Raw genomic sequence first — 52,863 nt, 5'->3', positions numbered from 1 at the left:
GGTGTCGGGGACGTAGGTAACCAGCACGGCAATCCTCATAGCCCCCCCTTTCGTGGCGCTGCCGCGCCCTTGTGAATTCTAGTACGAATAGCGCTGCACCGCAACGCAGGCCGAGGGTACGGCCTTAAGCTTCCCACTTACCCAGCACAATGCAGGCGTTGGTGCCGCCAAACCCGAAGGAGTTAGACAAGGCCACCCGCACCGTTTGCTTTCGCGCTTGATGGGGCACGTAGTCCAGGTCGCAGCCCTCGTCCGGGTTGTCCAGGTTGAGCGTGGGCGGAATCACGTCCCGGGCCACCACCAGGGCGGTAATGCCGGTTTCCAGCCCACCGGCAGCTCCCAAAAGGTGACCGGTGGCCGATTTGGTGGAGGAAACCGCCAGCTTGTAGGCGTGGTCGCCGAAAACCCGCTTGATGGCCACGGTTTCAATGCGATCGCCGTGGGGCGTGGAGGTGCCGTGGGCGTTGATGTAGTCCACCTGCTCGGGGGCAATGCCGGCATCCTTCAAAGCTGCCGCCATCACCCTCGCTGCCCCATCGCCGTCCTCGCAGGGCGCGGTGATGTGGTAGGCGTCGCCGGTCATGCCGATCCCCAGCACCTCGCAGAGAATTGGGGCGCCACGCCGCAAGGCAAACTCCAGCTCCTCCAGCACCAGCACCCCCGCTCCTTCGCCCATCACAAACCCGTCCCGATCCCGATCCCAGGGCCGGGAGGCCTTTTCCGGCTCCTCATTGCGGGTGGAAAGGGCGCGCATGGAGGCAAACCCCGCCACCGCCAGGGGATCAATCACCGCCTCCGCACCCCCGGCAATAGCAGCATCGGCGTAACCGTGACGGATGTACAGGTAGGCGTCGGTGATGGCGTGGGCGGAGGTAGAGCACGCGGTGCAGGTGGCCATGTTGGGCCCTTTGGCCCCCAGGCGGATGGAAACCAGCCCCGCGCACATGTTGATGATGGCCCCGGGGATGAAAAACGGTGAAACCCTCCGCGGCCCCTTTTCCTGTAGCGTTCGATGGTTTTCCTCAATGAGCGGCAAACCGCCTATCCCTGAGCCCAAAACCACGGCCACCCGATCGGCCACGTCCGGGGTGATCTTGAGCCCCGAGTTCTCCACCGCCATAAGGCTGGCCGCCAGGGCGTACTGCACAAAGAGGTCGAACTTGCGGGCTTCCTTCGCGTCGAGCCAGACTTGCGGGTCAAAGCCCTTGACCTCGGCGGCAATCCTCACCGGGAAGGTCGAGGCATCGAACTTGGTGATGGCGCCCACACCCGAACGCCCGGCGATGAGGGCTTCCCACGTGGGTTCAGTCCCAACCCCCAGCGGGGAGATGAGCCCCACCCCGGTGACCACAACCCGGCGGGGCATCAAGACTCCTTGACGTGCTCCTTGAGGTACGCGATGGCGTCGCCCACCGTGCGGATCTTCTCGGCGGCTTCGTCGGGGATTTCCACCCCAAACTCTTCCTCAAAGGCCATGATGAGCTCGACGGTATCCAGAGAATCGGCACCCAAATCGTCGGTAAAGGTCGCTTCCGGCTTCACCTTCTCCGGATCCACACCCAACTGCTGCACGATGATGTCCTTGACCTTTTGTTCAATGTTCATGTCTGTCCTCTCCCTCATCCAGCGTCGTTCACAAGCCGGGTGCTTTTTTAGCATACCCCCCGCCCCTGCGCAAGTCCGCCCGCCGTCCCGTGGGGTGCCCTCCCAATTGTCCGGAAAAAACCGACGACTCCCCCAATCCTACCCCGGGAAGCCGTGAACTGCGGCTGCTGTTCTCCAAAACCCTGCGCAGGAAGACACTGCGGCTGCTACGCCCTACCGGAAACCATCGAAACGCTATTGGCGAGCATCCTCCGGGTAATAGGTAATGACACGGGTCTCCACCACCTCCCCATCGCACGGCGGGGGACCCACCGGGCAAAACACTGCCCACTCCCGGCTCCGCACCCGGCGGTGGGTCCAGTTGCCGTAATGGTCGAAAGCCAGCTCATCAATGGAGACCAACCGGTCAACTCCGGGCCTTTGCGGGTCCGTGTTGATTTCGAACGTGGTAAACCCGCCAGGCAGGTAAACCCAGCTGCGGGCAAGCCAGGCCCCCCACCACGTTTGCAGGGCCTCATTCCTCACATCCGGCCTAACGTCCCAGACGTACTCGCGGACCAAACACCCCCCCTCGTAAAACCGCCAAAAAACCCGTTTGAGCTCCCCGTGGTCATCCAGGTGCCGGATAAGGGAAAGCCGGCAGTCGGCATCAAAGAAAAACTCGTACGTGTGCAAAAGCGAAAACTCATAGCGAGCCATGGTCAAACGGCGAGCTTTCGCGTCCCACTCCAGGACCACTCGCCGCTCTTCCATAGGGGGCCCTTCCCCGGGTTCCACCACCTTGGACCCCGGGGGAAGAGCCTCGCCCGGCAAAAACCCGCCAAGATGCGGGCCGGAAGGTGGCCGGCGTGGACCGCCCGGTGGGGAAAATGGCACCTGGTACTCCGGCGGCATTTCCGCTCCTCGCAAAACCCACGTGGAAGCGCCACTCCGCTCCACCTTCAAAACCCGAAAGTCCGCCGGGAGTAAATCCGAGGAGAAACCGAACACGAACTTTTCAGGACCAAAAGGGCCCCAGTGGGGCGGCTTGGCCAAGCGTGCCACGGGAAACCCTTCCCGGTCGTAGCGGAGCAGGATGGTGCGCGTCTCGTTCCCCTCGGTTCGGGTGAGAACCACCTCCTGAACCGGACCGAATAAGTCATCCCCCTCCAAAAACCAGGTACAGGGCGTTGCACCCCGCGGCAACGCCACCGCTAAACCAACCATCCAACCTAGCGCAACGCCACCCACTCGTAGAAACCCTCCGGGCTATTCTTGCTAGGCCAAGTATCCCACACCCGGAAGCGAAAACTCCAGGAACCGATGCGGTACTTACTGGGCAGGCTCAACTTGAACTTCCGGTAACGTCCATAGTTTTTCCCGTTTATCTGGCAAGTGCCGCCATAGTCCTCCGATGCACCCACGCGGCCCAGGAAATTCCAACTCCTGCTGTTGGGGGGATCCTCCACCCAAATCTCAACGTCCACGGTATCCCACGGGGTGTCGGGGTCAGCCGCGCATCCCGTAACCTTGCTGTAGTCCCAGAACGGATCGTTCTTGCCCACCGGCTGGTGGTTAAGGCGATTCCAGAAGTAATTTTGCCCCCCGGGACACACCGTTCCTTTGGGCTGCTTGCAGTCAGCCGCGTTTTGCGCCGGATAGTAGCTGCTGCGGAACTCCATGGCTCCATTTGGGTTGGTGTCAAAGGAGTTGGACCCGTAGAGGCACCACGCGAGCCGCCGCTGGTTTGGGCCCGGCAAAGGCTGGGGGCAACCCACGAAGCACCCTGAAACCCCAGGCGGCACCCACCCGGGGTTACCCGGCCCCGGCTGGCTCATGTCCGGAGCCAGCCCGTTCATCACGTAAAACGCAGCATAATGAATGGCCGTTTGTTGCAGATCGTACCAGGGCACGTGGGTGTCGTTGAACTGCCATTGAAGAGCTCCCACCGAAAGCTTTCCGCCATGGATCGCGCAGCAGTACCAGCGTGAAAGGTCACAAAACTGCGGGTGGTAATCGCCGCAGGGGAGTGCCGAGCAGGTGGAGTGGGAATACCACCCACCGGGGTAGCTGTCGCGGCTGATCCCTGCCCAATCGCCTGAAGACGTCCACACCCCGAAAACCCTGCCCAACGCACGATTGCGGATGGTCCAGGCCGCAGCCGTTATAGCGGCCCAGTTTTTACCTCGGGCCTCGCTGTCAAGTACCTCGGCAAAATTGACTGAAAAGGCCTCACAGCGAGCCTGCCGCTGCGCAAACCCACCCGCGGGTCCCGACGACGGAGACGGCCCCTCCAGCTGCCCCCCGCCGCGCGGTCCTTCCAGCGTTTCCCGAGGAGCTGTCCTCGCCGGGGGACACGGTGTCCCAAAACAAAGGGTTACAGTGGGAGCAAAAGTTCAAGAGCCGAGCGTCTCTGATGCCTGGGGGATTTACCCTTCTAATCGACCGCTAGCTCCACGGTCGGTTGGCACGCATTTTGCTAGCCAAAAAAGTGCGGCCAGGGGCAACGGCCACGACCTCGCCGCACGCATCCAACCTCCTCCTTCTTTTCCTGGCGGGCACAACCCGCCAGTTTTTTTATGGCTTGGGTTTGCCAAAGGTAAAACGGGGTTCCTGCCCCGAAAGCAAACGACGGATGTTTTGCCGGTGGGTCCAAAACACAAAAAGGCACAGCAATAAAGCTAGCGGCTTCATGCCCCAGGGCGCCAAGGCCGGCCAAGCAAAAGCACCCACCACCAGCGTTAGCGCTGCCAGCAGCGAAGCCAACGACACGATGCGCGTGAGCACCACCACCGCCAGCCAAACAAGAGCCGCAAGACCCACCAAGGCCGGAGCCAATACCAAAAGGCCGCCACCGGCGGTGGCCACACCCTTGCCACCCCGAAAGCCGGCAAAAACCGGGAAGGTGTGCCCCACCACCGCCGCCACCGCGCAGGCCAACGGCAACCAGACCGGAAACCCCTGCCAAAAAAGCTTGGGCAGGGCCGCCGCCAAGGCGCCCTTGCCCACATCCACCAACACCACCGGCAGCGCTGCCTCCCACCCTAGGGTGCGGGCCACGTTGGTGGCTCCGGCGTTTCCCGACCCCAAGGCGCGAACGTCAACGCCAAAGAAAAGCTTGCTTACCCAAACGGCTGTGGGGATGGAGCCCAGGAGGTACGCAACGAGAAGGGAAAAAGCAATCACTCTTCCTCTTCCTCGAAGTCCTCATCCTCTTCGTCGAGGTAATCCTCGTCCTCCTCCTCGTCCTCCCAATCCTCCTCTTCTTCCTCTTCGTCAAGCTCCTCGAAGTCCTCGGGCAAAGCAAAGGCGTCGGGATCAGAGTTGCCGCACACCTCGCAGGTGGCCCGGCGGATTTCGCCGTCCCGCCAGGTGAAGTCCTCCACTTCCGATTCGCATTCCAGGCAAATGATGTAATCCGGTCTCGGCATGCATTCCTCCACCCCGGGGAAACCGGGTTTGCGCGAAATTTAATCTCCCTCCTTTTTCCCTGCAAGGGGCTTCAACCGACGCACCGCAATGCCCACGCTCCCCGGGCCGGTGTGGGCCGCCAGCACCGGCGAGAGGTTCACCACCGGGATGTCGTCCACCCCAAAGGCCGAACACAACCGCTCGGCCACGTACTGGGCCGCGCCAATGGCGTTGGCGTGGGCCACCATGAGCTTTACCGGCGAATCTCCGGCAAAGGCCCTTGCCTTGCTCACCAACCCCCGCAAGCAAGAGGCAAAGCCCAAGCGCACCCCTGCCTTGGTGGCCTTGCCGGCCTCATCCAAAGTCAAGATGGGGCGCAGGAACAACAGCTTGGAAAGGCGGGCCAGGCCCGGGGAAACCCTCCCGCTTTTGGCGGCGGTGTCCAGCGAGGGAATGGCGGCAAAAAGCTTCGTTTGAGCGGCCGCCTGTTCAGCAGCTTGCGCCACTTCTTCCAGGGAACCCCCAGCGGCCGCCTTGGCCACCACCTCCTCCATGACCAAACCCAAGGTCACCGAAAGCCCCTTGCTGTCCACCACCCGGATGCGCTGGGGGTCCACCTCCTTGGCGGCAGCCAGGGCCGCCTGGTAGGTGCCGGAAAGACCCGATGAAAGCGTCACGCACACCACGCCTTCGTGCCGCTCCAAAAGGCGCTGGAAAACCTTCCGGTACTCCCCTACCGCCGGTTGGGAGGTCTTCGGGGGGATGGGCGAAGCGGCCAGGCGCTGGTAGAACTGCGCCGGGGTGATCTCCACACCGTCGGCAAAGCTCTGGTCGCCAAAAAGGATGTGAAGCGGCACCCGCACCACGTGGGTACTGGCCAGCGTGGACTCCGGCAAATCGCAGGAAGAGTCGGTCACCAACCCCACCCGGTACGGCGAGCGGTGGACCAACTGCTGGAGGATCATGTCCTCGATCTTGGTTTTCTCCACGGTACCCACGGTGCCGAGAAGCGCAAAGAGGCGCTGGGGCTCGTTGGTGTGGAGGTGGACCCGCAAGCGGGAGCCACCCCCCGCCACCACCAGCGAATCCCCCAAGGGCTCAATCAGGCGTGCCACGGCCTTCCGGTCCAGGCGCTCCCCGGAAAGCAAAGCTTCCGAGCAGAAACGGAAGGCGGTTTCCATTTCCGCGTGGGCCGCCGCAAAGGGCGTGGCGGCGCTTTCGGACAACCCCACCTGCCGTAAGTCGGCAGCCCGGCGGTCGCGGAAAAAGCTCACCACCCCCTCCAAAAAGCACACAAAACCCTGAGCCCCGGCGTCCACCACCTTGTTCTTCCTCAAAACCTCCAGCTGCTCCTGGGTGCGGGCCAGCGCTTGCCGGGCGCGGGTTAGGGAGCGAGCCAAAAGCTCCCCAAAATCCCTTACCCCATCGCGGACACCGGCATCCACCTCTTCGGCCCAGGCCTTGAGCACCGAAAGGATGGTGCCTTCCACCGGGTGCGCCATGGCCTGTTGGGCCGCTTCCACCGCCCGACGCACCGCTTGTGCAAACTCCAGCGAGGTGCAGCGAACCTGGTTTTGCAGGGCTTCCGCCAGCCCGTGGAAGAACTGGGCCATGATCGCCCCGGAGTTGCCCCGAGCGCCCTCCAGGGCTGCATCCGCCACCTTCCGGGCCGCCAGGCCCACCGGAAAAGGCGGCAACCTCACCGCCACCGCAGCAACCCGCAGCGTGGAAGCCAAGTTCGTGCCGGTATCGGCGTCGGGAACCGGAAACACGTTGATGCGGTTAATGGCCTCCTGCTGCTTGACAACCGCCAGGGATCCGGCCCTTACGGCACGGACCAAACGAGGCCCGGTAAGAACTTGAACCATGCTTCAACCCCCGGGGGCCATTATATGCTCGCCCTATTCCTCTTCTTCCTCTTCCTCACCTGCCCCCGACAACTCCTCAAACTCCTCCTCGGTGGCAAAAGCAGCAGGGTCATCGTTGCCGCACTGGGGGCAAAGCGCTTCCACCACCCTGCCGCTGGCCCACTCGAAGTCGTAAACGGGGGTTTCACACTCCAAACAAATGAGGTACTCAGGAATGGCCATGCCTTAGTATAGGCTCAATTGCGCCGGTCAAAAGCGGTTGCAGGCCGTAACCCCGAACCTTATGATGCGGGGCATGAAGTCAATGGTGCAGCTCTTCGCCGCGCTTCCGGATCGGCTGTACGACCTCACCTGGCGGCGGGTCCGGTATCTGGGGGGTGCAACTTTGCTGGCGCGGGATACGGTGGTGCGGATGTTCACGCCGCCCTTCCCTCTGGCTGAAATCGTCCGGCAAATGGAGCTGCTGGCGGTTCATTCGACTACTCTGACCGCAGTTATTGCGCTTTTCACAGGCATGGTGCTGGCCCTGCAATCCACCTTTGCCCTGGAGGAGTTTGGCGCCAAGCTGTACATGGGTGAGGTGGTGGCGATTTCCCTGGTGCGGGAGCTGGGGCCGGTGCTCACCGCCCTCATGGTGGGTGGCCGGGTGGGAGCAGGCATTGCCGCCGAGCTGGGGAGCATGACGGTCACCGAGCAGGTGGAAGCCATGCGTTCGCTGGGGGCCGACCCCATCCGCAAGCTGGTGGTGCCCCGCATGTGGGCGCTTCTGGTGGGGCTGCCGCTGCTTACGGTGCTGGCCGACGTGGTGGGCATCATCGGTGGCATGTTCATTTCGGTTTGGGAGGTGGGGCTTGGTCCGGCTTTTTACTTTCGCCATGCCCTGCGGCTTTTGGACTACGGCGACTTCTTTTCGGGCTTTGGAAAGAGCTTTTTCTTTGCTTTCGACATTGGCCTCATTGCCTGTTTCAACGGCTTCCGGGCGGAAGGAGGGGCCAACGGCGTGGGACAGGTGACCACCGAAACCGTGGTGGCCATTGCCATTTCCGTGTTAGCCCTGGACTTTTTCCTCACCAAGCTGTTCTTGGCCCTATGAGCGTGCAAACGCCGGAAATTGCCATCCGCGTGGCCAACGTCCACAAAGCCTTTGGGAGCAAGAAGGTGCTCAACGGCATCAGCTTGGAGCTAGCCTGCGGAAAGCTCCTCGTGGTCCTTGGCAGCTCCGGCAGCGGCAAGAGCGTGTTTTTAAAGCACCTCAACGGCTTGCTCCAGCCGGACGCAGGGGAGGTAGAGGTGCTGGGGGAAAAAGTCTCCGGCCGCCCGGAAGCGGAGCTCATCCCCCTGCGGCGCAAGGTCTCGTACATCTTTCAGCAGGGGGCCCTTTTCGACTCGCTAACGGTGGGCGAAAACGTGGCTTTTCCTCTGTTGGAGCATACCAGCCTTTCCCGGGCCGAAATCCGCGACAAGGTCGCGCACCTTTTGACCCGGGTGGGGTTGGGCGGCACCGAAAACCTCATGCCTTCCGAGCTTTCCGGCGGGATGCGCAAGCGGGTGGCGCTGGCCCGGGGGCTGGCGCTGGACCCCCAGGTGATCCTCTACGACGAGCCCACCGCCGGCCTCGACCCCCTCACCGGCGAAGCCATCACCGAGCTCATCCGCGATGTGGCCGGGGAAACCTGCGCCACGTCGGTGGTGGTGACCCACGATTTGCTGGTGGCCAAAAGCCTGGGTGGCACCTTGGCCTACCTTTCCCAGGGGGTCTTCAGTTTTTTGGGCAGCATCGAGGAAGCCGCAAAGGAAAGCGGGGAGCTTGCCCGCTTCTTGCGGGCAGGAGGGCTTTATGTTGGAGCTTGATCCGCGCCGTCGCTTGAAAGTGGGGCTTTTCACCGCTGCGCTTTTGGTCCTGCTGGCGCTGGTGATTTTGGTCATTGGCAAAAAGCAAGGCATGTTCACCCGCCACGTGGCCTACAAAGCCCAGTTTCAAGACGTGGCCGGCCTGGTGCCGGGAGCCCAGGTTTGGCTGAACGGCGTGGTGGTGGGGGTGGTGGAGTCGGTGGACTTACCGGAGGACCCGGCCCAGCGGCGCATTACCGTGACCTTTCGCGTGCGAAGGGCACTGGCTGCCCGCATCCGCGCCGATTCCCGGGTGCGCATCCGCACCCTGGGGCTTTTGGGCGACCGTTACCTGGAGCTTTCCTCAGGAAACCCCCTGCAGCCTTTAGTTCCCGAAGGCGGCATGGTGCCTAGCGTGGAGCCCACCGACATTGCCGAAGCTTTGAGCCAAGGTGGCGAAGCCATCGGCAACGTGGTGGCCATCACCGGCTCGTTGCGCCGCATTTTGGAAAAGATGGAGCGCGGCGAAGGGGCACTGGGAGCTTTGGTCAACCAGCCCTTTGATGCCGCAGGCTTTTCCAAAAAGCTCAACGCCCTCTTAGACGACACCGGTGCGGTGATGCACCAAATCCGCCAGGGTCAAGGCCTTTTGGGCAAGCTGGCGGTGGGCCCCGAAGGGGAAAAGGTATTTGCCGACCTGGCTGCCGCCGCCGGCAGCGCCCGGGCCCTCGCCACCCGCCTGGAGCAAGACGTGGGCCGCGAGGATACGGTGCTGGCTGCCATTCTGCGCGACCCCAAAGGCAGGGAAAAGCTCACCGAAACCCTTTCCAGCCTGGCCCAGGCCAGCACCGCCCTGGCCGCCGCCTCCCAGGAGCTGGCCACCGGCCAAGGCACCTTGCCCCGTCTTTTGCGGGATAGGGAGTTTGCCGACTCCTTCCTTGCTGACCTTGCCCAGCTCACCCATGCCTTGGCCTCAGTGGCCGACAAGCTCGACCGCGGGCAGGGCAGCGCCGGCCGCATGGTGAACGACCCCCAGCTTTACGAAGACCTCGAAAGCGTGGTTCGCGGTGTGCAACAATCTCGGCTCCTGCGCTGGTTCGTACGCAACCGGCGAGAAGCTGGGGAGCGGGCTTCGGCCACACCCACCCCAGGGGGAGGCTAAATGCGCACGGTACTGGTCACCGGCGGCGCCGGTTTCATTGGTTCGCACGTTACCCAGGCGCTTTTGGACCGCGGTTTTGATGTGGTTTGCCTGGACGATTTCAACGACTACTACAACCCCGCCTTCAAACGGGAAAACGTGGCGCCGTTTCTTGAAAACCCCAGGTTTCACCTGGTGGAGGGGGACATCCGCGACCGGGATCTGGTGTTTGCCACCTACCGCCAGTTTGGAATTTCCACCACCGTGCACCTCGCTGCCCGGGCTGGGGTGCGTCCCTCCATTGCCAACCCGCGGCTTTATGAGGAGGTCAACGGGGTGGGCACCGTGAACCTCCTGGAAGCCGCCCACCGGTTTGGGGCGTACACCTTCATCTTCGGTTCCACCTCCTCGGTGTACGGAATTAACTCCAAGGTGCCCTTTTCCGAAGAGGACCCCATTGCCTACCCCATTTCCCCCTACGCCGCTTCCAAGCGGGGCGCCGAGCTCATGTGCTACACCTTCCACCACCTCTACGGGCTCAAGGTCACGGTATTGCGGTTCTTCACCGTGTACGGCCCACGGCAACGCCCCGACATGGCCATTTACAAGTTCACCGAGCTTCTAGCCAAGGGCAAGCCCGTCCCCCGCTTTGGGGACGGCAGCATGGCCCGGGATTACACGTACATTGACGACATCGTTCGCGGGGTGATGGCAGCTTTCGACCACGAAGCGGATTTTGAAATCGTCAACTTGGGTGGCTCCCGCACCACCACGCTGCAACAGCTCATCGAGCTCATCGCCCGGGAGCTGGGGGTTCCCCCCCTGGTGGAGGAGCTCCCCCTCCAGCCCGGCGACGTGCCCATCACCTTTGCCGACGTTTCCAAGGCCAAGCGCCTCTGGGGCTGGCAACCCGAAGTGCCCATCGAGGAAGGCATCAGCCGCTTCGTGCGGTGGTTTAAGGCCCACCGGTTGGGGTAAGTGACCCAGGCCCTCCGGCACCGTTTGTTTCTCACCCTTTTGCTGCTCGCCGGTGCTGGCCTCGCGCTTTTCCTGCCGTTTCTGCCTGCCGGGCCCGACATTTACGTGCACATCTTGTGGCCGCAGCAGGTGGCCCGCTGCCTGGCCCAGGGGCAGCTCCCCCTTTGGCTGCCCGACCTCAACGCTGGCTTTGGCAGCCCCGGCATCCGCCTCTACAGCCCCGGCGGACCTGTGGTCGTTGGGGTCCTGGGGCTCATCCTGGGTGACATCGGCAAGGCCTTGCGGCTGGCCTGGTTTGGGGCGCTAGCGGCGATTCTCATGGTGGCCCGGGCATGGCATCCAAAAACCCCCACCCTCAGCGGGTTGCTCCTGTGGGCAAGTCCGCTGGTGCCCTTCCTGCTCGTGTACCGCGCTGCTTCCTCCGAGGTTTTAGCCCTTCCGCTAGCGCTTTGGCTGCTGGAAGCTGCCGTTCAAGACCGAGGCTCAGCACGGCTTGAGGCTTTCCTGTGGGCAGGTCTTTGGTTGCTGCATGCACCCACTTTCATGATGACCGCCATCCTCGTGGTTTTGAGCGTTGGCGTTCCCAAACCCAGCGTTGCTGGCTTCCAGCGCCGCATCTTGCCGGTGGTGGCGGGCTTGGCCCTGTGCGCCTGGCACTGGGTTCCGCTTTTTTTGGAAAGGCAGCTGGTGAATTTGGACGAAGGCCTTACTTCCGACATCTTTCGCGCCACCAAGAACTTCCTTTTTTCCCCGAGCCCCCACGACGCTTTTGCAGTTCGCCGCTTAGGGTGGCTTGCGGCGGCCTGGGGCATCGTGGGCCTGATGGTGTGGTTTCACGACCGACGGCGGGGGGCTCTGGTGTGGATCGCCATCCTGCTGGCCACCCCCATCACCTACCCCCTGTGGCTCGCCCTTCCACCACTCAAATACCTGCAGTTTCCCTGGCGCTTCCTCACTCCGGTCTCGCTGCTGCTTCCCGGGGCCCTCTCTTCGCTTGCGACCCAGCGGCGTACTGCTGCCATTGTGCTCTTCCTCCTGCCCCATCTGTGGATGCCGCCTCTGGGACTCGTGCGAGACCCCGCGCTTGCCGCCAGGGAAAGCTGGGTGGAGCTGGGGGAGAAGGTTTTTAGGGCATTTTCGGGAAACCCGTTAGTGGTGGACGCGGTTCAAAACCGCCCGGCGGCGTTCAGCAGTTTGGCCACGAACCTGCAGCGCTTCGGCAAAGAAACTCTGGTCCTGGCTCCCGGCGCTGTGGCGGTGCAGCAATGGCAGCCCTTGCGCCGCACCGTGGTGGTGGAAGCCGAACATGCCGGCGTGGTGGAGCTTCGGCTGCTGGCCTACCCCTTTTGGCGTGCCCGTGTAGACGGGAAACCGGTGGTTGCCGCCATGGCCGAGGGCATCGTGGCGGTTCCGGTTCCCCAGGGACACCATCGCGTGGAGGTTGCGTGGTCGGGAAACCCCGCTACTCCCTGGGGGTGGGCGCTGGCTCTCCTGGCGCTAGCGGCAATGCTGGCGTTTCCCCGCAGCGGTAAACCCTGATGCTGTCCCCCACCTGTCCCACCATCGGGCACCCCTTGAGGAACCCCAGCAGCTCCCGAAGAAAGCGGGCGTTCTCCACAAAACCGCTGTAGGCAAGGTAGTGGGGACCCACGGTGGCCGCCCAGGAAGAAACCGCCACGTACCCGGAACCCGGGAGCCTTCCGGTTAAAAGCACGTTTTCCATGGGGGTGCCGTAGCCCGCAGGGTCATCCGGGCCAATGTAAACGGCGTAAAGTGGCTGCCAGCCCCTCTCTTTGGCCAGCTTGGCCAAGCGTGCCCAGTTCTGGCCCCAGTCCAAGTTGGAATCGTTAAAGATCCTTTCGCCCCCCCGCGTGCCGCCCACCAACAGCGAGAAGTGGGAAATGTAGTGGGGAAACGAGACCGCCGGCGCCGCTAACAGCGCGGCCAGCACCGCGGCGCGCCAACCGCTGCCTAACTGCGAGAGCATCCACCCCACCAAAAGCGAAAGCAACGCCACCGCCGGCATCAGGTGCCTGGCCCCAATGTTGAAGGCTGAACCCAGGGAAGCCACCAGGTAAAGCAAAACGTACAGCGCCAGCCAGCGGATCCCCCCAGGCAGGGAACGCCAACGCCCCAGCGCCATCACCCAAAAAACGGTAAAGGGCAAGCTGAGCTTGGCTACAAGCACCACGGGGAAGTACAAGGCAAAGCCGTGAGTGGAAAATGCCCCCCAGAAGAAGTTCACCCCCTGGCCGTAGGTGTTGTTCCACAACACGAAAGCGAAACCCAGAAGCCAGTGACAGCACGCCTGGCACCAATCCGCCAAGGGTGAGAAAAACCCTCTCACCCAGGACCAGGCGGCAAGCTTTTGCGCCACCAACTGCACCAGCATCTTCTCCAGCCCCACCGTCACATGACGCAAGGTCCAAGCTGTGATCAAAAAAGGGACCAACCAGCTCAATACCAACGCTCCCAGCAAGCGCAAAAACGCCACAGGTTTGTGGTGCAGCCGGGCTACCAAAACCCGCAGGACCACCAAGAGCAAAAGCAAAACCCCGGAGTGCTTGGCGGCCAGCGCGAGGCCCAACCACACGCCTAAGCCAGCCCAAGCTGGGGATTGGCCTGCCAAAAACGTCTCCAGATACACGCATGCCCAGACCCAGCAGGCTGCCGCCGGCACATCGGTGTGCACCACAAAGGCGTGGCCCAAAACCAAAGGCTGGCAGGCCAGGGCAAAAGCGGCCGCTAAGCCCACCCCCGGGCCGGCAATGACCTCCCCAAGGCGGAACACACCCCAAAGGAGAAGCACCAGGAACACCAGCATCCCTAACCGAGCTACCCGCAGGATCGTCAGCGCCGGCACGTTGTTTTCGTGGAGAAAAGCGTGGATCACATCGGGCAGGCGGGAAAACGCCACCGCATCGGGGTGAGCGGGTGGTTTAAGGGGAAGGGAGTGCAAAGGGATGCCCGCCGCCAGCTTGTACAACGGGGGATGCTCCACTACCCACAGCCCTTCGCCGGCCACCGCCGCGTAGGCGCCCAAGGTGAAGTAAGGCTCATCGTTGGTGGCGGAGTTCCACCAGCCGGCGGCAGCGGAGGCTAAGCAAGCGACAGCCACCAGACCCGCCAGGAGGCGGTGGGCAGAGCCTGCCGTCAACGACCTTGCCCCGGGATCCAAAGCTCGCCTCCGGGAAAGCTCAAAGCCTGCCACCCCAACCGTTTTCCCCAGGATCGCAGCTCTTGCGCTTCTCGCAAACTGGGCGTCACGATCAGCCCCGCGCCTTCCCCCCGTGCTCCAGCAGCCACAAGCTCTTGCCAAGCCTCGCTGAGTTCGCCTTCGGTGATCTTTTCCCGCCCCGGCACGAACCACCCCGGGTGCTGGAGGGCGGCCTTGGGGAGGTGAAGCACCTGCCAAGAAGCCGGCAGGTAGTAGCGCATGGAAAGCCACCACCAGCCGGTGCTCACCAAAACCCCGGAACGACCTTGCCGTAAAAGCACCTCCGCCATGCGCTCTTCGGGGCGCGGTGGGGTTTGCCAAAAGTGTGCCACCACCGCCACGCTACCCCCCAGGCTCAAGGCCAAAAGGGCTGCTCCCAAAGCCCGGGAGCTGCGCACGATACCCGAGGCGAGAAGGGCAAGAAAGGGGGCCAGCAGCACCGCCTCCCCGCGCCCGGGGTAGTACACCGGAAGCCCCATCCACCATCCCACGGCCAAAAGACCGGCGGGGAGGGCCCCCAGCACCCAAAGCCAGCCCCGGGCCAAAGCCAAGCAAACCAGGCTGACAACAGCAGCGATCAGCTGCCAATACCCGCTCACGGAAGGGGCTTCCAGCGTGTAGGCCCAGCCCGAAAGCGGCGGCAAAAGCCGCAAGGGCCCCAGCCACCGCGCCCAAGCGGGCACATCCCGAAGGGACGACGCCATCCACGCCACCGCCTCGGGGGGTTGCTGCAGCATCACAAAAAACCACGGCGAAAAGCTGAGCACCGCGGCCCCTGAGGCCCAAACCACAGCAGTCCTGCGGGCCAAAACCCCGTACGCCAGCACCGCCAAAAGCCAGACCACACCCAAGGCGTGGGTGTAAAGCCCAAACCCCAGGGCAGCGGCCAGGCCAAGCCAGCGCCTTCCCTGCGCCTCCTGCTCACCCAGCACCCACAAGCTCCACGCCACTGCCAAGCTCAAAAGCCCGTAGGCCCTCCCCTCGGCAGCCCACATCACCGCCAGGGGATGCAGGGCAAAAAGCCAGCAAGCCCAAAGACCGGCCGAAGCGGACACCCACCGCCGGGCCGCCAGCCCCACAAAAAGCGTGGCCAAAACCCCGGCGGCCACCGAAAGCCCGCGGGCGGCCACAAGCGCCGGGATGCCGGCCAGGGACACGAGCTTGGCCAAAAGGTAAGGAAGCGGTGGCCCTGAGTCCCAGCGCAAAGCGGCCAGAAGCTCGCTCCAGGGCAAACTGGCGGCCCAGGCGGTGAAGTACTCGTCGTGCCAGGGGCGCAGGGTGAGGGTGGCGGCGAGCCTCAAGGCCAACGCCAGCAAAGCGGGCAAAACCCACCAGGGCAAGCGGAAGCGCACAGCTCATTGTACGGAACCCGCCTTAAGCGGCTACAATCGCCGGGGAGGTAAGGGATGTCCAGCAAACGAAGCGCGGCGTTGGTTTTTTCCCTGGTCGCTTTGCTAAGCCCGGCGTGGGGCAAGGAAAAACTCACCCTTGAGGCAATTTTTGCCGGGGAACCGCTGGAGGGAGCACCGCCAAGGGTGAGCTTTCTCCCCGACGGCACCGGCTTTTTGCGGGTGGTCAGCGAAGGGGACGACAAGCTTTTGGTCCGGGAGGACTGGCAGGGCCACCGGCAGGAGCTGGTCCGGCAAAGCCAGCTCCAGGTGATCGGGGAAGAGGACCTCAAGCTGGTCTTGAGCTCCTTCCAAATTGCCCCCGACGGCCAGAAGCTCTTGCTCACCCAAGAGGGGGACCTTTTCCTCTTGAACCTCGAGGACAAAAGCCTCCGCCGCCTCACCCGCACCCCGGAAGAGGAGGAGCTGGCGGAGTTTTCCCCCAACAGCCAGTGGGTGAGCTTCGTGCGGGCTAACGACCTTTACCTGGTGGAGCTGGCTTCCGGCCGGGAGCACCGCCTCACCTTTGACGGCAGCGAAACCAAGCTCAACGGGAAGCTGGACTGGGTTTACACCGAGGAGCTTTACAACCGCGAAAGCAAGGGCTACGCGTGGTCTTCCGACTCCCAAAAGCTCCTTTACCTTTCCTTCGACCTGACCCCAGTCCCCACCTATCCGCTGGTGGACCTGTCCCCCACCCACCCCCAGGTGAGCTGGCTGCGCTACCCCAAAGCCGGCGATGCCAACGCCAGGGTTTCGGTGACGGTGACCACCGTCCCCGCCCAAGAAGGCTCAGCACCTCAAAGCCTGAGCCTCAGCTTCCAGGGACCCCAGCGGGAGTACGTGGCCCGCTTCGGCTTTTTGCCAAAAAGCGACGGCTTTTGGCTGCTGTTTCTGGATCGGCTGCAAAAAAACGCCGAGCTGGTGCGCTTCGATTGGCCTTTGGGGAGCGCCCGGGTGCTGCTCCGCGAGCACGACGAGGCGTGGATCAACGTGGAGGATGACCTCCTGTTTTTGGAAAACGGTGCCGTGATCTTCGGCTCCGAGCGCTCCGGCTTCCGCCATCTTTACCGCGTGGACCTGGGAGAAACCCAACCGGTGCCGCTTACCTCAGGGGAGTGGGAGGTTACCGAGGTCCTGGGCCTGTCCCCTGACCAGCGCTTCGTGTACTTCACAAGCACCCAAGCTTCCCCCCTGGAGCGCCACCTCTACCGGGTGCCGGTGGCCGGCGGTGCGGTGGAAAGGCTGACCCAGGAGGCGGGCACCCACAGCTTGCGGGCCGCCCCCGGGTGTCGGGCTTTTTTGGATGCCTACTCCACCGCTACCCGTCTTCCCGAGTATCGCCTGTTGTCCGCGGAAGGAAAGACCCTGCGTCTCATCCCTTACGACAAACCAGCGCAGCTGGACCGCTTTGAGCTGGCAAGCGTTGAGTTCCTCACCCTTGCGGCTGCCGACGGCACGCCGCTTTACGCCTCGCTTTTGAAGCCAGCCCACTTCAACCCCAAAAAGCGCTACCCGGTGGTGGTGTACGTGTACGGGGGGCCCCACGCCCAGGTGGTGCGCAACGGGTGGGGCGGGCGCACCGGGCTTTTCCATCACTTCCTGGCCCAGGAGGGCTTTTTGGTGTTTTCCCTGGACAACCGCGGCTCCACCGCCCGTGGCCGGAACTTCGAGCGGGCCCTGCTTGGCCGATTGGGGAAAACCGAACTCGCCGACCAACTGGCGGGGGTGAAGTGGCTTTCCCAACAGCCCTTTGTGGATGCCACGCGCCTTGGCATTTGGGGCTGGTCTTACGGGGGGTACATGACGCTTTACGCGCTGACCCATTCCAACGCCTTCCGCGCCGGGGCAGCCGTGGCGCCGGTGACCGATTGGCGACTTTACGACACCATTTACACCGAGCGCTACCTCAAGCTCCCCAGCGACAACCCCGAAGGCTACAAGGAATCCTCCCCAATTTTTGCGGCCCAAAACCTGCAAGCGGCGCTTTTCCTGGCCCACGGCACCGGTGACGACAACGTACACTGGCAAAACACCCTCAACTTCATTGCCGAGCTCATCAAGGCCGGAAAACACTACACGCTGTACCTTTACCCCAACAAGGACCACGGGATTCTGGGAAAAAACGAGCGGTTGCAGCTCTTTTCAGCCATCTACCAGCACTTTCTCCGGAACTTAAGCGCCCCTTCCCCCTCCTCCGGGCCTAAAGCACGGTAAAATTTCCCGGCCCTTGGGCCAAGGAGGCAGCATGCACATTGCGGTTGTGGGTAGTGGCTACGTGGGTCTGGTCACCGGGGCTTGCCTTTCCGACTTCGGCATGGACGTCACCTGCGTGGACAAAGACGAAAAGAAGATCGCCATGCTGCAAAGGGGGGAAGTCCCCATTTACGAGCCGGGCCTGGATGGGCTCATTGCCAAAAACGCCAAAGCCGGGCGCTTGCGCTTCACCACCAACGTGGCGGAAGCGGTGGAGCGGGCCCTGGCGATCTTCATTGCCGTGGGCACCCCACCCCGGGAGGACGGCTCCGCCGACCTTTCCTACGTCATCGAGGTGGCGGAAACCATTGCCGCCCACCTCAACGGCTACAAGGTGGTGGTCACCAAGTCCACGGTGCCCATTGGCACCGGCCAGCTCATCGAGCAGATCATCCGGGAAAAAAGCGGCGGCCGCTTCCCGTTTTCGGTGGTTTCCAACCCCGAGTTCTTGCGGGAGGGCTCGGCCATTGAGGACTTCATGCGCCCCGACCGGGTGGTCATCGGTGCCCGGGATCCCCAGGCCATTGCCATCATGAAGGACATTTACGCCCCCCTCTACCTCATCGAAACCCCCTTTGTGATCACCAACGTAGAGTCGGCCGAGCTCATCAAGTACGCCTCCAACGCGTTTCTGGCCACGAAAATCACGTTCATCAACGAGGTCGCGATTTTGTGCGAAAAGCTGGGGGCTGACGTGCACCACGTGGCCAAGGGGATGGGCTTGGACCGGCGCATTGGCCCCAAGTTCTTGCATCCGGGACCCGGCTACGGCGGCTCCTGCTTCCCCAAGGACACGAGGGCCCTCACCGACATTGCCCGTCAGGCCGGATACCGCTTTGGCATCGTGGAAACCGTGGTGGAGGTCAACGAAAAGATCAAAGCGCGCATGGTGGACAAGATCCGCACCGCCTGCGGTGGCAGCGTTTCCGGCCTTACGGTTGGCGTTTTGGGGCTGGCCTTCAAACCGGAAACCGACGACATGCGGGAATCTCCGGCCATCCCCATCGTCACCGCCCTGGTCAAGGAAGGAGCCCGGGTGCGGGCCTTTGACCCGGCAGCCATGGACAACGCCAAAGAGGTTCTGCCGGCCACGGTGGAGTACTGTCAGGACGCTTACGATGCCGCCACGGGTGCCCACTGCCTGGTCATCATCACCGAGTGGAACCAGTTCCGCTCTTTGGATCTGGAACGGCTCAAGGGGCTTTTGGCCAGGCCGCTGGTGGTGGATCTCCGCAACGTGTACGAACCCGACAAGATGCGGGAAGCGGGGTTTGCTTACGAATGCGTGGGTCGCGCCGCGGCAAACTTACCCAAAGCCTGAGCTTACCCCTTTTCCGCGTGCAAAAACCGCGTTTCGTGGGAGGAGTAATCCGGCACGATGCGGGGGTAAGCTTCGGAAAGCAGCGGCGAGGAAATCAGAAAATCGGCAGTGGCGCGGTTGCAGGCCACGGGGATGTTCCAAACCACGGAAATGCGCAAAAGCGCCTTGACGTCAGGGTCGTGGGGCAGGGGTTCCAAGGGATCCCAGAAGAACACCAGGATGTCAATGAGGCCATCGGCAATCATGGCACCCATTTGCTGGTCTCCCCCCAGGGGTCCAGACTTCAAGCGGGTCACGGGGAGGCCCAGCTCCCGGGAAAGCAAAGCCCCGGTTGTGCCGGTGGCGTAAAGGTCGTGCTGGGCTAGCGTTTCCCGGTTGAAACGGGCCCATTCCACCAGGTCCTGTTTCTTGTTGTCGTGGGCCACCAGGCCAATGCGCTTGCGCTCCGGCAGCACACTTACGTTGCCGCTTTCCAAATGCTTGAGCATCCCTTCCCCTCCCGCCGGCGTAACACTCGACAACGCCGGCACGCATGGGCAGAATACCCGCGACGGAGGTGCCTATGCCAGTGTGGGTTTGTGCCAAGTGTAAAAAAGAGGTGGAAGGACGCTGCCGTCCCGCCCAGTGCCCTAACTGCGGGGCTCCCAAGGAGAGCTTTTCCAAGAAGTAAGCTCGCGTTTTAGCGGGAAAGGTCTCTCGTTTTTTCCGGGCTGGGCCTCGGCTAGCCGCTTTTGATTTTGCGGGCGGTGACTCTATGCCCAAAGGCCAGCCGGTTTGAAAGCCCTTTAACCCGCGGAGGGTTCGAAGTCGGCGACCAGAGCCTCCATGTGCTCCCAGATGTGGGCCACGTCGTTGGCGAGGATCACTAAGTCCCGCTTTTTCCCGCTTAGGTCGCGAACGTGGTCGGCCAGCGTGGCCTCCCGGTGAAAGCCCAGGCGCTCAAAGGCCCGCAGCGCCCCCACCTGGTCTTCCACCACCTCCGCCACCAGCTTGTCGAGAGCCAGGCCCTGGGCCTTGCGCACCAGCTCCCGGAGGATGGCGGTCCCCAGCCCCTGCCGTTGGAAGCTCCGGGCCACCGCCATGCGCACCCGCCCCACGTGGGTGCTCCACCCGAAAAGGGGGCGGTACAAAACGCCGTACCCCACGATTTCCCCGCCGGCTTCAGCCACCATCGGGAAGGCCCGACCGGCTTCCTGCTCGGAAAGCAGCTGCTGAACGAACGCCGGCTTGGTGACGTCGTCCTCCAAAAAGAGCCGGTCTTCTTCCGGAAGGGCCAGGAAGAAGCGGTGAAGAGCTTCGGCGTCGGTGGCGGTCATGGGACGGATGGTGACCTCCTGCCCGCCGCGCAGGAGGGTTTTGTTGGATGCCTCAGGCCACACGGCTGTCCTCCCCAGAAACCAGCTTCTGTCCGTAGTTAAAACCTGCTTCAAAAGCTTTAAGGTTGAGCTCCTCGGTGCCCCTGGGAACCGAATCCAGCACCGCCTTTTTTGCCGCCTCGTAAGAGACAAGCTTGGTGGTGGCGGCAAAAAAGCCCACCATGACGATGTTCATCACCAGCCGGCGCCCCAGCTCCTCGGCCAGGCGGGTGGCCGGAACCCCCAAGGCTTTAACCCCTGCCGGCAGCGCGTCGTCGGGGCGCACCAGCTCGCTTTCGTAAAGCAGCGTGCCACCTTCCTTGAGGGTGGGGACGAAGGTGCTGTACGCGTCCGGCGACATCACCACCAGCACGTCCGGACGGCGCACGTAAGGGTAGCCAATGGGTTCGTCGGAAAGCGTGACCTGTGCCGAAGCGGCACTGCCCCGCGCTTCCGGGCCAAAGGCTTGAATGAGCGTGGCGTGCTTGCCGTCGAAAATAGAAGCCGCCTTACCGATGATCATGCCGCAGAGGATCACCCCCTGCCCTCCCAAACCACCCACGCGAATTTCAGTCCTCATGGCGCACCCCGTACCGTTGGTAACGATCGCCAAAGCGCTGGGAGAAATGCTCGTTCATGGCGTCAAGCCAGGTGGGCCGTTCCCGGTTTACGAAGGTTCCCACCACGATGTCCCCCTGGAAGGTAAGACCCACCTCGCGGGTGTCCGCTCCGTTTTTCACCACCGAGCGCTCCTTGTAGTACTTGAGCTGCTCCACCCCGTCGCCCAGGCGGTTCCGCCGGGAGTAAAGGGTCGGGCAGGGAGAAAGCACCTCGATGAACACGAAACCCTTCTTGGAAAGCCCTTCCTTAAAAGCCCGCGTGAGCTGCCGCACGTGGTACACGGTCCACCGCGCCACGTACACCGCCCCGCAGGAGTCGGCCAGGTAGGGGAGGTTGAACGGCGGCTCAAAGTTGCCGTAAGGCATGGTGGTTTGGGTGGCACCCAGCGGGGTGGTGGGGGCTACCTGGCCACCGGTCATGCCGTAAGTGAAGTTGTTGACGCACACCACCATCAGGTCCATGTTGCGGCGAGCCGCGTGGATGAAGTGGTTGCCGCCAATGGCAAAGAGGTCGCCGTCACCGGAGTACACCACCACCTTGAGGTCCGGGTTTCCCAGCTTGAGGCCAGTGGCAAAGGGAATGGCCCGCCCGTGGGTGGTGTGGAAGGAGTCCACGTTGAGGTAACCGGCCACCCGTCCCGTGCAGCCGATCCCCGAAATCACCGCCAGCTTGTTGAGGTCAAACTGCATCTCGTCCAAGGCGCGGATGAAGGCGTTGAGCGAGGTGCCAATCCCGCAACCGGGACACCAAATGTGCGGGATGCGGTCCTGCCGCAGGTACTGCATGAGCGGGTTTTGCAACTGGGGGAGCTCAATGTTGACGGCTGCGCTGCTCATTTCGCCACCTCCAAGATCTTGGCCAGGATGTCCTCCACCTGATGCACGGTACCGCCGGCGTGGGGAACGGAAACCACCTGGGCCCTCCCCGCCACCACCCGCTCCACCTCCCGCACCATTTGCCCCAGGTTGAGCTCGGGGACCACAAACGCCTTCACCCGGCTGGCCAGCTCGGCCACCAGCTGCTCGGGGAATGGCCACACAATCACAAGCCGGAGATGGCCAACTTTGAGACCGGCCGCCCGGGCCTCCTCCACAGCAGCAGCGGCGATACGGGAGGTAATGCCGTAGGAAATCACCACCACATCCGCGTCTTCCAGGTTTTCCCCGCGCACATCCACCAGCTTGTGGGCGTTCTTGCGGATCTTGTCCACCAGCCGCCGCACCAGTTTGTCCTGGGCTTGCGGGTTCATGGCCGGGTAGCCCCGTTCGTCGTGGGTAAGACCGGTCACATGAACTCGGTACCCATCGCCCGCCTTCACCATTTCCGGGACCAGGTCCTCCCCCGGCTCGTAGGCCTTGTACTCCCCCGGCTTCCGGCTGGTCCACCGGCGGGGGACCACCTCGATGTCCTCGGGGCGCGGGATGGCCACCCGCTCGGTCATGTGGCCCACCACCTCATCCATCATGAAAAACACCGGCGTGCGGTAGAGCTCCGCCAGGTTGAAGGCCTTGATCATGAGGTCAAAGCACTCCTGGGGGGAGTTGGGGGAAAGAGCAATGATGTTGTAATCGCCGTGGGACCCCCACCGCACCTGCATCATGTCCGCCTGCGCCGGCAGCGTGGGCAGCCCGGTGGACGGTCCACCCCGCTGCACATCCACAAAAACGCAGGGGGTCTCGGTCATGGCCGCGTAGCCGATGTGCTCCATCATCAGCGAAAGCCCCGGGCCCGAAGTGACGGTCATGACCTTATGACCCGCCCACGCCGCGCCGAGAATGGCAATGGAGGAGGCAATTTCGTCCTCCATTTGAATGAAAACGCCGCCCACCAGGGGGATGCGGGCGGCAAAGCGCTCCACCACTTCGGTGGATGGGGTAATGGGGTAACCCGCCGCAAACCGACAGCCGGCAGCAATGGCGCCTTCACAGGCGGCGTGGTCCCCGTCAATAAAGTGCAACCCAGTCAGCACACCCTTTGGGTCCGCGTGCACCTTTTGGCCTCCTTACGTTACGCAGCCGGCGCCGATGTGGCCAGCTTTTCCAGATCCTTGAACTTCACCCCGAAAATGGCGTAATCCGGGCAGTACAAGCCGCAGAGATCGCAGCCGGTGCAATCCTCCGGCCGCGCCAGCACCGGGTAGTGGTAGCCCTTGCGGTTAAAGTCCTTGGAAAACTCCAGGCAGTGAGTTGGGCAAAAGTCAATGCAGAAGGAGCACCCTTTGCAAATTTCCTTGTTTAAAATGATGGTCCCCTTGGGTTTCTTGGCGGGTTCGTCAGCCATCGTTCGTCCCCCCCTCGCCAGCCATACTACGCCTGCTTGGCGGTATTGGCAAGCTCAAATTTACAAATGAGACGCCATCTCTATTATTTGTCAATTCCTTTCGTGATGACCGAAGCTTGAGAAAGGGTGTACTATTGCAAGGGGAGGGACGCTCGTGTGGCAGGAACGTGAGCTCACCGAAAAGTTCGTGGACATCATTGCCCACGCCTCCACCCAACTCCCACCGGATGTGGTGGAGGCCCTGCGCCAGGCCCGGGAGAAGGAAGAAGCGGGCTCTCTGGCGCAAAAAGCGCTGGACACCATCCTTCGCAACGTGGAGCTGGCAGGCGGGGCATGGCAACCCATTTGCCAGGACACGGGAACGCCGCTGGTGTGGATCCACCACCCCGTGGGGGTTTCCACCAGGATGCTCACCCGTGCCTTCACCGAAGCGGTGAAGCAAGCCACGGCCAAGCAGCTCCTGCGCCCCAACGCTGTGGACCCCTTGACCGAGAAAAACACCGGCAACGGGGCGGCCCCCGGCATTCCCACGGTTCACTGCGAGGAATGGGACGAGGAGGACCTGGAGGTACACCTCATCCTCAAAGGGGGCGGCTGCGAAAACGTGGGGGCTCAGTACTCGCTGCCCAACTCCGCCCTGGGAGCCGACCGCAACCTGGAAGGGGTGCGGCGCTGCGTGCTAGACGCCGTGCACAAGGCGCAAGGCAAGGGTTGCGCCCCGGGGATCTTGGGGGTTTGCTTTGGCGGCGACCGCGGCTCCGGTTACGTGGAGTCCAAGCGGCAGCTTCTGCGGCGCCTGGATGACCGCAACCCCATCCCTGAGCTGGATGCGCTGGAGCAACGCCTCCTCAAGGAAGCCAACGAGCTGGGCATCGGCCCCATGGGCTTTGGCGGAAAGACCACAGTGTTGGGGGTAAAGATCGGGTATTTGGGGCGCTTGCCTGCCTCGTACTTCGTTTCGGTTTCCTACATGTGCTGGGCCAACCGTCGCGCCGGGGCGCGCATCAGCCCCAAGGGGGAAATCACATGGCTCGACTGACGCTTCCCACCGACGAAGCCACCATTCGTTCCTTACGGGTGGGCGATTTTGTGGAGCTTTCCGGGCGGGTCATCACCGGCCGGGACGCCGCCCACCACTGGCTGGTGAAGGCCTTCCGCCAGGAAGTGGCTCCCTACCTCAAGGACTCGGTGATTTACCACGTGGGACCGGTGGTTCGCAAAAACCCGGACGGCACCTACACCTTCGTGGCTGCCGGGCCCACCACCTCCGCCCGCGAGGAACCCTACCAGGCGGACGTGATCGGCATGTACGGCGTCCGCGGCGTCATCGGCAAGGGGGGCATGGGCGCCAAGACCCTGGAGGGCTTAAAAAAGCACGGTGCCGTTTACTTCCACGCCATTGGCGGGGCCGCGCAGGTGCTGGCCCAGTGCGTCAAGCGCGTGGAAACCGTGTTCATGCTTGAGGAGTTCGGGGTTCCCGAAGCCCTTTGGGTCATCGAGGTGGAGGACTTCCCGGTGGTGGTCACCATGGACGCCCACGGCAACTCCCTGCACAGGGAAATCGAGGGGCAAAGCGGGGAAAGGCTGAAGAGCCTTTTGGGGTTGAGCGCGTAGCCAGGGTGTGGCTATCCCGGGCTTCCTAGATCGGGCCGCTGTCCACTGAAAGCAGCAGCTGCAACCGCGGGGCGCCAGCTCGGCGCCCTTTTCTCTGGTGGCAAACTCACATTTGGTGGCACGTTTCTTGTAGGATTGCCAGCGGATGGGTTGGTTTGCCGATCGCCGGTTCCGCCTGGGGCTGGAGCTTTCGCTGCTCCTGCACCTCCTGCTGCTGCTCCTGCCCGAGCGTCTCACCCCCGTGAACCCGGTGGCCGCCAAACCGGTGGTACAGGCGCAAAAGGAGGAACCACCGCTGCGCTTTGAGCTGGTGGAGCTCCCCAACCAAAGGGAAGAGCAACCGAGCCGCCCGGACGCCCCCGCTTCGGACCTTTCCCGCCGGGCCCACGGCGGCAGCGGGGAAAAAGCCGAAAGACCCGGCGTTTCCGGCACCAGCCCCGAGCTGCGAGTGGCCCCACCCTCCCCTTTCGAAAGCCAGGAAACCCCTTCGCGCCCGTCCTCGTCCGCCCAGCAGCCGTCCCCAAGCCAACAGGCCCCACAAAGCTCGGGTGAGCGCAACCCGGTGGAGAAAGCCGATGACGAGGGTTCAGGGATCTTTGCAAGACGTGAGGAAAAACCCATCCCCCAGCCGGCCGCTCCCGAGCCCAGGCCCGCCCTCCGCGGCTTGAACCCCTTTTCCTCCCCGGGCCTGGGGGTCCTTCCCGACCGAAAAGGGGGGCAGGTGGACCTGGGCCCCCTTTCCTTTGACACCCAGTGGTACGACTGGGGGCCCTACGCTGCCGAAATGCTGCGGCGAATCCGCTATCACTGGCGGATCCCCGAGCTGGCCCAGCTGGGGGTGCCGGGCGTGGTGCGCATTCGCTTTTTTATCGAAAAGGACGGGAGGGTCACCGGCCTTACGATCCTCAAAGACTCGTCCCACCCCCCCATGGATTTTGCCGCTCGTGACGCAATCCTCAACGCCTCTCCCCTGCCGCCGCTGCCCAAGGAGGTGGGGGTGGAAAGGGAAGGGGTGATCATCACCTTTTACTACAATGTCCGTCCGCCTGAGGACAGCTAAGGAGGTTGCCCGTGCTCGAATGGTTTCTCCGCGGTGGTCCGGTCATGTACCCGCTGTTGGCCCTGTCGCTTTTGGGCCTGGCTATCGTCGTGGAACGGCTTTTGGTGCTTCGCGAGAAGAACTTCCTCGACCCAGCGCAAATGGCGGTTTTGGGCGAGCTTCTCGCCGCCGGCGAATTCACCCGCGCCCGGGAGTACTGCGCCGGCCACACCGGGCCCTTGCCGGTGCTGGTGACCACGCTCTTGGACAACCGGCACGCCCCTTACGACGAGCTGAAAGAGCTCTTGGAAGACACCGGGCGTCACCAGCTGCGCTTTCTGGAGCGGGGCTTAGGGGCGCTGGCCACAGTGGTGGCGGCAGCGCCGCTTCTGGGGCTTTTGGGCACGGTTCTGGGCATGATTCAGGTGTTTGAAGCGGTGTCTTTGGCCGGCACCGTGCGTGGGGAACAGCTCTCCGCCGGCATTGCCCAGGCCCTCATTACCACCGCCGCCGGGCTCATCATTGCCATCCCCATGCTGTTCCTCCACGCTTACCTGGAAGGCAAAGCGCAGAGCCTGGTGCAGGCCATTGAAGCCCGGACGCTGGAGTTCCTCCACCTGGTCCGCCGCCCCAAGCAGGAGAGCTAAGCCATGCGCTTTTCCCGGCCCCGCTCCCGAGCCCCGCGCATTGACATTTCCCCGCTCATTGACGTGGTTTTCCAGCTGCTGCTGTTTTACGCGGTAACCACGCAGTTTGTAACCCCCGAGCGGTTGAAGCTGCAGCTCCCCGAGGCCCGCACCGCCGAAGCTGCCAAAACCACAAAACCCCAGGAAGCGGAAATTCTCGTCACCAGCACCGGCGAAATTCTCGTGGCCAACAGGGTGGTGAGCGAAGAGCGCCTGGAGGCAGAAATTCGCGCGCTGCTCAAAGGGCAGGCCGAGCGCAGCGTCACCATCCGCGGGGACAAAGGCGCCCCCTACGGCACGGTCATGAAGGTGCTGGATGCCGCCCGCCTGGCCGGCGCCCAGCACATCAACCTGGTCGCCGCAAAACCCGCCGAAGCTCGAAGGTAAGGCCAGGAGCGCGAGCGCTGGAAGACTCCGGCTGCTCAAGCGTTCCCATGGTCGTGGGATAATCCCCCGGCGAGGAGAAAGACCATGGAGCGAAAAGCGTGGGCCGAACCGTACCGCATCAAGATGGTGGAGCCTTTACGGATGCTTTCCCGGGAAGAGCGGGAGCAAAAGCTTTCGGAAGCCGGGTACAACACGTTCCTGCTGCGCTCGGAGGACGTTTACATTGACCTTTTGACCGATTCCGGCACCAACGCCATGAGCGACTACCAGTGGGCCGGCATGATGCTGGGGGACGAAGCCTACGCCGGCAGCCGCAACTTTTACTACCTGGAAGCCAACATGCAGAAGTACTACGGCTACAAGTACCTGGTCCCCACCCATCAGGGGCGGGGGGCGGAGCACCTCATCTCCCGCATCCTTATCAAGCCCGGGGACTTCATCCCCGGCAACATGTACTTCACCACCACCCGGCAGCACCAGGAGCTGGCCGGCGGCACGTTTGTGGACGTCATCATTGACGAAGCTCACGACCCAGCATCCACCCACCCCTTCAAGGGCAACGTGGACCTGGACAAGCTGGAAAGCCTCATCAAGAAGGTAGGTGCGGAAAAGGTCCCCTACGTGAGCCTGGCAGCCACCGTGAACATGGCCGGCGGACAACCGGTTTCCATGGAAAACGTGCGGGCGGTGCGGGAGCTTACCGCGCGATACGGTATCCGCGTCATCCTGGACGCCACCCGCGCAGTGGAAAACGCCTTTTTCATCAAGGAGCGGGAGCCCGGGTACCAGCACAAGACCATTGCCGAAATCCTCAAAGAGTTTTGCTCCTACACCGACGGCTGCACCATGAGCGGCAAGAAGGACCTCCTGGTGAACATTGGCGGGTTTTTAGCGGTCAATGACGAGGAGATCTTTCAGCAGGCCCGCAACCTGGTGGTGGTGTACGAAGGGCTGCACACTTACGGCGGGCTTGCCGGCCGGGATCTGGAGGCCATGGCCCGCGGCATGGAAGAAGCGGTGCAGGAGGACTACATCCGCCATCGCGTCCTGCAGGTGCGCTATCTGGGAGAAAAGCTGCAACAGCACGGGGTTCCCATCGTGGTGCCCATCGGTGGGCATGCGGTTTTCCTGGACGCCAAGCGCTTTTTGCCCCACATCCCCCAGGACCGCTTCCCCGCCCAAACCCTGGCGGCGGCCATTTACGCCGACTCGGGGGTCCGCAGCATGGAGAGGGGCATTGTCTCCGCCGGGCGCGACCCCAAAACCGGAGATCACCGCTACCCCAAGCTGGAGCTGGTGCGCCTCACCATCCCCCGGCGGGTGTACACCAACGCCCACATGGACGTGGTGGCGGAGTCGGTGGCGGCGGTTTACCAAGAACGCGAAAAGCTTTCGGGGCTCAGGATGGTGTACGAGCCCACGTACCTGCGCTTCTTTCAGGCGCGCTTCGAGCCTTTGGCCAGCTAAATCAAGGCGTTCGGCGTTACTGCCCGCCGGCGGCAAAGGCCACCACCTGCCGCAGGAGCTCGCCCACGTGGTCGGCCACCGGCGCCAAATCCGGGCGGTTGAAAACCGCCAGCGCCCCCTGGGGCCGCATGGCCCGCACAACCACCTGACCCTCCTCCACGGAAACCGTGACGTTGCAGGGCAGGAGAACGCCGGCCTGGGGCTCGGCGGAAAGCACCTGGTGGGCGGAAGGGGCATGGCAGGCGCCAAGGATCAGGTACGGGGGCCGATCCACGTCCAGCTTCTTCTTGAGCGTGGCCTGCACGTCAATTTCGCAGAGGACGCCAAAGCCCCTCTCCGCCAGGGCTTGCCTTGCCCTTTCCACGGTTTCTTCAAAACCAAACTGAGATTTCTCCTCAAAAGCAACGGATGTTTCCCGCATGTCTGCTCCCTCCCGCAGCGTCTTACTCCTTCTGGTCTGCCAGGCCCAACCCTGCCTTTAAGGGCTCGCCGAGCCCTTTTAGATCCCTCAAGAAAAGCCGCTGGAGCAAGAGGAGGCCGAGGACCCGCAGGGGGCACTGGCGCTCGTGCTGCTGGCAAAGGTGGATAAAACCTTCTTCACCTCTTGACTGCCGCACTGGGGGCAGGACACGCCCTGGCTTCCGGCCCCCATGCGTTGCCAGACCTCAAAGCGATGCCCGCAGGCTTCGCACTGGTACTCGTAAAGCGGCATAGCTACCCTCCGCAACGCCCCCAAAGCTGATCCCAAATGTTGCTGGGGATGCCCTGGGGAAAGGCTTCGTCGGTGGACATGATGCGACCGCAGCTCTGGCACCGCCAGAGCAGCATCCCTCACGTGGGAACCGGCCGCAGATGCCCGCCGCACGCGGGACAGGCCGGCTCTTGCCGGTGTTTTTCCTGCTTTTCGCTCATCGCTCAGCTTCCTCCTTAGAATCGCCCGTCACGTTGCAGCTGTCCTGACCTGCAGACCGACCACCGGTCGGTCGGGGGGCCGCTCAGGTGGGCACCCCGAGTTTGGGCAGGATAAAGGCCTGGAGCACCACCCAAAACACCATGAACCCCAGAAAGACCAAGCCCTCCAGCACCCTTACCCCCCCTCTCCCAGGACCCTGCGGGCGTGGGAAATGGCTTCTCTCTCTTCCTCAGCAGCGCGCTCGATGCCATCGCAAATGGCCCGGCAAATTTGAAAGACCGAACTATCGGCCACCGAGTAGTAAATGTTGACACCGTCCCGCCGACACGTGACAAACCCCGCCTGCCGCAAGACGCCCAGATGCTTGGAGACGTTAGCCTGGCTGCCGCCCACTTCGGCAAGGATGTCGGTGACCCGCATCTCGCCCTTCTGCAGCAGGTGAAGAATCGCCAGTCGCGTGGGATCGGCTAAGGATCTGAGCCTATCAGCGATCTTTTCAAACAACAGCTCAGCTTTGGGATCCACGTTCGCCCCCCCAACCGCAATATAACTTTCTGCCAATATTTGGGCAAGTTGCGCCAGGGTGGCGGGGGTCAGCTGGATCCGTCGGCGCTTCACAACTTCACCTCGTTAACATCCCAGGACACCAGCTTCAGCTTTTCCCCACACTCCCGGCAGAACTCCCGCAGGGTGGAGAGAAGCGTTTCCAGAGTGCTTTCGGAAAGCACCGTGAAGATGAGCGCCGAGGTCTTGGGGAAGGCGCGGGAGCCCAACCGGGGTCCGGTGGTGCCGACCCCAACCACCCGGGGGATTTCGGTGTAGCCCTCCACCCCCACCCGGTTGAGCAGCACCTCCAGCTCTTCCTTCTTGCTTTCATCCACAATGATCATCAAAAACTTCATGGCGCTACTCCTTTAAGCCCAAGGCCCGCAACAGGCTGATCATGGGGCACCACTTGGTGAACGCCGACTGCAGCAGGTTCAGGCCCACAAAGGCCGTGAAGTAGTAAAAGTTCGGGTTGACCCAGTGCCCCAAGGCCAGAGAAACCAGCACGAAAAACCCGGCAATGGCTCGCAACGCTTCGTTAATCGTCATGTTCTTAACCCCCCTTTCTTACTCGTCGCCGTTGGCGGAGATTACCTTCTCCACCCCCACGGTCCTCACGTACATGAAGTACAAGAGCGGAATCACCACCAACGTTAGCATGGTGGAGACCACCACCCCCGAAATCAGCGCCACCGCCAGCCCCTGGAAGATGGGGTCCAGAAGGATGACAGCCCCGCCCACCACCAGCGCTGCCGCGGTGAGAGCAATGGGCCGGAAGCGCACCGCCCCCGCTTTGATCACGGCGTTTTCCAGGGTTTCACCGGATCCCAGCTCCAGGTTGATGAAGTCCACCAGCAAAATCGAGTTGCGGACGATGATCCCCGCCAGAGCAATAAAGCCAATCATGGAGGTAGCGGTGAAGAAGACGCCAAACAAGCCGTGAGCGGGGAGAATGCCCACCAACGTGAGGGGGATGGGCGCCATGATGATGAGGGGAGTTACGAAGGAGCGGAACCACCCCACCACCAGCAGGTAAATGAGCACCAAAACCACCGCAAAGGCCACACCCATATCGCGGAACACCTCGTAGGTAATGTGCCACTCCCCATCCCACTTGAGGCTGTAGCGGGTGTTGTCGGCGGGCAAATGGGTGGAGATCACCTCGATGGGCTGGCCATCGGGACCCCTGAGGCTGGCGATTTGCCGCTCCATGGCGAGAATGCCGTACACCGGCGCTTCCAGAACGCCTGCCATTTCCGCCACCACGTAGGTCACCGGCCGCAGGTTCTTGTGGTAAATGAAGCGCTCACGGCTGGTGGGAACCACCGTCACCAGCTCGGAAAGCGGCACCAGTTGGCCGGCGGCTCCGTGCAACCGCACGTCCAGGAGGCTGGCCACACTGGAGCGCTGGGCCCGCTGCAGCCTAAACACCAGAGGCACCGGAGTACGCGAGCGTTCGTCGTGGAGAAGCGTCACCTCCGCCCCATCCAGGGCCACCCGCAGGGCGCGGGCAATCATTTCCGGTGTGATGCCGGCGCGCATGGCCTTTTCCCGATCCACCCGCAGGTCCAGCTTCGGCGCCGGGTCCTCCACGTACCAGTCCACGTCCACAACGCCCGGGGTTTGTTCAAAGATCTTCCGCACCTCCTGCGCCAGGGCCAGCCGCACCTCCAGCTCCGGGCCGTAAACTTCCGCCACCAGCGTGGAAAGCACCGGCGGGCCGGGAGGCACCTCGGTCACCTTGACGTTGGCCGGGGTCTTTGCCACCACCGGTTGCAAAAGCTCCCGCACCGCCTTGGCAATGTCGTGACTGGCCCGGGAACGGTGGTGCTTGGGCAAGAGGTTGACCTGGATGTCCGCCACCAGCGGCCCTGAGCGCAGGAAGTAATGGCGGACCAGGCCGTTGAAGTTAAAGGGGGCCGAAGTTCCCACGTAAACCTGCATGTCGGTGATTTCCGGGACCTGCCTGAGGGTTTCCGCCAGCTCCCGGGCTACCGCCGCCGTAGCTTCTAAGGTGCTGCCCTCGGGCATATCAATGACCACCTGCAGCTCGCTCTTGTTGTCGTACGGCAGCATCTTTACCGTCACCACTTTGAGGACCACCAGCACCATGGATCCCAGGAGCAACACCACCACTCCGGCCAAAAGCGCCCACCGTCGCCAGGCCGAAGCCAGAAGTGGCGTGAAGAGCTTTTGATAGAAACGGTGCAGCTTGCTTTCCTCAGGGGTTTCTGCATCGGGTTCCGCTTCGCCAGACAAATGCGCTTCCGCCCACTTGCGGAAGAGCTTGAAGGTAAGCCACGGGGAAACCACAAAGGCGACCAGCAAAGAGAACAGCATGGCCGCCGAAGCGTTAATGGGGATGGGGCGCATGTATGGGCCCATCAACCCCGACACAAAGGCCAGAGGCAAAAGGGCCGCCACCACCGTGAAGGTGGCAAGGATGGTGGGGTTTCCCACCTCGTCCACCGCGTACACCGTGGCCTGGCGCGGAGGCGCCCACCCCAGTTCGTAGTGCCGGTGGATGTTCTCCACCACAACGATGGCGTCATCCACCAGGATGCCGATGGCAAAGATGAGGGCAAAGAGCGTGACCCTGTTGAGGGTGTAGCCAAAGAGGTACGAGGATGCCAGCGTCAGAGCCAGGGTTGCCGGCACCGCCACCGCCACCACGATGGCTTCCCTTCGCCCTAACGCGAAGGCCATCAACAGCACCACGGCAAAGGTGGCAATGGCCATGTGCTCGATGAGCTCCGAGGACTTCTCGTTGGCGGTAAAACCGTAGTCCCGGGTCTTGGTGACGCGCACCGAAGAGGGGATCACCTTGCCCTGCAGCGTGGTCAGGTGGCTGTCCAGCTCCCGCACCAGCTGCACCGCGTTGGTGCCGGGCTTTTTGGCCACCGCCACGGTCACCGCCGGCGCCACCAAGCCGGCAGGCAAGCCCTTTTCGTGGCCGGCGGGGCCACCGATCATCCACGCGTACTGGTTGGGTTCCTCGGGGCCATCGGCCACCTCGGCCACGTCCCTGAGGTAAACCGGTCGGCCAGCGTACACCGCCACCACCGCATTGGCCACCTCTTGCGCCGAGCGGAAGAACGCGCTCACGTCCACCAGCACTTCCTGGTCGGCCTGGGCAAAGGAGCCTGCCGGCAAGCTCCAGTTCAGGCCAGCCACCGCCTGGTAGGCCTGGAGCAAAGACACGTGATGGGCGGCCAAGCGATCCTTGTCAAAGGTCACACGCACCACCCGCCGCTGCCCTCCCAGCACCCACACCTGCGCCACCCGGGGGTGGCGGGTGAGCTCGTTCTTGAGCTCTTCGGCCACCTGCCTTAAGGCTACCGGCGGCTCCGAGGGCGACCAGAGGGTGTAGGCCACCACCGGCACGTCGTCAATGGAGCGAGGCGCCACCACCGGTGGCATCGCCCCCGCCGGCAGCGTCGGGGTAAGCTCCGCCAGCTTGCTGTGCACCCGCACCACCGCCTGGTCGGGGTCCGTGCCCACCAGGAAGCGCACGATGATCATGCCCCCTGAAGGCTGGGAGGTGGAGTAGATGTACTCCACGTTGGGGATCTCGTAGAGGGCCTTCTCCAGCGGGGTGATGAGCCGGCGTTCCACCTCCTGCGCGGTGGCCCCCGGGAAGCCCACAAACACGTCCACCATGGGCACCTTGATTTGCGGTTCTTCCTCCCGCGGAGTGACCATCACCGCAAAGGCACCCAGGAGCAAAGAGAACACCACCAAGAGGGGCGTGAGTTTGGACTCAAGGAAAGCCTTGGCAATTCGGCCGGAGGCCCCCAGCGGGCGCCTGGCCATGCGCAGCCGCATGGCTTCCCTTTTTGTAAGCTGCAGGTTGTTCTTTTCCCCGTTCACGGCTTACACCTCCTCCACCCGCGCTCCATCCGCTGGGGGCTGGGGCAGATCCACCAGCACCCGTTCGCTCCCCGAAAGGCCGGAAAGCACCTCCACCATCCCGTTTTCCTCCGGTCCCATGGTGACCACCCGGGATCGCGCCTGGCCCTGGGCATCCACCACCACCACCATGGTGAGGCCGCCCACGTTGAGGACCGCCTCCTTGGGTAGCAGGAAGGCCTGACGCTGGGCCCCGGGCAGCAGGGCACGCCCCGCCGAGCCGGCCGGAACCCCCTCTTGATCCAGGGCCAGCTTGACCGTGAAGGAGTGCGTGGCGGGATCAGCTGAGGGCGTGATTTCCACCACCTTTCCGGTAAACGCCCTTCCGGGTTGGGCATCCAGGGTCACCGGCACTTCCTGGCCCAGGCTCAAGGCCACTTGCGACCACGTGCCCTCGGGCACGGTAACCACCAAGCGCCTACCGGTGGCCGACTCCAGCATCACCAGCGGTCGGCCGGGCGCCGCCAGGTCCCCCGCTTCCACCAGCTTGGCGGTGACGTAACCGTCGAAGGGCGCCACCACCCGGCTTTCCCTGGCCACGGAGCTGGCTGCTGCCACCGCACCCTCCGCCTGCTCTACCGCTCCTTTGGCTTGCTCGTACAGCATTTTGGCCATATCGAGCTCCAGTTCAGAAGCGGCCTTGGCCTCGTAAAGGGCCTTGAAGCGCTGGAAGTTCCTTTCAGCCAAGGCCAATGCCGCACGAGCTTGCGCCAAAGCCCCGCGGGCCTGAGCCTCCTGGCCCTTGGCGGTCTCGGGATCGATGTCCACCAGCACTTGCCCCTTGCGCACCCGATCTCCCGGTTTCACGTGAACCGCCAGCACCGTGGCCATCACGCGAGAGGACACCGCTGCGGTCTTTTCCGCTTCCACCGTGCCCATCACCGCGTGCTGCTCCTTTTTCGTGACGGCATTGACCGCCACCACGCGGGCTTTCACGCTCCCTACCTCCTGGGCGGGGGCCGCCACGTGGTCCTTTCCCCCTTTGCAACCCGCAGCCAAAACTCCCAAGGTCAAAACCCAAACCCACGTCTTGCTCATGATCTCCTCCTTGCGAAAAACCTACTGCAGCGCCGATTCCGGTTCCCGGCCGGCTTTGACGGCCAGGCGCAAAAGGGCCAGGTGCGCTTCAGCTCGCGCCACCAGCTCTCGCGTTTCCGCTTCCCGCCGGGCGGTGTCGGCGTCCAAAAGGTCAATCATCTTCACCACCCCCTGCCGGAACCGCTCGGTAGTGACCCGTTCCACCTCCGCCGCGGCCTGCAGGGCTTTGCGGGCGGTGGCCACCCGTGCCACCGCCACCTGCGCTTCCACGTACGCTTGCCGCACTTCCAGCGCCACCCCCTGGCGGGCAAACCTCACCTGCTCGCTTCCCGCGCGCGCTTCGGCCCGGGCGGCCGCCACCGCCGCACGGTCAGACCCGCCGGCAAAGAGGTTGGCTCCCACCACGGCCATTACCGTGGTGCTGTCGCCGTGGGTGCCAAAGAGCGTGTCGTCCACCCAGTCAGCTCGGGCCACGATCCCCGCCTTGGGCAGGAAGGCGGCCTTTTTCACCTGGGCTTCCAGCTCCGCGGCCTTAACCATGGCCTCGGCCCCCCTCACATCGGGGCGGGCTTCCGCGGTGGCCAGGTACTCCTCAAGGCCACCAGCGGGCCCGGCAGGCAATGCCAAGGGCTTAATCTCAAAGCGCTCCGTTTGCTCCAGGCCCAGCCGGAAAGCCAGGTTGGCTTGCGCAACTTCTTCCTGGCCTTTGGCCTGCGCCAAGAGGTCTTCAAGCCGTGAAAGCTCCACCTGCGCCCGCAGGTACTCGGCTTCCACCAGCATGCCCTGATCCACGTACGCCTTGGCCAAAGCCACATGGGCCGCCACCGTGTCGCGAGCCTTCTGCAGCAACGCCACGTACTCCTGGGCTTGGGCCAGCATCACGTAGGCCTCCGCCGCAGCCAGGGCCGCTTGCCGCTCAGCCCACTGTCTGGCCAGCGTTTTGCTTTCCGCAAAGCGCTGGGCTTGGGCGATCCGGGAAGAGAGCTCCCCGCCCGTGTACACCGGCAGCTGCAGCTCAAAGCGGGAAATGGCGGTGTCCAGCTTTTTCGGGCGGTTGGGATCTGTGGTCATGAAGGTTGGAAAGGAAAAGCGCTCCTGGTTGAGCTTGAGGGCAAAGGCCTCAGCCGGTGAGTCGGTGCGGATGAACACCTCATCGAAGCGCAGGCTGGGAAGGCGGAAGCCCTTGGCTTGATTCACGCGCTGCGCGGCCGCTTCCTCTTCGGCTTTGGCCGCCTGCACCGTGGCTTGCCGCTCCCGCGCCAGACGCATGGCTTCTTCCAGGCTCAACTCCCGGGCCCATGTGCTGCTGGCCCAAAGCCCCAAAGAACACACGAGCATCCAAACTCCACGTCTCATGCTCCCTCCATCACCATATGGTTATACAAGAGATCAAATCCGGTGTCAAGGGGGCCGAAGGCCTGTTCCTGCAGTGACGGGTCGGCTACCAAGGAGAAACAAAAAAACCCCGGTGTTTTACCGGGGGGAGGGTTGCGGATGTTGGGTTTGCTCTAAAACCGGGCCACGAGGCCGATGCGGATCTCGCCGGAACCGTAAAAGCGGCCTTTGGAAATTTGGCCGCCACCGAGGACGGCAAAGGAAGGCGAAACGGGCCATTCCAGGTTGGCCGCCAGAGCCCAGTTGTCCCCGTAAATTCGCGATTTGGTAAAACCCTGGGCTTCCACGCGAAGGGTTCCCTTGCCGAAAGGCCGCTTCCCCAGCACACCCACCATGGCGATGTCGTCCTGGGACTCCTCGCCGCGGGGGCGCTCCAGGATGCCGATCCCCCCAAAGGCCGACACTTCCCAGCCGCGGAAAGGAGCACCGGCAAAAACGTGCATGAAGAAGTCCGTTTGGTTGGTGCCGAAGTCCTTGTTGGAGGGGGTGTTGGGCAGCTTGGCGCCGAACCGCACCCCGTACTTCAAGCGCTCTCGGGCATCGCCCAGGATGAACTTCCCCCAAACCGCAAAGTCGCCCACGGCGCTGGAACCCTTGCCCCGTTCAGGTTCGAAAACTTTGTAAATCATGCCGTCCACCGAAAGCTCAGCGTTGGGCGCCGCCCCGTAGGTAATGGCCAGGTACGGCCCCCAAAGGTCGCCCGGTCGCTGGGAGCGCAGGGAACGCATTTGCAACACGGTCAGGGCCCCAAAATCAATCCGGAAGCTGTAGAGCGGCAAAACGCTCAAATCCGGGGTGAGCGCTGGCAGCCCCATGGAAACCGCACCCACCTGGGGGACCCCTATCCCCAGGAGAAGCAGCAAAGCCAATACGACCTTTTTCAGGTTCATCGGCTCAGTCCCCAGATTTTTTAGCGCCACCCACGCCCAACTTAGGCGCTCTTTTCCTTGGCCTTTTCTTCTTTCGCTTCCTTGGCCTTCTTGGCTTCCGGCAGCTTGTAATCCACGAACTCCAGGATGGCCAGCTCGGCCCCATCGCCCTTGCGAGGTCCGAGCTTCACAATCCGGGTGTAACCGCCGGGGCGGGTGGCAAAGCGGGGGGCGATTTCCGAAAACAGCTTCTTGATGAGGTCCCGATCGGAAATCCAGCGGTTCACCAAACGACGGGCGTGAACCGAGTTCTTGCGCCCCAAGGTCACCATGCGTTCGGCAATGGGCCGAAGCTCCTTGGCCTTGGGCAAGGTGGTGATGATGCGCTCGTGCTTTATAAGCGAAAGCAACTGGTTGCGGAACAGGGCCCGCCGGTGTTCGGAAACGCGGCCGAGCTTTCTGCCAGCGCGGTTGTGTCGCATGGTTCGCCTCCTTATGTTCCGTTACGCGCCCGAAACGGGCATGCCCAGGGCCAGCCCCTCGCGGTCCAAGGCCTTTTTGATGGCGCTCACGGCGGTTTTACCCAGCCGCGGCAGCTCCAGAAGCTCATCCTCGGTGCGTGCCACCAGGTCGCGGAGGGTGAGAATGCCGGCGTTGCGCAAGGCCGTTTCCGTGGCCTTGGCGAGCTCCAGGACCTCAATCCCCTGCCCCAGCTTCCCGGCAGCTCCGCCCGCCGCCGCTGCTGCCAGCGGCGCCTGAGTCCCAAAGATGGCCAGATGCTCGGAAAGGAGCTGCGCCGCTTCCACCAGGGCAGTGTGTGGGGTGATGGCGCCGTTAGTCCAAATTTCCAGGATCAGCTTTTCGTAGTCGGTGGCTTGCCCCACACGGGCCGGCTCAATGCGGAAGTTGGCCTTCCGCACCGGTGAGAAGGAAGCATCCACAGGGATAAAGCCAATGCCCCGCTCCTCATCCCGCCGCTCCTCCGAAGGGACCCACCCGCGCCCGCGCTCAATGATGAGCTCGGCCTCCAGCTTGGTTTTCTCCGAAAGCTGGCCCAGATACACGCTTTGATCCACCACCTCCAGCTCGGAGCCGGCCTTAATGTCGGCAGCGGTGATGGTTCCCGGGCCGGTGACGGAAATGGTGGCGGTGGTTTTCACCCCCGAGTGCAGCCGCAGCGGCACCCGCTTGAGGTTGAGGATGAAGTCGGTGACGTCCTCCACCAGGCCGGGGACGCTGTCCAGCTCGTGAGCCACGCCGTTGATGCGCACCGCGGTCACCGCCGCACCTTCAATGGACGACAGCAGGATGCGACGGAGGGCGTTGCCCACCGTCACCCCCCAGCCGCGCTCAAAGGGCTGTGCTGTGAAAACCCCATAGGTGGTCGTGGAGGCCTTGCGGTCAAACTCCACGCTTTGGGGCTTAACAATTTCCAAGGTTCTCATGACCCCTCCTTACCGCGAGTACAGCTCGACGATCAGTTGCTCTTGTACCGGCGTGCGGATGTCGCTGCGGGTGGGCAGGGCCAGGACCTTCCCCTTGAAGTTTTCGGCATCCAGCTCCAGCCACGGGGGCACGCCCCGGGCCTGGGCGGTTTCCAGCGCTTCCTGAACGAAGAGGTTGGAGCGCATCTTCTCGCGCAGCGCGATTTCCATGCCCGGCTTCACGGAGAACGACGGAATGTTGACCTTCCGCCCGTTGACCAGGATGTGCCCGTGTCGCACCAGCTGCCGGGCCTGGGCCCGGGAAGACGCAAAGCCCAGCGAGTACACCACGTTGTCCAGGCGCAGCTCCAACAGGCGGAGCAGGTTCTCGCCGGTGACGCCCTTTTGCCGCGCCGCCTCTTCAAAGTAGCGCCGGAACTGGGCCTCCAGCACGCCGTAAACGCGACGCACTTTTTGCTTTTCCCGCAGCTGCAGGCCGTAGGGCTGCATCTTGTTGCGGCGCTTCCCGTGCTCCCCAGGGGCGTAAGCCCGCCGCTCCACCGCGCACTTTTCCTTAAAGCACCGCTCCCCCTTGAGGAAGAGCTTCATGCCTTCCCGCCGGCAAAGCTTGCAAACCGGTCCTGTGTACCTTGCCACGTGTTCCTCCTTAAACCTTTACACCCTGCGCCGCTTGGGCGGACGGCAACCGTTGTGAGGAATGGGGGTGACGTCCTTAATGCTCTTGATTTCCAAGCCCGAGGCGGCCAGCGCCCGAATGGCCGATTCCCGTCCGGCCCCGGGGCCCTTGATGTGCACGTCCACCGACCGCACCCCGTGCTCCTGCGCTTGCTCGGCGGCGTTGCGGGCCGCCAGCTGCGCGGCGTAGGGGGTGCCCTTGCGGGATCCCTTGTAACCAATGCGCCCGGCCGAGCTCCAGCAAATGGTGTTCCCCGAAGGGTCGGTGATGGTCACGATGGTGTTGTTGAAGGTGGCCTGAATGTGGGCCACCGCATGAGGCACGTTTTTCTTTTCACGCCGCCGGGGCTTTTTTGCTCCTTGCGTTTTTGCCATGGTTACTTCACCCTCCTCACTTGGCTACCTTCTTCTTCTTGGCCACCGTTGCCCGCCGCGGGCCCTTACGGGTGCGGGCGTTGGTATGCGTGCGCTGGCCCCGAACCGGCAAACCCCGCCGGTGCCGCACCCCACGGTAGCAGCCGATTTCCATGAGGCGCTTGATGTTCATGGCTATTTCCTTGCGCAGGTCACCCTCAACCTTGATGTCCTCTTCCTGGATGACCCGGGCAATGCGGCGCACCTCATCTTCGGAGAGGTCCTTGCACTTGACCATCCCGTCCACACCGGCCTTGGCCAGGATCTTCTTGGCCAGCGAACGGCCAATGCCGTAGATGTAGGTGAGGCCGATCTCCACGTGCTTGTTTGGCGGCAAATCAACACCAACAATGCGGGCCACAGTCTTCCTCCCTTAACCCTGCCGTTGCTTGTGCTTGGGGTTTTCGCAAATCACGCGAATGACCCCTTTGCGACGGACGATCTTGCATTTCGCGCAAATCCGACGAACCGACGAACGAACTTTCATACCCCTCTCCTCACCGGTAGCGGTACACGATGCGCCCGCGGGTCAGGTCGTACGGTGAAAGCTCCACCAGCACCTTGTCCCCAGGGAGAATGCGGATGAAGTGCTTCCGCATTTTCCCAGAAATGTGGGCGAGCACCGTGTGACCATTTTCCAGCTCAACGCGGAACACCGCGTTGGGCAAGGCTTCCACAACGGTGGCCATGACCTCGATGGCCTCCTCTTTCGCCATCCCCACTCCTTACCCTTCCACTCCGAGCACCCAGGGGCCGTTTTCCGTGACGGCCACGGAGTACTCAAAATGGGCGGAAAGTTTACCGTCTTCCGTGCGCGCTGTCCAGCCATCGGCGTCCACGCGCACATGGGGGCTACCTTCGTTGACCATGGGCTCGATGGCCAGTACCAAACCGGGTCTCAGCTCGGGCCCCGTACCGGGGACTCCGTAATTGCAAACCTGCGGGTCCTCGTGGAGCGAGCGCCCAATGCCGTGGCCCACGAACTCCCGGACCACGGAGAAACCTGCCTCCTCGGCGTGCCTCTGGATGGCTGCCGACACATCGCCCAGCCGCCGTCCGGGGCGAGCTTCCTTCACCGCCAGCTCCAGGCACTCGCGGGTGACCTGCAGGAGGCGCTGGGCCTCTGGGGAGATCTTCCCCACCGGCAAAGTGACCGCCCCATCGCCGTAAAACCCATCCACCACTACCCCGCAGTCCAGGGAAATGATGTCCCCCTCCTTGAGGATGCAACGCTCGGACGGAATCCCGTGGACGATCACGTCGTTCACCGAGGTGCAGAGGGTAGCGGGATAGCCGTGGTACCCCTTGAATGCGGGCTTGGCGCCCTTGGCGAGGATGAAGTCCTCGGCCAGCCGGTCAAGCTCGGCGGTGGAAACCCCGGGGCGCACGTGATCGGCAAGCATGCGCAGGGTTTCCTGCACTAAAGCGTTGGCCTTGTGCATCACCGCCAGCTCCGCCCGGGTCTTGAGGACCATCAACGCTCGCGCCCTCCCCGCACGGCGTCGGCAAGCCGCAGGAACACCTCCTCAGGTGTGCCCTGGCCGGGAACCCTGGCCAGCACCCCACGCCCACCGTAGAGCTCCAGAAGCGGTTCGGTGTGGGTGCGGTAGACGGCCAGCCGCTGGCGGATGACCTCCTCCTTATCGTCCTCCCGCACCACCAGCTGGCTGCCGCACACATCGCAAACCCCATCCCGGGCCGGAGGCTGGGTGCGCAGGTGGTACACCGCACCGCAGGAGGGGCAGGAACGACGCCCGCCCAGCCTCGCCACCACCTCGTCGTCGGGAACCTCCAGGTACACCGCCACGTCCACCCGGCGCCCCAGTTCCGCCAGAAGCCCGTCCAAAAGCTCAGCTTGCGCCCGGGTCCGGGGGTAGCCGTCAAACACACAACCCGCCAAGCCCTGCTGGCTGTGCAGGCGGGTGACCAGCATTTTCGCCACCAGATCATCGGGGACCAGCTCGCCCTTTTGCATGTAGCTCGCCGCTTGCTGGCCCAACTCGCTGCCCTTGCCCACTTCCTCCCGCAACAGGTCACCGGTGGAGATGTGCAGAAGGTTGAAGGTGGCGGCCAAACGCTTGGCTTGCGTCCCCTTACCCGCACCGGGCGGGCCCAAGAGCACCACATCCAAAGCCCGGGTCACCATCCTAGCCTCGCCGACCCCGCAACCGCCGACCCTTCACAAAGCCCTCGTAGTGCCGCATCACCAGTTGCGCCTCGATTTGCGCCACGGTATCCATGGCCACACCCACCACGATGAGCAGCGAGGTGCCGCCAAAGTAGAACTTCACCCCCAAACCTTCGGTGAACCACCGCGGCAACAGCGAATCAAGGAACGGCCCAATAACGGGGATGGGCGCCACTTTGAAGCCAACGATGAGGATTTCCGGGAGAATGGCCACCAGCGCCAGGTAAATGGCACCCACGAAGGTGATGCGGGTGAGGACGCGGTCAATGAAATCGGCGGTGGGCTGACCGGCGCGCACACCGGGGATAAAGCCACCGTACTTACGCAGGTTATCGGCGGTGTCCTCAGGGTTGAAGATGATGGAGGTGTAGAAGTAGCAGAAGAAGATAATGGAGGCCACGTAGAAGAGGTTGTAAAGAGGCTCGCCGTAAGCCAGCGCCCGCGACACCGCGGCCACCCATGGGTGCTGGAAGAGCTGGGAAAGGGTCTGAGGGAACGAAAGGATGGACGCGGCAAAGATCACCGGGATCACGCCGCCGGTGTTCAGGCGCAACGGCAGGTAGGTGCTCTGGCCACCCATGATGCGGCGGCCCACCACCCTCTTGGCGTACTGCACCGGGATGCGGCGCTGGGCCCGTTCCATGAGCACAATGGCCGCCACCACCGCAAAGGCAAAGACGATAAAGATCACGGCGGTGAAGATGCTCATGGCACCGGTGCGGATGTCCTCCAGGGTGTTCAGAATGGCCCGGGGCAACCCCACCACAATGCCCGCAAAGATGATGAGGGAGATGCCGTTGCCAACTCCCCGTTCGGTAATTTGCTCACCCAGCCACATGACGAAGGCCGTACCGGTGACCAGGGTCAGCACCGTAAGGAAACGGAAACCCCAACCGGGGTGAGGCACCAACGGCGCACCCCCCGGGGCCGTGGTCTTTTCCAGAAACACGGCAATACCGGAGCCCTGGATGATGGAAAGGATCACCGTCCCGTAGCGGGTCCACTGGGTGATCTTCTTCCGCCCCAACTCCCCTTCCTTGGAGAGCTTCTCTAGGTAAGGCCAAACCACCGTCAAAAGCTGCAGGATGATGGAGGCGGAAATGTAGGGCATGATGCCCAGGGCAAACACGGTCATGCGCCCCAGAGCACCACCGGAAAAGAGGTTCAAAAACCCGAGGATGGTGCCCTGGGCTTGCCGCGTGAACTCCTCCAGCGCTTCCGGGTTAATGCCGGGCACCGGAATGTACGACCCCAACCGGTAAACCGCCAGCAAAAGGAAGGTAAACAGGACCCGCTTGCGCAGGTCGGGAATGGCAAAGATGTTGCGCAGGCTCTCGATCATGGGGCCAGCACCTCGCAGCGTCCGCCGGCGGCTTCAATGGCAGCCTTGGCTTGCGCGGAAAACTTGTGGGCCTTCACCACCAGGGGCCGGGTAATTTGCCCTTTGGCCAGGATTTTGACGCCATCCCCCAGCTTCTTCACGAGGCCCTCGGCCACCAGAAGCTCCGGGGTCACCTCGGTCCCCGCTGGAAAGCGCTCCAGCTGCTCGAGGTTCACGATGGCCATTTCCTTGGCAAAGATGTTGGTAAACCCGCGCTTGGGCAAGCGCCGCACCAGCGGCATCTGTCCGCCTTCAAAGTTGCGGCGACGACGGGTGCCCGAGCGGGAGAGAGCGCCCTTATGCCCACGACCGGCGGTTTTCCCGTGACCGGAGCCCGGACCCCGCCCCACGCGCTTGCGGTCTTTGGTTGCGCCCTTTCTCGGCGTGAGATTTGAGAGTTCCATAGGCTACTCCTCGTAGGGTTCTACGCGCACAAGGTGCGGTACTTTGGCGATCATCCCGCGGGTGTACGGGTTGTCAGGCAGGATGACGTACTTTCCAATACGCCCGAGGCCCAGGCCGCGGGTCAGCACCACCGCCACCTTCTTGGGGTTACCGATACGGCTGCGCACCTGAGTGATGCGCAAAAGCCCTTGCTTTTTCTCTTTTCTCGCTCGCGGCGTCATACCTCAACCTCCGGAATGGGTCCCTTGGGCACCTCGGTTTCAGGTGGCTCGGCCGTTTCCTCCATACGCCGCAGGGCCAGAGCTTTTTCCTTGGGCGTGAGCTGCTCCAGGGCAGCAAAGGTGGCGCGCACCAGGTTATAGGGGTTGGTGGAGCGCAGGGATTTGGTGAGGATGTCGCCGATCCCCGCCGCTTCCATGATGGCGCGAACCGTGCCCCCGGCAATGACACCGGTACCGGGAGAAGCGGGCCGGAGGATGACCTTCCCCGCGCCAAAGTGCCCAATGACCTCATGGGGGATGGTGGTTCCCTCACGCGGTACCTCGATCATGGCCCTCTTCGCTTGTTCCGTGGCTTTCTTGATGGCTTGGGGAACTTCTCTGGCCTTGCCGGTGCCAAAGCCCACCCGGCCGTTGCCGTCGCCCACCACCACCAGTGCCGAGAACGAGAGGTTCTTGCCCCCCTTCACGACCTTGGTCACCCGGTTGACGTGTACCACCCGATCAATCAGTTGGTATTCGCGATCTTCCATAGCGCGCCCCTAAAAGTGCAAACCTGCTTCGCGAGCGGCATCAGCCAGTTCCTTTACCACACCGTGGTAGCGGAAGCCCGCCCGGTCGAAAACAACGGTTGTAATGCCCTTTTCTTTGGCCCTTTCGGCAATGGCGCGTCCCACCACACGCGCCGCCTGTTTGTTGCCGCAGTGGGACAAGCCCTGCCGCAGCTCCTTCTCGAGGGTGGAAGCCGCCACCAGGGTTTTCCCCGCCACGTCGTCCACCACCTGGGCGTACACGTGGTTTAAGGAGCGGTACACCACCAGGCGCGGCCGCTCAGGAGTGCCATGGACCACCTTGCGAATCCGCCAGTGGATTCGCCGTCTGCGTGACTTACGATCTTCGTAGCGAGCCATACTCACGCTCCCGACTTCCCAGCCTTAAGCTTCAAGACCTCGTCCGCGTACTTAATGCCCTTGCCCTTGTAGGGATCCGGTGGCCGCAGCATGCGGATCCGCGCTGCCACCTGACCCACCAGGTGCTTGTCAATGCCCTCCAGGGTGAGGCGGTTGGCCTTGGCGTCGTAGGACACCTGGATGCCCTCGGGCAGCGGGAAATTCACCGGGTGCGAGTAACCCAGGGTGAACACCAGCTCCCGGGGGCCTTTAATTTCGGCCTTGTACCCCACACCCACGATGTCCAGCTCCCGCTTGAAGCCCTGAGAAACACCGGCAATGGCGTTGGCCAAAAGGGCCCGGGTGGTGCCGTGGAGCGCCCGCAGCTGTTGCTCGTCGGAGGCCCGGGTCACCACCACCTTGCCTTCCTCCACCGTTACCGCGATTCCGGCAGGAATCGGCTGCAGCAAGCTGCCTTTGGGCCCCTTTACCTGCACCACACCGTTGCCCACGTGAACCTCAACCCCCTTGGGGATCTCAATTGGCTTTTTTCCTACCCGTGACATAGCCACCCCCTACCAAACCTTGCACATGACCTCGCCGCCCACGCGCAGCTCGCGGGCCCGGGCGTCGGTCATGAGACCCTTGGAGGTGGAAACCACGGCAATCCCAATTCCCCTCCGCACCGAAGGCAGCTCGTCCACACCCATATACACCCGGCGTCCCGGACGAGAAACCCGCTCAATGCCGTGGATGGCCGGCTCACCCTCAGGAGAGTAACGGAGGTAAAGGCGGATGGTTCCCTGCGGCCCCTCCTCCAGGACCTTGAAGGTGCGGATGAACCCCTCCTCCTTGAGGATCTTGGTGAGCTCCAGCTTGAGGCGAGAGGCCGGGACGTCCACCCGATCCTTGCCCGCCATTACCGCATTGCGGATGCGGGTAAGAAAGTCGGCAATTGGGTCGGTCATGGTCATGGCCACCCCCTACCAGCTCGCCTTAGTGACCCCGGGGAGGTACCCCTCCAGGGCCAGCTTGCGGAAACAGATACGGCAGAGCTCAAACTTGCGCATGTACCCACGCGGCCGCCCGCAGAGCTTGCAGCGGTTGCGGTGCCGCACCTTAAACTTGGGCTTCCTCGCGGCCTTGGCAAAAAAACACGTCCGTGCCACTTCCTGCCTCCTAACTCTTGGCGAAGGGGAAGCCGAGCTCGGCCAGCAAGAACCGAGCCTGGTCATCCGTTTCGGCCGTTGTCACCACCGTTACGTTCATGCCCTTGGGTCGTTCCACTTTGGTGTAGTCCACCTCGGGAAAGATCAGGTGGTCCTTGATCCCCAAGGTGTAGTTCCCGCGCCCATCGAAACCGCGGGGTGAAAGACCGCGGAAGTCGCGCACACGGGGCAGGGCAATGTTGAGCAAGCGATCCAGAAACTCGTACATGCGCTCCCGCCGCAACGTCACCATGCAGCCCACCTGCATGCCCACCCGCAGCTTGAACTGGGCGATGGACTTGCGGGCCTTGCGCACCACCGGCTTTTGGCCGGTGATCGCCGCCAACTCCTCCAGGGCCTGCTCCATCAGCTTGGGCTGGCGGGACGCCTCCCCAATGCCAATGTTGCAGACCACCTTGACGATCCTGGGGACCGCCATGGGGTTTTTAATCCCAAACTCGGCAACGAGCTTGGGAACCACTTCCTTTTCGTACTTCTCCTTTAAGCGCGCCACCGTACCCTCCCTTTATTGGTCGAGAATCGCGCCATCTACCTTGGCATACCGCACGCGGCGGCCGTCCTCGAGCACCTTAATCCCCACCCGGCTCGGGCGACCCGAGTCCGGGGAAATGACCATCACGTTGGAAATGTGGATGGGGGCTTCCCGCTCCACGATGCCACCCTGCACCCCGGCCCGCGGGTTGGGACGGGTGTGCCTCTTGATCATGTTCACGTGTTCCACCACCACTCGCCCCCGCTGGCGGTCCACCCGCAGGACCTTTCCCTTCTTCCCGCGGTCCTTGCCGGCAATCACCAGCACCTGGTCACCCTTCTTGATCTTGAACCCGCCCATAGTTGCCTCCTACAGGACCTCGGGGGCAAGGGACACGATCTTCATGAAGCGGCGCTCCCTGAGCTCCCTGGCCACCGGCCCGAACACGCGGGTGCCAATGGGTTCCCGTTGGTTGTTGATGAGCACCGCAGCGTTGTCGTCGAAGCGGATGTACGAGCCGTCCTTGCGGCGGTGGGTGCGCCGCATGCGCACGATAACCGCCTTCACCACCGAGCCCTTTTTGATGTCTGAGTCAGGGGCCGCTTCTTTCACCGAGCACACCACGATGTCCCCGAGTTTGGCGTAACGACCCACCGATGAGCCGCCCAAATGGCGAATGGCCATGAGCTTCTTAGCTCCCGAGTTATCCGCCACGTTGAGCATCGTTCGCATTTGGATCATGGCTCACCCCCCTTACTTCGCCCGCTCAATGACCCGCTGCACGCGAAAGCGCTTGCGCCGGGACAAGGGCCGGCACTCCACGATTTGCACCTTATCGCCCAGCCCGCATTCGCCGTTCTCGTCGTGGGCCATGAACTTGCGAGAGCGCTTCACGAACCGGTGGTACAGCGGGTGCATGACCATGCTCTCCACCTGCACCACCACGCTTTTGGCCCCAGCCAGCGATACCACCGTACCGACTTTAACGGTCTTCCGCGATTCTCCACGGTTTTCCATACGCTACTCCACTTCCCGCAATCGCTGCAGCAACACGGTCTTCACGCGGGCAATGTCCCGCCGCACCTGGCGGATCTTGCCGGGGTTTTCCATTTGCCCCGTGGCCCGCTGGAAACGCAGCTTGAAGAGCTGCTCCAAAAGGTCCGCCTCGGTGCGCCGCAGCTCCTCAATGGATTGGTCACGCAGCTGTTTGGCCTTCATCGCACATGCCCCCGTACCACAAAGCGAGTCTTAATAGGAAGCTTGTGGGCAGCCAGCCGCATCGCTTCGCGGGCCACCTCCTCGCTTACCCCTTCCATCTCGTAGAGGATGCGCGCCGGCTTGACCACCGCCACCCACTCCTCCGGCGCCCCCTTACCCTTTCCCATACGGGTTTCCAGGGGCTTCTTGGTGACCGGCTTGTCAGGGAAAATGCGAATCCAGATCTTCCCACCGCGCTTCACGTACCGGGTCATGGCAATACGCGCCGCCTCAATTTGACGGGCGGTAATCCAGCCCGGCTCCAGGGCCTGCAAGCCGTAGTCACCAAAGGCCACCGTGTTGCCACGGGTGGCGATGCCCCGGCGGCGGCCCCGCTGCTGCTTCCGGAACTTGACCTTCTTCGGCATCAACATGGCAGCACCTCGCGTTTCCTACAGGCGGCGAAACACGCGTGAGCGGTGTAGCTCGCCTTTGTAAACCCAAACCTTAACGCCAATCACACCGTACGTGGTAAAGGCCTCTGCAAACCCGTAATCAATGGCCGCTTTCAGCGTTTGCAGAGGAAGCCGCCCCTCCTGGTACCACTCGGACCGGGCGATTTCGGCGCCGTTCAAGCGCCCGGAGCACCGGATTCTGACACCCTGGGCGCCAAAACGCAAGGCGTTTTCCATGGCCCGCCGCATGGCCCGCCGGAACGTAACCCGCCGCACCAGCTGCTGGGCCACCGACTCAGCGATGAGCTGCGCCTCGATTTCTGGCCGCTGGATCTCCTGGATGTTGATGTGGATATCCTGGCCGTAGCGCTTGCGCAGCTCCTCGCCCAGCTTATCCACCTCCGCACCCTTGCGCCCGATGATGATCCCCGGCCGCGCCGCCATGATGGTCACGCGGATGCGGTTGGCCGTGCGCTCGATATCCACCTCCGCCACACCGGCGTGGGCAAGGCGCTCTTTGAGCTCCTTGCGCAGCCGTAAATCCTCGTGCAACAATTTGGCGTAGTCCTTCTCCGCATACCAGCGCGACCGCCAGGTGCGGTTGTAACCTAAGCGGAAACCGTAGGGGTGTGTCTTCTGGCCCACATTAACCTCCTAGCCTTGCAAATCCGCAACTTCCAAAACGATATGGCAGGTGCGTCGCAGCCTGGGAAACGCCCGGCCCATAGAGCCGGCGCGGAAGCGCTTCCAGCTGGGCCCCTGGTCCACCTGCACCCGCCGGATCACCAAACGACCCGAGTCCACACCCGGGCTCTTCTGCTCGAAGTTCGCCACCGCTGAGCGCAGCAGCTTTTCCAGGTCTCGAGCGCAGCGCTTCTTGGTGAGGCGCAGGGTGGCCAAGGCCTTGGTCACCTGCTGGCCACGGATGAGATCGGCTACCAACCGCACTTTTTGTGCCGAGCCTCGGTAATAACGGAGTTGCGCTTTTGCTTCCATGGCACCCCCCATCAGTGAGCCGCGCCCTTCTCTTTCTTGGTGCCCGCGTGTCCCCGGAACGTGCGGGTCAGGGCAAACTCGCCCAACTTGTGCCCCACCATGTTTTCTGTGATAAACACCGGAATGAACTTTTGCCCGTTGTGCACGGCAATGGTGTGCCCCACCATCTCCGGCACGATCGTGGAGCGACGGGAGTACGTCTTGATGACCTGCCGCTGACGGGTTTCGTTGAGCTTTTGCACCTTACTGAGCAGGTAATTGTCCACAAAGGGACCTTTTTTGATTGAACGTGCCATCGTGCCCCTCCTACTTCCGCCGCTTCACGATAAACCGATCCGTGCGCTTGTTGCGCCGGGTCTTGTAACCCTTGGTAGGTTGTCCCCAAGGAGAAACGGGGTGACGCCCACCTTTGGTTCGCCCCTCGCCACCACCGTGGGGGTGATCCACCGGGTTCATGGCTGTGCCACGAACGTGGGGACGGCGGCCAAGCCACCGCGTGCGCCCAGCTTTGCCAATGGAAACGTTGGCATGGTCCAGGTTGCCCACCTGCCCCACCGTAGCCCAGCAGGTGGCCAGCACCATGCGCATTTCGCCCGAAGGCAAGCGCAAGGTCACGTACTTACCTTCCTTCGCCATCACCTGGGCCGCTGCACCCGCGGCCCGTACCAGTTGCCCGCCATGCCCTGGCTTCAGCTCCACGTTGTGAACCATGGCACCCACCGGGATGTTGGCCAAAGGCAGGGCGTTGCCGGGGACAATTTCCGCCTTTTCGGCGGCAATCACCGAATCCCCAACCTTAAGACCCAGGGGCGCCAGGATGTACCGCTTTTCACCGTCAGCGTAGTGGAGAAGGGCAATACGCGCCGAGCGGTTGGGGTCATACTCAATGGCCGCCACCTTCGCCGGGATGTTGCGCTTGTCCCGCTTGAAGTCAATGATGCGGTAAAGGCGCTTGTGACCACCCCCCCGGAAACGAACCGTTTCATGCCCCTCGTTGTTCCGGCCCCCGGAGCGGGTAATGCCGTGGGTGAGGCTCTTTTCCGGTTCGACCTTGGTGATTTCCGAAAAGTCCAGAACCGTTTTGAACCTGATACCGGGCGATGTGGGCTTAAAGCTGCGCAGTGCCATACCTCACCCCCTCACACCTTCTCGAAGAACTCCGGGGCCTTTTCGCCCGGAGCCAAACGCACGTAAGCCTTGCGCCAGTCGGGCCTGAACCCCGAAAAGCGCCCGTAGCGCCGCAGCTTGCCGCGCATGTTGACGACCTGCACCGAGACCACCTTGACCCCAAAGAGCTTTTCCACCGCCTGCCGGATTTCGATCTTGTTGGCCTCCGGCGCCACCTCAAAGCAAAGGACGTTGGCCTGCTCCTGCAAGGCCGAGGTCTTCTCGGTAATGAGCGGACGAACGATAATCTCGCGCGGGTCTTTCATTGGGCCAACACCTCCGTCAAGGCCAGCAAGGCCTTCTGCGAGAACACCACGTGTTTGGCGTTCAAAACCTCGTACACGTGCACGTGGCCCGCATCCTCGGTGGCCAACTCCGGACGGTTGCGGGTAGCGAGAAGAAGGTTCAGGTTGTCGTAGCTATCCACAAACAGCACCTTCTCCCCGGCCAAACCCAGCTTGGAAAGCCGCGCCACCATTTCCTTGGTCTTGGGGGACGGCACCTCAAGATCGGCCAAAACGTGCAGCCGCCCCTGCGCCAGCCGTTCGGAGAGCACCGACTTCAACGCGTTCTTCTTGGCTTTGACGTTGACCTTCAGCGTGTAGTCGCGAGGCTGGGGACCAAAAACCGTTCCACCGTGCCGCCAAAGGGGCGAGCGGATGGAGCCATGGCGCGCGCGCCCTGTGCCCTTTTGCCGCCACGGCTTCTTGCCACCACCGGAAACCATACCCCGGGTCTTGGTGGCGTGGGTCCCACGGCGCAGCCCGGCCAGGTAAGCCTTGACCACCTCCCACACCAGGTGCGGCCTGGGAGGGTACGCGAAGATCTCGTCGGGCACCTCCACCTCGCCCACGACGTTGTTTTCCCAGTTACGAACCGGCAGTTTCATGAGCTTTGCCTCCCTCACGCCTTCACCAGGCGCACCAAAGCCTTGCGGCCGCCCGGCACCGCGCCTTTGAGGAACAGCAGGTTGTTTTCCACGTCCACCTTCACCACCTTCACCCGCTTGAGGGTTACGGTGTCACCGCCCATGCGACCGGCCATCCTGGTTCCAGGGAAGACCCGGGAAGGGAACGCCGAAGGTCCAATGGAACCGGGAGCCCGGTGGAACATGGAGCCGTGAGAGGCCGCACCACCACGGAAGTGGTGCCGTCGCACCGCCCCCTGGAAGCCCTTACCCTTGGAGGTCCCCACCACGCGGATCACATCGCCCGGGGCAAAGATGTCGCAAAGGACGGTCATCCCCGGCTTCACTTCGGCTGTAGCGTCCACCGGAACCTCGCGCAAAACGCGGGTGGGCGGAACCTGGGCCTTGGCAAAGTGCCCCACCAAAGGCTTCGGCACGTGCCGCGGCGGCTTGCCTTCCACCAAGCCAATTTGAGCGGCATCGTAGCCGTCGTTGGCTTGGGTTTTAACCTGGACCACCACACAGGGTCCCGCCTGCACCACGGTCACGGGCACCAGCTCGCCGTTTTCATCGAAGATCTGCGTCATCCCAAGCTTTCTGCCTAAAATCCCGCGCACCATGGCTTCCCCCTCACTTCTTCCCGCCGAAAGCCTTGATCTCCACGTCCACACCGGCCGGGAGCTCAAGCTTCATCAGCGCATCCACGGTTTGCTGGGTGGGATCGAGGATGTCCAAAAGGCGCTTGTGGGTTCGGATCTCGAACTGCTCCCGGGATTTCTTGTCCACGTGGGGCGAACGCAACACCGTGAAGCGCTGAATTTGGGTTGGCAGCGGTATGGGACCGGAAACCGCAGCTCCCGTCCTCTTTGCGGTGTCCACGATTTCCGCCGTGGACTGGTCCAGCAAGCGGTAATCGTAGGCCTTAAGGCGAATGCGGATTCTTTCCTTGACCATGGTCTTACTCCACAATCTCGGTCACGGTGCCGGCGCCGACGGTTCGGCCGCCTTCGCGGATGGCAAAACGAAGACCCTGCTCCAACGCAATGGGCGTGATCAACTCCACCTCGATCTCCACGTTGTCCCCAGGCATCACCATCTCTACACCCGCCGGCAACTTCACACTCCCCGTCACATCCGTCGTCCGGAAGTAAAACTGCGGCCGGTACCCGTTAAAGAACGGCGTGTGCCGCCCCCCTTCCTCCTTCGTCAAAACGTACACCTGCCCCTTGAACTTCACATGCGGCGTAATGCTCCCAGGCTTCGCCACCACCTGGCCCCGCTCCACCTCATGCTTCTCCGTTCCCCGCAGCAAGATCCCAATGTTGTCCCCAGCTTGCCCCTGGTCCAACAGCTTCCGGAACATCTCCACACCCGTCACCACCCGCTTAAACGTCGGCCGAAACCCGACAATCTCCACCTCATCCCCAACCTTCACAATCCCTCGCTCCACTCGCCCCGTCACCACCGTCCCGCGCCCCGAAATCGAAAACACATCCTCAATGGGCATCAAGAACGGCTTGTCAATGTCCCTCACCGGCTCCGGCACGTAATCATCCAAAGCCTGAATCAAATCCCATATGCACTTCGCATCCGGATGATCCGGCGAGTCCGCAAGCCCAGCCTTCAAGGCACTCCCGCGAATCACCGGCACCTCATCCCCGGGAAAATCGTACTGGCTCAAGAGCTCCCGGACCTCCAACTCCACCAAATC

At 62.9% G+C, this 52,863-nt stretch carries 71 protein-coding genes (1 of these 71 only partly in view); 13 read left to right on the top strand and 58 right to left on the bottom strand.

What is annotated here, in order from left to right:
* The 9 genes from EG19_RS02085 to EG19_RS02045 form a co-directional block, all read right to left on the bottom strand.
* Nucleotides 1–39, bottom strand: the beginning of a protein-coding gene (locus EG19_RS02085; protein ID WP_038046903.1) for an electron transfer flavoprotein subunit beta/FixA family protein. 750 nt of this gene lie to the left of the window's left edge; 39 of the gene's 789 nt are visible here — the first part of the coding sequence; its start codon is at nt 37–39; its stop codon lies off the left edge, out of view.
* Nucleotides 40–124: 85 nt separating this feature from the next.
* A complete protein-coding gene (gene fabF / locus EG19_RS02080) occupies nt 125–1,366 on the bottom strand; it encodes a beta-ketoacyl-ACP synthase II (protein WP_038046901.1) in 1,242 nt (413 codons plus the stop codon).
* Complete coding sequence (locus EG19_RS02075; protein WP_038046899.1) at nt 1,366–1,605, bottom strand: acyl carrier protein; 240 nt, start codon at nt 1,603–1,605, stop codon at nt 1,366–1,368. Before EG19_RS02075 ends, fabF begins: the two co-directional genes overlap by 1 nt.
* 234 nt (nt 1,606–1,839) lie before the next feature.
* Nucleotides 1,840–2,811: a hypothetical protein gene (locus tag EG19_RS02070; RefSeq protein WP_038046897.1), complete on the bottom strand. Its 972-nt coding sequence runs from the start codon at nt 2,809–2,811 to the stop codon at nt 1,840–1,842.
* Between the two features lie 5 nt (nt 2,812–2,816).
* Nucleotides 2,817–3,266 (bottom strand): hypothetical protein, encoded by a 450-nt coding sequence (locus tag EG19_RS13550; protein ID WP_161685282.1) that lies wholly within the window; start codon nt 3,264–3,266, stop codon nt 2,817–2,819.
* A gap of 895 nt (nt 3,267–4,161) precedes the next feature.
* Nucleotides 4,162–4,770 (bottom strand): glycerol-3-phosphate 1-O-acyltransferase PlsY, encoded by a 609-nt coding sequence (gene plsY, locus EG19_RS02060; RefSeq protein ID WP_038046892.1) that lies wholly within the window; start codon nt 4,768–4,770, stop codon nt 4,162–4,164.
* Entirely contained in the window at nt 4,767–5,015 is a 249-nt protein-coding gene (locus tag EG19_RS13880; RefSeq protein ID WP_038046890.1) for a hypothetical protein, read from the bottom strand. The genes plsY and EG19_RS13880 overlap by 4 nt, the downstream gene beginning before the upstream one ends.
* A gap of 39 nt (nt 5,016–5,054) precedes the next feature.
* Nucleotides 5,055–6,863 (bottom strand): DegV family protein, encoded by a 1,809-nt coding sequence (locus tag EG19_RS02050; RefSeq protein ID WP_038046888.1) that lies wholly within the window; start codon nt 6,861–6,863, stop codon nt 5,055–5,057.
* A 33-nt stretch (nt 6,864–6,896) separates the two neighbouring features.
* Nucleotides 6,897–7,085, bottom strand: a complete 189-nt coding sequence (locus EG19_RS02045; protein ID WP_038046886.1) for a hypothetical protein — start codon at nt 7,083–7,085, stop codon at nt 6,897–6,899.
* Nucleotides 7,086–7,158: 73 nt separating this feature from the next.
* Between EG19_RS02045 and EG19_RS02040 the strand changes: the two genes are divergently transcribed.
* Genes EG19_RS02040 through EG19_RS02020 form a run of 5 tightly spaced genes read left to right on the top strand, consistent with a single transcriptional unit; the run spans nt 7,159 to nt 12,351 of the window.
* Nucleotides 7,159–7,956 (top strand): MlaE family ABC transporter permease, encoded by a 798-nt coding sequence (locus EG19_RS02040; protein WP_038047008.1) that lies wholly within the window; start codon nt 7,159–7,161, stop codon nt 7,954–7,956.
* Complete coding sequence (locus EG19_RS02035; RefSeq protein WP_038046884.1) at nt 7,953–8,714, top strand: ABC transporter ATP-binding protein; 762 nt, start codon at nt 7,953–7,955, stop codon at nt 8,712–8,714. The genes EG19_RS02040 and EG19_RS02035 overlap by 4 nt, the downstream gene beginning before the upstream one ends.
* On the top strand, nt 8,701–9,855 hold the full coding sequence (locus tag EG19_RS02030) for an MlaD family protein (RefSeq protein ID WP_038046881.1): 1,155 nt from the start codon (nt 8,701–8,703) through the stop codon (nt 9,853–9,855). Before EG19_RS02035 ends, EG19_RS02030 begins: the two co-directional genes overlap by 14 nt.
* On the top strand, nt 9,856–10,812 hold the full coding sequence (locus EG19_RS02025) for a GDP-mannose 4,6-dehydratase (RefSeq protein ID WP_038046879.1): 957 nt from the start codon (nt 9,856–9,858) through the stop codon (nt 10,810–10,812). It abuts the gene before it with no gap.
* Nucleotides 10,813–12,351, top strand: a complete 1,539-nt coding sequence (locus EG19_RS02020; protein WP_038046877.1) for a glycosyltransferase family protein — start codon at nt 10,813–10,815, stop codon at nt 12,349–12,351. It abuts the gene before it with no gap.
* On the opposite strand, the gene EG19_RS02015 is transcribed toward EG19_RS02020, so the two are convergent.
* Both EG19_RS02015 and EG19_RS02010 read right to left on the bottom strand, forming a co-directional pair.
* Nucleotides 12,275–13,930 carry an ArnT family glycosyltransferase gene (locus tag EG19_RS02015; RefSeq protein ID WP_235208687.1) on the bottom strand — a complete coding sequence of 552 codons (1,656 nt, stop codon included), beginning with the start codon at nt 13,928–13,930 and terminating at the stop codon, nt 12,275–12,277. The two genes, EG19_RS02020 and EG19_RS02015, sit on opposite strands and share 77 nt — an antisense overlap.
* Nucleotides 13,931–13,965: 35 nt before the next feature.
* Nucleotides 13,966–15,381, bottom strand: a complete 1,416-nt coding sequence (locus tag EG19_RS02010; RefSeq protein ID WP_038046871.1) for a glycosyltransferase family 39 protein — start codon at nt 15,379–15,381, stop codon at nt 13,966–13,968.
* A 54-nt stretch (nt 15,382–15,435) separates the two neighbouring features.
* Here EG19_RS02010 and EG19_RS02005 point away from each other — a divergent pair, with 54 nt between their 5' ends.
* Entirely contained in the window at nt 15,436–17,634 is a 2,199-nt protein-coding gene (locus EG19_RS02005; protein WP_053334764.1) for a S9 family peptidase, read from the top strand.
* Nucleotides 17,635–17,665: 31 nt separating this feature from the next.
* Nucleotides 17,666–18,994 (top strand): UDP-glucose dehydrogenase family protein, encoded by a 1,329-nt coding sequence (locus tag EG19_RS02000; RefSeq protein WP_038046868.1) that lies wholly within the window; start codon nt 17,666–17,668, stop codon nt 18,992–18,994.
* Between the two features lie 2 nt (nt 18,995–18,996).
* Here EG19_RS02000 and EG19_RS01995 read toward each other — a convergent pair whose 3' ends face one another.
* From EG19_RS01995 to EG19_RS01965, 6 genes are all read right to left on the bottom strand, one after another.
* Nucleotides 18,997–19,482, bottom strand: coding sequence for a methylglyoxal synthase (locus EG19_RS01995; protein WP_038046865.1), 486 nt, complete (start codon nt 19,480–19,482; stop codon nt 18,997–18,999).
* A 297-nt stretch (nt 19,483–19,779) separates the two neighbouring features.
* A complete protein-coding gene (locus tag EG19_RS01985; protein ID WP_053334763.1) occupies nt 19,780–20,373 on the bottom strand; it encodes a GNAT family N-acetyltransferase in 594 nt (197 codons plus the stop codon).
* Complete coding sequence (locus EG19_RS01980) at nt 20,363–20,929, bottom strand: 2-oxoacid:acceptor oxidoreductase family protein (protein ID WP_038046858.1); 567 nt, start codon at nt 20,927–20,929, stop codon at nt 20,363–20,365. The genes EG19_RS01985 and EG19_RS01980 overlap by 11 nt, the downstream gene beginning before the upstream one ends.
* Nucleotides 20,919–21,806: a 2-oxoacid:ferredoxin oxidoreductase subunit beta gene (locus tag EG19_RS01975; protein WP_038046855.1), complete on the bottom strand. Its 888-nt coding sequence runs from the start codon at nt 21,804–21,806 to the stop codon at nt 20,919–20,921. Before EG19_RS01975 ends, EG19_RS01980 begins: the two co-directional genes overlap by 11 nt.
* Nucleotides 21,803–22,960 (bottom strand): 2-oxoacid:acceptor oxidoreductase subunit alpha, encoded by a 1,158-nt coding sequence (locus EG19_RS01970; protein ID WP_038046853.1) that lies wholly within the window; start codon nt 22,958–22,960, stop codon nt 21,803–21,805. Before EG19_RS01970 ends, EG19_RS01975 begins: the two co-directional genes overlap by 4 nt.
* Nucleotides 22,961–22,977: 17 nt before the next feature.
* Nucleotides 22,978–23,250 (bottom strand): 4Fe-4S dicluster domain-containing protein, encoded by a 273-nt coding sequence (locus tag EG19_RS01965; RefSeq protein ID WP_038046850.1) that lies wholly within the window; start codon nt 23,248–23,250, stop codon nt 22,978–22,980.
* 154 nt (nt 23,251–23,404) lie between these two features.
* On the opposite strand from EG19_RS01965, the gene EG19_RS13995 reads away from it, so the two are divergent.
* From EG19_RS13995 to EG19_RS01935, 6 genes are all read left to right on the top strand, one after another.
* Entirely contained in the window at nt 23,405–24,289 is an 885-nt protein-coding gene (locus EG19_RS13995; RefSeq protein ID WP_038046848.1) for a fumarate hydratase, read from the top strand.
* A complete protein-coding gene (locus tag EG19_RS13990; RefSeq protein WP_038046846.1) occupies nt 24,277–24,864 on the top strand; it encodes a FumA C-terminus/TtdB family hydratase beta subunit in 588 nt (195 codons plus the stop codon). The genes EG19_RS13995 and EG19_RS13990 overlap by 13 nt, the downstream gene beginning before the upstream one ends.
* A gap of 145 nt (nt 24,865–25,009) precedes the next feature.
* Nucleotides 25,010–25,924, top strand: coding sequence for an energy transducer TonB family protein (locus EG19_RS01950; protein ID WP_038046844.1), 915 nt, complete (start codon nt 25,010–25,012; stop codon nt 25,922–25,924).
* 11 nt (nt 25,925–25,935) lie between these two features.
* A complete protein-coding gene (locus EG19_RS01945; RefSeq protein WP_038046842.1) occupies nt 25,936–26,550 on the top strand; it encodes a MotA/TolQ/ExbB proton channel family protein in 615 nt (204 codons plus the stop codon).
* A 3-nt stretch (nt 26,551–26,553) separates the two neighbouring features.
* Entirely contained in the window at nt 26,554–26,976 is a 423-nt protein-coding gene (locus EG19_RS01940; protein WP_038046840.1) for an ExbD/TolR family protein, read from the top strand.
* Between the two features lie 84 nt (nt 26,977–27,060).
* Nucleotides 27,061–28,443, top strand: a complete 1,383-nt coding sequence (locus EG19_RS01935; RefSeq protein ID WP_038046838.1) for a tyrosine phenol-lyase — start codon at nt 27,061–27,063, stop codon at nt 28,441–28,443.
* 16 nt (nt 28,444–28,459) lie between these two features.
* Here the strand turns inward: EG19_RS01935 and EG19_RS01930 are convergent, their stop codons facing one another.
* The 41 genes from EG19_RS01930 to EG19_RS01735 all read right to left on the bottom strand — a co-directional run.
* A complete protein-coding gene (locus tag EG19_RS01930) occupies nt 28,460–28,864 on the bottom strand; it encodes a DUF302 domain-containing protein (RefSeq protein WP_038046836.1) in 405 nt (134 codons plus the stop codon).
* Between the two features lie 87 nt (nt 28,865–28,951).
* Complete coding sequence (locus tag EG19_RS13035) at nt 28,952–29,155, bottom strand: FmdB family zinc ribbon protein (RefSeq protein ID WP_038046834.1); 204 nt, start codon at nt 29,153–29,155, stop codon at nt 28,952–28,954.
* 375 nt (nt 29,156–29,530) lie between these two features.
* Complete coding sequence (locus EG19_RS01920; RefSeq protein WP_038047001.1) at nt 29,531–29,881, bottom strand: ArsR/SmtB family transcription factor; 351 nt, start codon at nt 29,879–29,881, stop codon at nt 29,531–29,533.
* Between the two features lie 89 nt (nt 29,882–29,970).
* The gene (locus EG19_RS01915; protein WP_038046833.1) at nt 29,971–30,258 is read right to left on the bottom strand and encodes a PG0541 family transporter-associated protein; all 288 of its coding nucleotides are present in this window, start codon (nt 30,256–30,258) and stop codon (nt 29,971–29,973) included.
* Between the two features lie 4 nt (nt 30,259–30,262).
* On the bottom strand, nt 30,263–30,451 hold the full coding sequence (locus EG19_RS01910) for a YgaP family membrane protein (RefSeq protein ID WP_038046831.1): 189 nt from the start codon (nt 30,449–30,451) through the stop codon (nt 30,263–30,265).
* An 18-nt stretch (nt 30,452–30,469) separates the two neighbouring features.
* The gene (locus tag EG19_RS01905) at nt 30,470–33,772 is read right to left on the bottom strand and encodes an efflux RND transporter permease subunit (RefSeq protein WP_200867099.1); all 3,303 of its coding nucleotides are present in this window, start codon (nt 33,770–33,772) and stop codon (nt 30,470–30,472) included.
* A gap of 3 nt (nt 33,773–33,775) precedes the next feature.
* Nucleotides 33,776–34,849, bottom strand: coding sequence for an efflux RND transporter periplasmic adaptor subunit (locus EG19_RS01900; protein WP_038046829.1), 1,074 nt, complete (start codon nt 34,847–34,849; stop codon nt 33,776–33,778).
* A gap of 21 nt (nt 34,850–34,870) precedes the next feature.
* On the bottom strand, nt 34,871–36,205 hold the full coding sequence (locus EG19_RS01895; RefSeq protein WP_081799842.1) for a TolC family protein: 1,335 nt from the start codon (nt 36,203–36,205) through the stop codon (nt 34,871–34,873).
* A 152-nt stretch (nt 36,206–36,357) separates the two neighbouring features.
* Entirely contained in the window at nt 36,358–37,134 is a 777-nt protein-coding gene (locus EG19_RS01890) for a hypothetical protein (RefSeq protein WP_038046823.1), read from the bottom strand.
* A gap of 41 nt (nt 37,135–37,175) precedes the next feature.
* The gene (rplQ, locus tag EG19_RS01885) at nt 37,176–37,595 is read right to left on the bottom strand and encodes a 50S ribosomal protein L17 (protein ID WP_038046820.1); all 420 of its coding nucleotides are present in this window, start codon (nt 37,593–37,595) and stop codon (nt 37,176–37,178) included.
* 21 nt (nt 37,596–37,616) lie between these two features.
* On the bottom strand, nt 37,617–38,558 hold the full coding sequence (locus tag EG19_RS01880) for a DNA-directed RNA polymerase subunit alpha (protein ID WP_053334761.1): 942 nt from the start codon (nt 38,556–38,558) through the stop codon (nt 37,617–37,619).
* A gap of 9 nt (nt 38,559–38,567) precedes the next feature.
* The gene (gene rpsD / locus EG19_RS01875; protein WP_038046818.1) at nt 38,568–39,194 is read right to left on the bottom strand and encodes a 30S ribosomal protein S4; all 627 of its coding nucleotides are present in this window, start codon (nt 39,192–39,194) and stop codon (nt 38,568–38,570) included.
* A gap of 18 nt (nt 39,195–39,212) precedes the next feature.
* On the bottom strand, nt 39,213–39,608 hold the full coding sequence (rpsK, locus tag EG19_RS01870) for a 30S ribosomal protein S11 (protein ID WP_038046816.1): 396 nt from the start codon (nt 39,606–39,608) through the stop codon (nt 39,213–39,215).
* Nucleotides 39,609–39,624: 16 nt separating this feature from the next.
* Nucleotides 39,625–40,008 carry a 30S ribosomal protein S13 gene (rpsM, locus tag EG19_RS01865; RefSeq protein ID WP_038046814.1) on the bottom strand — a complete coding sequence of 128 codons (384 nt, stop codon included), beginning with the start codon at nt 40,006–40,008 and terminating at the stop codon, nt 39,625–39,627.
* A gap of 12 nt (nt 40,009–40,020) precedes the next feature.
* Nucleotides 40,021–40,134: a 50S ribosomal protein L36 gene (gene rpmJ / locus EG19_RS13030; RefSeq protein ID WP_081799841.1), complete on the bottom strand. Its 114-nt coding sequence runs from the start codon at nt 40,132–40,134 to the stop codon at nt 40,021–40,023.
* Nucleotides 40,135–40,144: 10 nt separating this feature from the next.
* Complete coding sequence (gene infA / locus EG19_RS01860; protein WP_038046812.1) at nt 40,145–40,363, bottom strand: translation initiation factor IF-1; 219 nt, start codon at nt 40,361–40,363, stop codon at nt 40,145–40,147.
* 9 nt (nt 40,364–40,372) lie between these two features.
* The gene (gene map, locus EG19_RS01855) at nt 40,373–41,125 is read right to left on the bottom strand and encodes a type I methionyl aminopeptidase (protein ID WP_038046810.1); all 753 of its coding nucleotides are present in this window, start codon (nt 41,123–41,125) and stop codon (nt 40,373–40,375) included.
* A complete protein-coding gene (locus EG19_RS01850) occupies nt 41,122–41,793 on the bottom strand; it encodes an adenylate kinase (protein WP_152543852.1) in 672 nt (223 codons plus the stop codon). Before EG19_RS01850 ends, map begins: the two co-directional genes overlap by 4 nt.
* A gap of 1 nt (nt 41,794) precedes the next feature.
* On the bottom strand, nt 41,795–43,177 hold the full coding sequence (gene secY / locus EG19_RS01845; RefSeq protein WP_038046808.1) for a preprotein translocase subunit SecY: 1,383 nt from the start codon (nt 43,175–43,177) through the stop codon (nt 41,795–41,797).
* Complete coding sequence (gene rplO, locus EG19_RS01840; RefSeq protein ID WP_038046806.1) at nt 43,174–43,620, bottom strand: 50S ribosomal protein L15; 447 nt, start codon at nt 43,618–43,620, stop codon at nt 43,174–43,176. The genes secY and rplO overlap by 4 nt, the downstream gene beginning before the upstream one ends.
* 3 nt (nt 43,621–43,623) lie before the next feature.
* Nucleotides 43,624–43,842: a 50S ribosomal protein L30 gene (gene rpmD, locus EG19_RS01835; RefSeq protein WP_053334760.1), complete on the bottom strand. Its 219-nt coding sequence runs from the start codon at nt 43,840–43,842 to the stop codon at nt 43,624–43,626.
* Complete coding sequence (rpsE, locus tag EG19_RS01830) at nt 43,839–44,372, bottom strand: 30S ribosomal protein S5 (protein WP_038046804.1); 534 nt, start codon at nt 44,370–44,372, stop codon at nt 43,839–43,841. The genes rpmD and rpsE overlap by 4 nt, the downstream gene beginning before the upstream one ends.
* Nucleotides 44,373–44,381: 9 nt before the next feature.
* Entirely contained in the window at nt 44,382–44,750 is a 369-nt protein-coding gene (rplR, locus tag EG19_RS01825) for a 50S ribosomal protein L18 (RefSeq protein WP_038046802.1), read from the bottom strand.
* A gap of 2 nt (nt 44,751–44,752) precedes the next feature.
* Nucleotides 44,753–45,295 (bottom strand): 50S ribosomal protein L6, encoded by a 543-nt coding sequence (rplF, locus tag EG19_RS01820; RefSeq protein ID WP_038046800.1) that lies wholly within the window; start codon nt 45,293–45,295, stop codon nt 44,753–44,755.
* A gap of 9 nt (nt 45,296–45,304) precedes the next feature.
* Nucleotides 45,305–45,703, bottom strand: a complete 399-nt coding sequence (gene rpsH / locus EG19_RS01815; protein ID WP_038046798.1) for a 30S ribosomal protein S8 — start codon at nt 45,701–45,703, stop codon at nt 45,305–45,307.
* Between the two features lie 9 nt (nt 45,704–45,712).
* Nucleotides 45,713–45,898: a type Z 30S ribosomal protein S14 gene (locus EG19_RS01810; protein ID WP_038046795.1), complete on the bottom strand. Its 186-nt coding sequence runs from the start codon at nt 45,896–45,898 to the stop codon at nt 45,713–45,715.
* A 10-nt stretch (nt 45,899–45,908) separates the two neighbouring features.
* Nucleotides 45,909–46,451, bottom strand: a complete 543-nt coding sequence (rplE, locus tag EG19_RS01805) for a 50S ribosomal protein L5 (RefSeq protein ID WP_038046793.1) — start codon at nt 46,449–46,451, stop codon at nt 45,909–45,911.
* Nucleotides 46,452–46,463: 12 nt separating this feature from the next.
* On the bottom strand, nt 46,464–46,790 hold the full coding sequence (gene rplX, locus EG19_RS01800; RefSeq protein ID WP_038046790.1) for a 50S ribosomal protein L24: 327 nt from the start codon (nt 46,788–46,790) through the stop codon (nt 46,464–46,466).
* Between the two features lie 9 nt (nt 46,791–46,799).
* Nucleotides 46,800–47,171, bottom strand: a complete 372-nt coding sequence (gene rplN / locus EG19_RS01795) for a 50S ribosomal protein L14 (RefSeq protein ID WP_038046788.1) — start codon at nt 47,169–47,171, stop codon at nt 46,800–46,802.
* Between the two features lie 12 nt (nt 47,172–47,183).
* Nucleotides 47,184–47,447, bottom strand: coding sequence for a 30S ribosomal protein S17 (rpsQ, locus tag EG19_RS01790; protein ID WP_038046785.1), 264 nt, complete (start codon nt 47,445–47,447; stop codon nt 47,184–47,186).
* Between the two features lie 3 nt (nt 47,448–47,450).
* On the bottom strand, nt 47,451–47,648 hold the full coding sequence (gene rpmC, locus EG19_RS01785) for a 50S ribosomal protein L29 (RefSeq protein WP_038046781.1): 198 nt from the start codon (nt 47,646–47,648) through the stop codon (nt 47,451–47,453).
* Entirely contained in the window at nt 47,645–48,061 is a 417-nt protein-coding gene (rplP, locus tag EG19_RS01780) for a 50S ribosomal protein L16 (protein WP_038046779.1), read from the bottom strand. Before rplP ends, rpmC begins: the two co-directional genes overlap by 4 nt.
* Nucleotides 48,062–48,079: 18 nt before the next feature.
* On the bottom strand, nt 48,080–48,727 hold the full coding sequence (gene rpsC / locus EG19_RS01775) for a 30S ribosomal protein S3 (protein WP_038046776.1): 648 nt from the start codon (nt 48,725–48,727) through the stop codon (nt 48,080–48,082).
* Nucleotides 48,728–48,736: 9 nt separating this feature from the next.
* The gene (gene rplV / locus EG19_RS01770; RefSeq protein WP_038046991.1) at nt 48,737–49,078 is read right to left on the bottom strand and encodes a 50S ribosomal protein L22; all 342 of its coding nucleotides are present in this window, start codon (nt 49,076–49,078) and stop codon (nt 48,737–48,739) included.
* A gap of 11 nt (nt 49,079–49,089) precedes the next feature.
* Nucleotides 49,090–49,374 (bottom strand): 30S ribosomal protein S19, encoded by a 285-nt coding sequence (gene rpsS / locus EG19_RS01765; RefSeq protein WP_038046773.1) that lies wholly within the window; start codon nt 49,372–49,374, stop codon nt 49,090–49,092.
* Between the two features lie 10 nt (nt 49,375–49,384).
* On the bottom strand, nt 49,385–50,206 hold the full coding sequence (gene rplB / locus EG19_RS01760; protein WP_038046770.1) for a 50S ribosomal protein L2: 822 nt from the start codon (nt 50,204–50,206) through the stop codon (nt 49,385–49,387).
* 11 nt (nt 50,207–50,217) lie between these two features.
* Nucleotides 50,218–50,511, bottom strand: coding sequence for a 50S ribosomal protein L23 (locus tag EG19_RS01755; RefSeq protein ID WP_038046764.1), 294 nt, complete (start codon nt 50,509–50,511; stop codon nt 50,218–50,220).
* Complete coding sequence (gene rplD, locus EG19_RS01750) at nt 50,508–51,134, bottom strand: 50S ribosomal protein L4 (protein WP_053334759.1); 627 nt, start codon at nt 51,132–51,134, stop codon at nt 50,508–50,510. Before rplD ends, EG19_RS01755 begins: the two co-directional genes overlap by 4 nt.
* Before the next feature lie 14 nt (nt 51,135–51,148).
* Nucleotides 51,149–51,772, bottom strand: a complete 624-nt coding sequence (gene rplC / locus EG19_RS01745) for a 50S ribosomal protein L3 (protein WP_038046761.1) — start codon at nt 51,770–51,772, stop codon at nt 51,149–51,151.
* Between the two features lie 10 nt (nt 51,773–51,782).
* Nucleotides 51,783–52,106 (bottom strand): 30S ribosomal protein S10, encoded by a 324-nt coding sequence (gene rpsJ, locus EG19_RS01740; RefSeq protein ID WP_038046758.1) that lies wholly within the window; start codon nt 52,104–52,106, stop codon nt 51,783–51,785.
* 4 nt (nt 52,107–52,110) lie between these two features.
* On the bottom strand, nt 52,111–52,863 hold a 753-nt coding region (locus EG19_RS01735), incomplete at its 5' end, for an EF-Tu C-terminal domain-related protein (RefSeq protein ID WP_038046756.1).

Source organism: Thermoanaerobaculum aquaticum, from assembly GCF_000687145.1.
Classification (GTDB): domain Bacteria; phylum Acidobacteriota; class Thermoanaerobaculia; order Thermoanaerobaculales; family Thermoanaerobaculaceae; genus Thermoanaerobaculum; species Thermoanaerobaculum aquaticum.
This window is presented reverse-complemented; position numbering and strand designations above follow the sequence as displayed.

What these genes read in the sequence shown, in the direction of transcription:
- EG19_RS02070 (WP_038046897.1), bottom strand. Translation starts at nt 2,811, where the DNA reads ATGGTTGGTTTAGCGGTGGCGTTGCCGCGGGGTGCAACGCCCTGTACC.
- EG19_RS02000 (WP_038046868.1), top strand. Translation starts at nt 17,666, where the DNA reads ATGCACATTGCGGTTGTGGGTAGTGGCTACGTGGGTCTGGTCACCGGG.
- rpsH (WP_038046798.1), bottom strand. Translation starts at nt 45,703, where the DNA reads ATGACCATGACCGACCCAATTGCCGACTTTCTTACCCGCATCCGCAAT.
- secY (WP_038046808.1), bottom strand. Translation starts at nt 43,177, where the DNA reads ATGATCGAGAGCCTGCGCAACATCTTTGCCATTCCCGACCTGCGCAAG.
- rpmD (WP_053334760.1), bottom strand. Translation starts at nt 43,842, where the DNA reads ATGACGCCGCGAGCGAGAAAAGAGAAAAAGCAAGGGCTTTTGCGCATC.
- EG19_RS02050 (WP_038046888.1), bottom strand. Translation starts at nt 6,863, where the DNA reads ATGGTTCAAGTTCTTACCGGGCCTCGTTTGGTCCGTGCCGTAAGGGCC.
- rplF (WP_038046800.1), bottom strand. Translation starts at nt 45,295, where the DNA reads ATGTCACGGGTAGGAAAAAAGCCAATTGAGATCCCCAAGGGGGTTGAG.
- EG19_RS13880 (WP_038046890.1), bottom strand. Translation starts at nt 5,015, where the DNA reads ATGCCGAGACCGGATTACATCATTTGCCTGGAATGCGAATCGGAAGTG.
- EG19_RS02075 (WP_038046899.1), bottom strand. Translation starts at nt 1,605, where the DNA reads ATGAACATTGAACAAAAGGTCAAGGACATCATCGTGCAGCAGTTGGGT.
- rplD (WP_053334759.1), bottom strand. Translation starts at nt 51,134, where the DNA reads ATGAAACTGCCGGTTCGTAACTGGGAAAACAACGTCGTGGGCGAGGTG.
- rpmC (WP_038046781.1), bottom strand. Translation starts at nt 47,648, where the DNA reads ATGAAGGCCAAACAGCTGCGTGACCAATCCATTGAGGAGCTGCGGCGC.
- rpsE (WP_038046804.1), bottom strand. Translation starts at nt 44,372, where the DNA reads ATGGAAGATCGCGAATACCAACTGATTGATCGGGTGGTACACGTCAAC.
- EG19_RS02040 (WP_038047008.1), top strand. Translation starts at nt 7,159, where the DNA reads ATGAAGTCAATGGTGCAGCTCTTCGCCGCGCTTCCGGATCGGCTGTAC.
- EG19_RS02045 (WP_038046886.1), bottom strand. Translation starts at nt 7,085, where the DNA reads ATGGCCATTCCTGAGTACCTCATTTGTTTGGAGTGTGAAACCCCCGTT.
- rpsJ (WP_038046758.1), bottom strand. Translation starts at nt 52,106, where the DNA reads ATGGTCAAGGAAAGAATCCGCATTCGCCTTAAGGCCTACGATTACCGC.
- EG19_RS01910 (WP_038046831.1), bottom strand. Translation starts at nt 30,451, where the DNA reads ATGACGATTAACGAAGCGTTGCGAGCCATTGCCGGGTTTTTCGTGCTG.
- rpsQ (WP_038046785.1), bottom strand. Translation starts at nt 47,447, where the DNA reads ATGGAAAACCGTGGAGAATCGCGGAAGACCGTTAAAGTCGGTACGGTG.
- EG19_RS01850 (WP_152543852.1), bottom strand. Translation starts at nt 41,793, where the DNA reads ATGGTGACCCGGGCTTTGGATGTGGTGCTCTTGGGCCCGCCCGGTGCG.
- EG19_RS13550 (WP_161685282.1), bottom strand. Translation starts at nt 3,266, where the DNA reads ATGGAGTTCCGCAGCAGCTACTATCCGGCGCAAAACGCGGCTGACTGC.
- EG19_RS13990 (WP_038046846.1), top strand. Translation starts at nt 24,277, where the DNA reads ATGGCTCGACTGACGCTTCCCACCGACGAAGCCACCATTCGTTCCTTA.
- EG19_RS01890 (WP_038046823.1), bottom strand. Translation starts at nt 37,134, where the DNA reads ATGAACCTGAAAAAGGTCGTATTGGCTTTGCTGCTTCTCCTGGGGATA.
- EG19_RS01755 (WP_038046764.1), bottom strand. Translation starts at nt 50,511, where the DNA reads ATGAAAGACCCGCGCGAGATTATCGTTCGTCCGCTCATTACCGAGAAG.
- rplP (WP_038046779.1), bottom strand. Translation starts at nt 48,061, where the DNA reads ATGTTGATGCCGAAGAAGGTCAAGTTCCGGAAGCAGCAGCGGGGCCGC.
- EG19_RS02030 (WP_038046881.1), top strand. Translation starts at nt 8,701, where the DNA reads ATGTTGGAGCTTGATCCGCGCCGTCGCTTGAAAGTGGGGCTTTTCACC.
- rplV (WP_038046991.1), bottom strand. Translation starts at nt 49,078, where the DNA reads ATGGAAGCAAAAGCGCAACTCCGTTATTACCGAGGCTCGGCACAAAAA.
- rplB (WP_038046770.1), bottom strand. Translation starts at nt 50,206, where the DNA reads ATGGCACTGCGCAGCTTTAAGCCCACATCGCCCGGTATCAGGTTCAAA.
- EG19_RS02005 (WP_053334764.1), top strand. Translation starts at nt 15,436, where the DNA reads ATGTCCAGCAAACGAAGCGCGGCGTTGGTTTTTTCCCTGGTCGCTTTG.
- rplC (WP_038046761.1), bottom strand. Translation starts at nt 51,772, where the DNA reads ATGGTGCGCGGGATTTTAGGCAGAAAGCTTGGGATGACGCAGATCTTC.
- rplN (WP_038046788.1), bottom strand. Translation starts at nt 47,171, where the DNA reads ATGATCCAAATGCGAACGATGCTCAACGTGGCGGATAACTCGGGAGCT.
- EG19_RS01975 (WP_038046855.1), bottom strand. Translation starts at nt 21,806, where the DNA reads ATGAGCAGCGCAGCCGTCAACATTGAGCTCCCCCAGTTGCAAAACCCG.
- EG19_RS01895 (WP_081799842.1), bottom strand. Translation starts at nt 36,205, where the DNA reads ATGAGACGTGGAGTTTGGATGCTCGTGTGTTCTTTGGGGCTTTGGGCC.
- EG19_RS01880 (WP_053334761.1), bottom strand. Translation starts at nt 38,558, where the DNA reads ATGAGAACCTTGGAAATTGTTAAGCCCCAAAGCGTGGAGTTTGACCGC.
- EG19_RS01930 (WP_038046836.1), bottom strand. Translation starts at nt 28,864, where the DNA reads ATGCGGGAAACATCCGTTGCTTTTGAGGAGAAATCTCAGTTTGGTTTT.
- EG19_RS01915 (WP_038046833.1), bottom strand. Translation starts at nt 30,258, where the DNA reads ATGAAGTTTTTGATGATCATTGTGGATGAAAGCAAGAAGGAAGAGCTG.
- EG19_RS01995 (WP_038046865.1), bottom strand. Translation starts at nt 19,482, where the DNA reads ATGCTCAAGCATTTGGAAAGCGGCAACGTAAGTGTGCTGCCGGAGCGC.
- rplX (WP_038046790.1), bottom strand. Translation starts at nt 46,790, where the DNA reads ATGGGCGGGTTCAAGATCAAGAAGGGTGACCAGGTGCTGGTGATTGCC.
- fabF (WP_038046901.1), bottom strand. Translation starts at nt 1,366, where the DNA reads ATGCCCCGCCGGGTTGTGGTCACCGGGGTGGGGCTCATCTCCCCGCTG.
- EG19_RS01965 (WP_038046850.1), bottom strand. Translation starts at nt 23,250, where the DNA reads ATGGCTGACGAACCCGCCAAGAAACCCAAGGGGACCATCATTTTAAAC.
- rpmJ (WP_081799841.1), bottom strand. Translation starts at nt 40,134, where the DNA reads ATGAAAGTTCGTTCGTCGGTTCGTCGGATTTGCGCGAAATGCAAGATC.
- rplQ (WP_038046820.1), bottom strand. Translation starts at nt 37,595, where the DNA reads ATGCGACACAACCGCGCTGGCAGAAAGCTCGGCCGCGTTTCCGAACAC.
- EG19_RS02035 (WP_038046884.1), top strand. Translation starts at nt 7,953, where the DNA reads ATGAGCGTGCAAACGCCGGAAATTGCCATCCGCGTGGCCAACGTCCAC.
- EG19_RS02025 (WP_038046879.1), top strand. Translation starts at nt 9,856, where the DNA reads ATGCGCACGGTACTGGTCACCGGCGGCGCCGGTTTCATTGGTTCGCAC.
- EG19_RS01900 (WP_038046829.1), bottom strand. Translation starts at nt 34,849, where the DNA reads ATGAGCAAGACGTGGGTTTGGGTTTTGACCTTGGGAGTTTTGGCTGCG.
- EG19_RS13035 (WP_038046834.1), bottom strand. Translation starts at nt 29,155, where the DNA reads ATGCCGCTTTACGAGTACCAGTGCGAAGCCTGCGGGCATCGCTTTGAG.
- EG19_RS01940 (WP_038046840.1), top strand. Translation starts at nt 26,554, where the DNA reads ATGCGCTTTTCCCGGCCCCGCTCCCGAGCCCCGCGCATTGACATTTCC.
- rpsK (WP_038046816.1), bottom strand. Translation starts at nt 39,608, where the DNA reads ATGGCAAAAACGCAAGGAGCAAAAAAGCCCCGGCGGCGTGAAAAGAAA.
- rplO (WP_038046806.1), bottom strand. Translation starts at nt 43,620, where the DNA reads ATGGAACTCTCAAATCTCACGCCGAGAAAGGGCGCAACCAAAGACCGC.
- infA (WP_038046812.1), bottom strand. Translation starts at nt 40,363, where the DNA reads ATGGCGAAAGAGGAGGCCATCGAGGTCATGGCCACCGTTGTGGAAGCC.
- rplR (WP_038046802.1), bottom strand. Translation starts at nt 44,750, where the DNA reads ATGGCTCGCTACGAAGATCGTAAGTCACGCAGACGGCGAATCCACTGG.
- EG19_RS01935 (WP_038046838.1), top strand. Translation starts at nt 27,061, where the DNA reads ATGGAGCGAAAAGCGTGGGCCGAACCGTACCGCATCAAGATGGTGGAG.
- EG19_RS01950 (WP_038046844.1), top strand. Translation starts at nt 25,010, where the DNA reads ATGGGTTGGTTTGCCGATCGCCGGTTCCGCCTGGGGCTGGAGCTTTCG.
- rpsS (WP_038046773.1), bottom strand. Translation starts at nt 49,374, where the DNA reads ATGGCACGTTCAATCAAAAAAGGTCCCTTTGTGGACAATTACCTGCTC.
- EG19_RS01980 (WP_038046858.1), bottom strand. Translation starts at nt 20,929, where the DNA reads ATGAGGACTGAAATTCGCGTGGGTGGTTTGGGAGGGCAGGGGGTGATC.